The organism is Acidovorax sp. FJL06 (genome assembly GCF_003852545.1).
Lineage (GTDB): Bacteria > Pseudomonadota > Gammaproteobacteria > Burkholderiales > Burkholderiaceae_C > Acidovorax.
Window position 1 is genome coordinate 7051 of sequence record NZ_QAJR01000001.1, and the last position, 57671, is coordinate 64721.

Annotated in this window: 48 protein-coding genes, 1 CRISPR repeat array and 1 riboswitch; of the genes, 21 read left to right on the forward strand and 27 right to left on the reverse strand. The window is 67.2% G+C overall.

Annotation, left to right across the window (positions count from 1 at the left end; translation table 11 throughout):
* Positions 1–47: 47 nt before the first annotated feature.
* Positions 48–413: a CRISPR direct-repeat array (repeat unit 36 nt; unit sequence GTTCCGGCCAGTGCGCATATCCCAGTGATCTAGACT).
* Between the two features lie 70 nt (positions 414–483).
* The 5 genes from cas2 to DBV10_RS00055 form a co-directional block, all read right to left on the reverse strand.
* Positions 484–810, reverse strand: a complete 327-nt coding sequence (gene cas2 / locus DBV10_RS00035; RefSeq protein ID WP_199740006.1) for a CRISPR-associated endonuclease Cas2 — start codon at positions 808–810, stop codon at positions 484–486.
* 30 nt (positions 811–840) lie between these two features.
* Positions 841–1770 (reverse strand): type II CRISPR-associated endonuclease Cas1, encoded by a 930-nt coding sequence (gene cas1 / locus DBV10_RS00040; RefSeq protein ID WP_124509380.1) that lies wholly within the window; start codon positions 1768–1770, stop codon positions 841–843.
* Between the two features lie 5 nt (positions 1771–1775).
* Positions 1776–4934, reverse strand: a complete 3159-nt coding sequence (gene cas9 / locus DBV10_RS00045; protein ID WP_124509382.1) for a type II CRISPR RNA-guided endonuclease Cas9 — start codon at positions 4932–4934, stop codon at positions 1776–1778.
* Positions 4935–5147: 213 nt separating this feature from the next.
* Positions 5148–7913 carry a methionine synthase gene (metH, locus tag DBV10_RS00050; protein ID WP_255424806.1) on the reverse strand — a complete coding sequence of 922 codons (2766 nt, stop codon included), beginning with the start codon at positions 7911–7913 and terminating at the stop codon, positions 5148–5150.
* A riboswitch (S-adenosyl-L-homocysteine riboswitch) is annotated at positions 7913–8014 on the reverse strand. It overlaps the preceding gene by 1 nt.
* A gap of 111 nt (positions 8015–8125) precedes the next feature.
* Positions 8126–8581 carry a PACE efflux transporter gene (locus DBV10_RS00055; protein WP_199740007.1) on the reverse strand — a complete coding sequence of 152 codons (456 nt, stop codon included), beginning with the start codon at positions 8579–8581 and terminating at the stop codon, positions 8126–8128.
* Between the two features lie 74 nt (positions 8582–8655).
* On the opposite strand from DBV10_RS00055, the gene DBV10_RS00060 reads away from it, so the two are divergent.
* The gene (locus tag DBV10_RS00060) at positions 8656–9627 is read left to right on the forward strand and encodes a LysR family transcriptional regulator (protein ID WP_124509386.1); all 972 of its coding nucleotides are present in this window, start codon (positions 8656–8658) and stop codon (positions 9625–9627) included.
* 3 nt (positions 9628–9630) lie between these two features.
* Here the strand turns inward: DBV10_RS00060 and DBV10_RS00065 are convergent, their stop codons facing one another.
* Positions 9631–10470, reverse strand: a complete 840-nt coding sequence (locus DBV10_RS00065) for an MBL fold metallo-hydrolase (RefSeq protein ID WP_124509388.1) — start codon at positions 10468–10470, stop codon at positions 9631–9633.
* Between the two features lie 122 nt (positions 10471–10592).
* Here DBV10_RS00065 and DBV10_RS00070 point away from each other — a divergent pair, with 122 nt between their 5' ends.
* The 5 genes from DBV10_RS00070 (at position 10593) to DBV10_RS00090 (ending at position 17578) form a co-directional block, all read left to right on the forward strand.
* Positions 10593–11576, forward strand: coding sequence for a GlxA family transcriptional regulator (locus DBV10_RS00070; RefSeq protein WP_124509390.1), 984 nt, complete (start codon positions 10593–10595; stop codon positions 11574–11576).
* 206 nt (positions 11577–11782) lie between these two features.
* Positions 11783–12628, forward strand: coding sequence for a PPK2 family polyphosphate kinase (locus DBV10_RS00075; protein ID WP_124509392.1), 846 nt, complete (start codon positions 11783–11785; stop codon positions 12626–12628).
* A 148-nt stretch (positions 12629–12776) separates the two neighbouring features.
* Complete coding sequence (locus DBV10_RS00080; protein WP_124509394.1) at positions 12777–14096, forward strand: Glu/Leu/Phe/Val dehydrogenase; 1320 nt, start codon at positions 12777–12779, stop codon at positions 14094–14096.
* 318 nt (positions 14097–14414) lie between these two features.
* Positions 14415–16073 (forward strand): class I adenylate-forming enzyme family protein, encoded by a 1659-nt coding sequence (locus tag DBV10_RS00085; RefSeq protein ID WP_124509396.1) that lies wholly within the window; start codon positions 14415–14417, stop codon positions 16071–16073.
* Entirely contained in the window at positions 16070–17578 is a 1509-nt protein-coding gene (locus DBV10_RS00090; RefSeq protein ID WP_124509398.1) for an MFS transporter, read from the forward strand. Before DBV10_RS00085 ends, DBV10_RS00090 begins: the two co-directional genes overlap by 4 nt.
* Positions 17579–17619: 41 nt before the next feature.
* Here the strand turns inward: DBV10_RS00090 and DBV10_RS00095 are convergent, their stop codons facing one another.
* Positions 17620–18789 carry a hypothetical protein gene (locus DBV10_RS00095; protein ID WP_124509756.1) on the reverse strand — a complete coding sequence of 390 codons (1170 nt, stop codon included), beginning with the start codon at positions 18787–18789 and terminating at the stop codon, positions 17620–17622.
* A gap of 182 nt (positions 18790–18971) precedes the next feature.
* On the opposite strand from DBV10_RS00095, the gene DBV10_RS00100 reads away from it, so the two are divergent.
* Together DBV10_RS00100 and DBV10_RS00105 are read left to right on the forward strand one after the other, a co-directional pair.
* Positions 18972–19619, forward strand: a complete 648-nt coding sequence (locus DBV10_RS00100) for a hypothetical protein (protein WP_124509401.1) — start codon at positions 18972–18974, stop codon at positions 19617–19619.
* A 137-nt stretch (positions 19620–19756) separates the two neighbouring features.
* Entirely contained in the window at positions 19757–20398 is a 642-nt protein-coding gene (locus DBV10_RS00105) for a hypothetical protein (protein ID WP_124509403.1), read from the forward strand.
* Positions 20399–20441: 43 nt separating this feature from the next.
* Here DBV10_RS00105 and DBV10_RS00110 read toward each other — a convergent pair whose 3' ends face one another.
* The 4 genes from DBV10_RS00110 to DBV10_RS00125 all read right to left on the reverse strand — a co-directional run bounded on the left by DBV10_RS00110 (position 20442) and on the right by DBV10_RS00125 (position 25672).
* The gene (locus tag DBV10_RS00110; protein WP_124509405.1) at positions 20442–21815 is read right to left on the reverse strand and encodes an SH3 domain-containing protein; all 1374 of its coding nucleotides are present in this window, start codon (positions 21813–21815) and stop codon (positions 20442–20444) included.
* Positions 21816–21995: 180 nt separating this feature from the next.
* The gene (gene yegQ / locus DBV10_RS00115; protein WP_124509407.1) at positions 21996–23438 is read right to left on the reverse strand and encodes a tRNA 5-hydroxyuridine modification protein YegQ; all 1443 of its coding nucleotides are present in this window, start codon (positions 23436–23438) and stop codon (positions 21996–21998) included.
* Positions 23439–23472: 34 nt separating this feature from the next.
* A complete protein-coding gene (gene ttcA, locus DBV10_RS00120; RefSeq protein ID WP_124509409.1) occupies positions 23473–24420 on the reverse strand; it encodes a tRNA 2-thiocytidine(32) synthetase TtcA in 948 nt (315 codons plus the stop codon).
* 187 nt (positions 24421–24607) lie between these two features.
* The gene (locus tag DBV10_RS00125; RefSeq protein WP_124509411.1) at positions 24608–25672 is read right to left on the reverse strand and encodes a homocysteine S-methyltransferase family protein; all 1065 of its coding nucleotides are present in this window, start codon (positions 25670–25672) and stop codon (positions 24608–24610) included.
* Between the two features lie 301 nt (positions 25673–25973).
* On the opposite strand from DBV10_RS00125, the gene recQ reads away from it, so the two are divergent.
* Complete coding sequence (recQ, locus tag DBV10_RS00130; RefSeq protein WP_124509758.1) at positions 25974–27857, forward strand: DNA helicase RecQ; 1884 nt, start codon at positions 25974–25976, stop codon at positions 27855–27857.
* Between the two features lie 41 nt (positions 27858–27898).
* On the opposite strand, the gene ipdC is transcribed toward recQ, so the two are convergent.
* The 6 genes from ipdC to DBV10_RS00160 form a co-directional block, all read right to left on the reverse strand.
* The gene (gene ipdC, locus DBV10_RS00135) at positions 27899–29533 is read right to left on the reverse strand and encodes an indolepyruvate/phenylpyruvate decarboxylase (protein ID WP_124509413.1); all 1635 of its coding nucleotides are present in this window, start codon (positions 29531–29533) and stop codon (positions 27899–27901) included.
* Positions 29534–29682: 149 nt separating this feature from the next.
* Positions 29683–30387 (reverse strand): anaerobic ribonucleoside-triphosphate reductase activating protein, encoded by a 705-nt coding sequence (locus DBV10_RS00140; protein WP_124509415.1) that lies wholly within the window; start codon positions 30385–30387, stop codon positions 29683–29685.
* Positions 30365–30562: an anaerobic ribonucleoside-triphosphate reductase gene (gene nrdD / locus DBV10_RS00145; protein ID WP_124509417.1), complete on the reverse strand. Its 198-nt coding sequence runs from the start codon at positions 30560–30562 to the stop codon at positions 30365–30367. The genes DBV10_RS00140 and nrdD overlap by 23 nt, the downstream gene beginning before the upstream one ends.
* Before the next feature lie 96 nt (positions 30563–30658).
* On the reverse strand, positions 30659–32677 hold the full coding sequence (locus DBV10_RS00150) for a ribonucleoside triphosphate reductase (RefSeq protein ID WP_199740008.1): 2019 nt from the start codon (positions 32675–32677) through the stop codon (positions 30659–30661).
* A gap of 223 nt (positions 32678–32900) precedes the next feature.
* The gene (locus DBV10_RS00155) at positions 32901–33329 is read right to left on the reverse strand and encodes a hemerythrin domain-containing protein (protein ID WP_124509421.1); all 429 of its coding nucleotides are present in this window, start codon (positions 33327–33329) and stop codon (positions 32901–32903) included.
* Between the two features lie 77 nt (positions 33330–33406).
* Positions 33407–35689, reverse strand: a complete 2283-nt coding sequence (locus tag DBV10_RS00160; RefSeq protein WP_124509423.1) for a nitric-oxide reductase large subunit — start codon at positions 35687–35689, stop codon at positions 33407–33409.
* Between the two features lie 229 nt (positions 35690–35918).
* Here DBV10_RS00160 and norR point away from each other — a divergent pair, with 229 nt between their 5' ends.
* The 5 genes from norR to DBV10_RS00180 all read left to right on the forward strand — a co-directional run bounded on the left by norR (position 35919) and on the right by DBV10_RS00180 (position 42065).
* Complete coding sequence (gene norR / locus DBV10_RS00165) at positions 35919–37484, forward strand: nitric oxide reductase transcriptional regulator NorR (RefSeq protein WP_124509425.1); 1566 nt, start codon at positions 35919–35921, stop codon at positions 37482–37484.
* A 111-nt stretch (positions 37485–37595) separates the two neighbouring features.
* The gene (locus DBV10_RS00170) at positions 37596–38795 is read left to right on the forward strand and encodes a threonine ammonia-lyase (RefSeq protein WP_124509427.1); all 1200 of its coding nucleotides are present in this window, start codon (positions 37596–37598) and stop codon (positions 38793–38795) included.
* Positions 38796–38939: 144 nt separating this feature from the next.
* Positions 38940–39086 (forward strand): hypothetical protein, encoded by a 147-nt coding sequence (locus DBV10_RS22815; protein ID WP_199740009.1) that lies wholly within the window; start codon positions 38940–38942, stop codon positions 39084–39086.
* A gap of 97 nt (positions 39087–39183) precedes the next feature.
* Entirely contained in the window at positions 39184–39894 is a 711-nt protein-coding gene (queC, locus tag DBV10_RS00175) for a 7-cyano-7-deazaguanine synthase QueC (RefSeq protein ID WP_124509429.1), read from the forward strand.
* 296 nt (positions 39895–40190) lie between these two features.
* Positions 40191–42065: a phosphoenolpyruvate carboxykinase (GTP) gene (locus DBV10_RS00180; RefSeq protein WP_124509431.1), complete on the forward strand. Its 1875-nt coding sequence runs from the start codon at positions 40191–40193 to the stop codon at positions 42063–42065.
* A gap of 192 nt (positions 42066–42257) precedes the next feature.
* On the opposite strand, the gene DBV10_RS00185 is transcribed toward DBV10_RS00180, so the two are convergent.
* On the reverse strand, positions 42258–42698 hold the full coding sequence (locus DBV10_RS00185; RefSeq protein ID WP_124509433.1) for a hypothetical protein: 441 nt from the start codon (positions 42696–42698) through the stop codon (positions 42258–42260).
* 125 nt (positions 42699–42823) lie between these two features.
* Between DBV10_RS00185 and DBV10_RS00190 the strand changes: the two genes are divergently transcribed.
* From DBV10_RS00190 to DBV10_RS00205, 4 genes are all read left to right on the forward strand, one after another.
* Positions 42824–43792, forward strand: a complete 969-nt coding sequence (locus tag DBV10_RS00190; protein WP_124509435.1) for a LysR family transcriptional regulator — start codon at positions 42824–42826, stop codon at positions 43790–43792.
* A 12-nt stretch (positions 43793–43804) separates the two neighbouring features.
* Positions 43805–44650 (forward strand): metallophosphoesterase, encoded by an 846-nt coding sequence (locus DBV10_RS00195; protein WP_124509437.1) that lies wholly within the window; start codon positions 43805–43807, stop codon positions 44648–44650.
* 113 nt (positions 44651–44763) lie between these two features.
* Entirely contained in the window at positions 44764–45186 is a 423-nt protein-coding gene (locus DBV10_RS00200) for a universal stress protein (RefSeq protein WP_124509439.1), read from the forward strand.
* A 198-nt stretch (positions 45187–45384) separates the two neighbouring features.
* Positions 45385–46320, forward strand: coding sequence for a fasciclin domain-containing protein (locus tag DBV10_RS00205; protein WP_124509441.1), 936 nt, complete (start codon positions 45385–45387; stop codon positions 46318–46320).
* Positions 46321–46396: 76 nt separating this feature from the next.
* Here DBV10_RS00205 and DBV10_RS00210 read toward each other — a convergent pair whose 3' ends face one another.
* Complete coding sequence (locus DBV10_RS00210) at positions 46397–47020, reverse strand: TetR/AcrR family transcriptional regulator (protein WP_124509443.1); 624 nt, start codon at positions 47018–47020, stop codon at positions 46397–46399.
* 133 nt (positions 47021–47153) lie between these two features.
* A complete protein-coding gene (locus tag DBV10_RS00215; RefSeq protein WP_124509445.1) occupies positions 47154–48065 on the reverse strand; it encodes a LysR family transcriptional regulator ArgP in 912 nt (303 codons plus the stop codon).
* 140 nt (positions 48066–48205) lie between these two features.
* Between DBV10_RS00215 and DBV10_RS00220 the strand changes: the two genes are divergently transcribed.
* Both DBV10_RS00220 and DBV10_RS00225 read left to right on the forward strand, forming a co-directional pair.
* A complete protein-coding gene (locus DBV10_RS00220) occupies positions 48206–49543 on the forward strand; it encodes a D-amino acid dehydrogenase (protein WP_124509447.1) in 1338 nt (445 codons plus the stop codon).
* A 55-nt stretch (positions 49544–49598) separates the two neighbouring features.
* Complete coding sequence (locus DBV10_RS00225) at positions 49599–50168, forward strand: NAD(P)H-dependent oxidoreductase (RefSeq protein ID WP_124509449.1); 570 nt, start codon at positions 49599–49601, stop codon at positions 50166–50168.
* Between the two features lie 5 nt (positions 50169–50173).
* Here DBV10_RS00225 and DBV10_RS00230 read toward each other — a convergent pair whose 3' ends face one another.
* Together DBV10_RS00230 and DBV10_RS00235 are read right to left on the reverse strand one after the other, a co-directional pair.
* On the reverse strand, positions 50174–50932 hold the full coding sequence (locus DBV10_RS00230) for a YdcF family protein (protein WP_124509451.1): 759 nt from the start codon (positions 50930–50932) through the stop codon (positions 50174–50176).
* A gap of 68 nt (positions 50933–51000) precedes the next feature.
* Positions 51001–51789: an alpha/beta fold hydrolase gene (locus DBV10_RS00235; RefSeq protein ID WP_124509453.1), complete on the reverse strand. Its 789-nt coding sequence runs from the start codon at positions 51787–51789 to the stop codon at positions 51001–51003.
* A 97-nt stretch (positions 51790–51886) separates the two neighbouring features.
* Between DBV10_RS00235 and DBV10_RS00240 the strand changes: the two genes are divergently transcribed.
* The gene (locus tag DBV10_RS00240) at positions 51887–52408 is read left to right on the forward strand and encodes a flavin reductase family protein (RefSeq protein WP_124509455.1); all 522 of its coding nucleotides are present in this window, start codon (positions 51887–51889) and stop codon (positions 52406–52408) included.
* Between the two features lie 288 nt (positions 52409–52696).
* Here DBV10_RS00240 and yccS read toward each other — a convergent pair whose 3' ends face one another.
* The 5 genes from yccS to minC all read right to left on the reverse strand — a co-directional run bounded on the left by yccS (position 52697) and on the right by minC (position 57649).
* Positions 52697–54910, reverse strand: coding sequence for a YccS family putative transporter (yccS, locus tag DBV10_RS00245; protein ID WP_124509457.1), 2214 nt, complete (start codon positions 54908–54910; stop codon positions 52697–52699).
* A 247-nt stretch (positions 54911–55157) separates the two neighbouring features.
* Complete coding sequence (locus DBV10_RS00250; protein ID WP_124509459.1) at positions 55158–55550, reverse strand: VOC family protein; 393 nt, start codon at positions 55548–55550, stop codon at positions 55158–55160.
* 198 nt (positions 55551–55748) lie between these two features.
* A complete protein-coding gene (gene minE / locus DBV10_RS00255; RefSeq protein WP_056163087.1) occupies positions 55749–56015 on the reverse strand; it encodes a cell division topological specificity factor MinE in 267 nt (88 codons plus the stop codon).
* Positions 56016–56018: 3 nt separating this feature from the next.
* Complete coding sequence (gene minD / locus DBV10_RS00260; protein ID WP_124509461.1) at positions 56019–56834, reverse strand: septum site-determining protein MinD; 816 nt, start codon at positions 56832–56834, stop codon at positions 56019–56021.
* A 53-nt stretch (positions 56835–56887) separates the two neighbouring features.
* The gene (minC, locus tag DBV10_RS00265; RefSeq protein ID WP_124509463.1) at positions 56888–57649 is read right to left on the reverse strand and encodes a septum site-determining protein MinC; all 762 of its coding nucleotides are present in this window, start codon (positions 57647–57649) and stop codon (positions 56888–56890) included.
* Positions 57650–57671: the final 22 nt, after the last annotated feature.

The following is a 57671-nucleotide window of genomic DNA, read 5'->3' on the forward strand; positions in this document are numbered from 1 at the left end:
TCCCAGTGATCTAGACTCCTGCAATCCAGGTGCCAATCTCCAGAACAGTTCCGGCCAGTGCGCATATCCCAGTGATCTAGACTCAATGACCTTTGCGCCGTTGCTGTTGCCGAGTTCCGGCCAGTGCGCATATCCCAGTGATCTAGACTCCCCTGGCCTTGCTCCAACAAGGACGCCGGGTTCCGGCCAGTGCGCATATCCCAGTGATCTAGACTAAGCCGTTCATGAACCGCATGTTTGTTGCGGTTCCGGCCAGTGCGCATATCCCAGTGATCTAGACTTCGAACTGCCCGCGCTCCGCGTAGGCCCGGGTTCCGGCCAGTGCGCATATCCCAGTGATCTAGACTACGTCCAAGGCGGGGCCGATTATCTCTCTCGTTCCGGCCAGTGCGCATATCCCAGTGATCTAGACTCTGAGCGCCATAACTTCTTGATAACAAAAGAAGTTTTCGCTTTCAGAGCACTAGAAAACCGCGCCATTTGCTAGAAGAGGTCAAATTGGTCCGGTGCTTTTTGCGCCGGTTGTTTGCTGCGCCCGTGGTAGGTGATGGCGCGTTCGTATTGTTTGTCGGTGAATTGGAAGATATTCACTTTGCCGCCCTGTGGCAAGGCGCGTTCTACGGCTCGGCACAGGGTATCCACCTGCGCCTGACTTGTGCAAAAGCGCATGTACACGCTGAACTGGCTCATTTCAAAGCCTAGGTCCAAGAGACCGTTGCGAAACTGCGTGGCAGCCTTGCGTTCGGCCTTCTCAATCACAGGCAAGTCGAACATGACCACTATCCACATAAGCCGGTATCCAGACAACATGGTGTAGCAATGGACTGGCTTTAGTGGGGTTCAGTCCGCCTCAAAACTGCCCGCCAGCGAGAGGGGTAAGCCGGGCAACGGCAAATCCAGCTTGGTGCGCTCACCCAGGTACACCTGGGCCAGGGAGATGGCTAGGCGCTGCATGCAAACCATCACCGGCGTAACGCCTGCAGCGGTGGGTATATCGTCGTACAGCACGCGCACCAAAGCACGTTTGGTCTCTGGGGTGACATGTGACTCGGCGGCCTGATGCAATTGCCATACCTTCAAGTCCACCATGGGGCGAAACGGCTCCATCAGGTCATCCACCAGGCGCATAGCGTTGGCGTCGTTGCTGTGATGCAGGCCGATGCTGGGATGCAGGCCTGCAGCCACCACGGCACGCGCCGTGGCAGAGCGCAGGATGGTGTAGCCGTAGTTCAATAATGCGTTGACGCCATCACCATCCTGATCGCGCCGAAACTCTGGGCCAAACAGCAAGCCCCAGTAGCGGCGGGCACCTTGGCCCTCAATGTTCTCGGGGTCGCCGCTTTTGACCTTGCCTACGAGCGCCTGCAGCGGTGCCGTGGGTGCGCCTGCGGCCTCCAGCGCTGCCGCCTGCTGCTCCAGCTTGCATTTGACAACTGCAGCCCACAAGCGCTTATGCAATGGCAACGCAGCCGCCCACTGGGCCTCAATGCGCTTGGCCTGCACATGGTGCCCATCCAGCGTCAGCAGAATGCCGATGGCGTTGTGGTTGGCACCGCACAGCACAAAGGGCGCACCGCGCTCTGCCAACGCCACCAGCAGGTTGTTGGTGTAGGTGAGGCCGTGGGCGTTGGCAATGACGGCAGCAATGTCATCCAGCGGCACCTGCCCTAGCTCTTTGCGCTCGCCTTCGGTGTCTTTCACCACCATGAAGCCGCGGTGCACAAACAGGTGCCGCCTATCGTCTGCGATTTCGACGATGCGGCCTACCATGGTGGCTAGCCCTGAAAGCCTGGGTCGCGCAGATCACCCATGGGGGACACAGACACCCGTCGAGCCATTGCTTGTTGCAAAGGCGCCGCGTTTTTGTATGTGTAGGAATAGGGGTCGGTCTTGTCGGCATTGCGTTTATCCACATTGGCCTCATGAATGGCAGCGAGTGTCAAACGTCCCGCCGAATTGACAGAGACGACACGCATTACCTCTTCACGGTCCCGCAGTTGCAACCGTACGCAATCCCCGATGGCGAGCCGCATCACCAACGGCTTTCCGTTCTGCCCCTGACGAGCGTGACGCAGTTGGCCCCATCCAGCATCTCCCTCTCCTGCCGCTCGCACGATGCGATAGGCATCAAAGGTAGAAATCACGTCTCCCTCCCACTTGCCCAGCTCACTGCGGGTGATTTCAATGCAGTAGTTGCTGCCGCCCACGTAGCCTTTATAGGGCGATGGCTGCCCTTCGGCATCCACACCATGGCGGGTGGGCTGTGCGGGCTCTGCAATGCGGATGAGGTGGGTGATCTCGCGCCCTGCGCTGCCGTCGGCCTTGCGCCGCTGTTTGATGCTACCGTCCTTGCGGATGCCGTAAGAGGTTTCCTCCATCATCGCGCCCTCAAAACCATGGTCTGGCTTATGGCTCACCCAGATGTGCCGCACGGCGCGCTCCACATGGTCGCGGTAGGTGTCCCACGGCAAAGGCATGTTTTCTACCAAACGGTTCACGCCCCCTTCACGGGCTTGGGCGTTGGCGCTGGCAAAGCGCTGCAACAAGCCTTGGTCGGTCACGCCAACCACGCATGCATCCACGGCATGGTGGCGGTGGTCGTTGCGGTTCTTCTCGCCGTTCAAGCCCAGCACATCGTTCAGCGCCAACTTGGCGCGCAGCATCGCCGTCATCTGCCCCGGAATCACCCGCCCCCCTTGCGGGCACACCAGCCGCAAATAGCTGGTGGCCACGCGCGACAGGTAGCGCGTGTCGTTGAGCGCACGGGCCAGAAAGTCCTTGTCCTCGCCCAGCCAGCGCTCATGGCCATCGGGCGCAAAGCGGTAGCGTTTGCGCAGGGGCATGCGCTCGGCGCGCTGCAGAATGCCGTCATAACTCCACCCCTGCGCTTCAAAATCAGCCCGCGCCGCCCAAGGCGTGCGGTTGCGCTTGATGCGGTTGGCCTGGCGCATGGCCACGGTGCGGTTGTTCAGGCTGTCGTCCAGCGTCTGCGAGAACGGCAGGATGTGCTCAATCTCCACCTGCTCGCTGAGCAGCATGACGGCGCTGATTTGCACGCCGCTGTAGGGGCATCGGCGGTCGGCCACGTCAAAGCTCAGCTCTTCCCACAAGATCCATTTCTGGATGTCACTGGCCCGCACGCGCTCGGGGCTGATGCCCAAGGTCTCGGCAATGCGTTCGCGGATGCGGGCATTGCGGCGCTGGTTGTCGACCTGCTTTTTTTGCGTCTCCAGCTTCTGCTCACGGCTTTGCTTCAAATCGCGCGCCAACTCCACCACGATCTCAGCAGGGCGGCCATAGCGGCGGATCAAGGCATTGACCACCACCCGCACCTGGTTCAGGCCGATGTGCACCGTGGGGTTGGCGATCTTGCCGTAGCGCTCTTCGTCGTTGCGCGGGTTGTCCTTGGCAAAGGCCACATGGCGCTGCAGTGCACGGCCATAGTAGGGCAGCTCTTTGAAGGCGAACACGGGCTGGATTTCCCCCGTGGAGGGCACGGTGCGCTCGCCTACCAGCTCCACTTCGTCGCTTTCGTGGTCAAAGTCAAAGCCCAAATCGCTGTGGTGCGCAAACCCGGCGGCCTGCACGGCCTTGTCGTAGGTCACCACATCGCGCTGCAACTCGGGCACGATGCGCGCCAGGGCCTTGCGGCTCAGGCTGCCATAGCCTTCTGGCAAAGCCACGTTGGCAATGGCTTCGGCCCGAGCCTCGTCCACGCCCGTGTGCTGCTGCAGCCAGGCCACCAGGGTGCCCTCGCCCTCTTCATTCACGATCTGCCAGACGATCTCGTCCTGCAGTTCGACCGCAAAGCCCGCCCAGGCAGCACCAAACAGATCATTGCGCGCCAAGGCTGCGCTGGTGGCGTTACCTTTGAGTTCATTGCGCTTGGCATCTTGCAGGTTGAATTGCACAGAACCCGACAGTTTCAACAGCTTGCGAATCTGGTCAAAACTGAGCTTGTTCTTAGCCTCCAACGCTGCCACCACCGCATCGCGCTGGGCCAGCATCAGCGGCACTTCACGCAGCGTGTCATCCAGCAAACGCAGATGGTTCACCTCCTGCAAGATGCGAAAACGTTGCGTGCTGGGCAAGGCCAGCGGTGCGCGCTCTTCCTCAGGCAGCAAAGTACAGCGGCCAGGGCGCACGGGGCGCAGCGGGCGCTGGTGCAGCAGGGTGTCGCGCAAATCGGCACGCGCCACCTCGGTGAACAGGGCCGGTTGCAGCGCCGCCTGCGCAGCCCACAGCGCATCGAACTCCTGCGCAATCATGGCGCGGTCTACGTATAGGTCGTAGCTCTTGTCGATGCGTTTCTTGCCCTCTTCGGTGGTGAAGGGCTTTTCGCGGTAGCGCGCACGCACGCCCTGCCCTGCCACCCCTTCGGGCCGCTGCTGCATGCGCACCTGCCAAAACCATTCACCCACCGTAGCGCAACCACTGGCCGTGATATGCGCGCGCAGTTGGTGGATGGCTTGTTTGAGTGCGCCGCTGTCGTTGTCTTTGCGATCGGTCTTGCGGTTGCTTTGAAAGCCCCGGCGCTGGTTGATGTGGAACAGCGCCCGCGCAAACTCGCCGGAGGTGAGTGCCCCATGCAGGCCCTTGGCGCGCAACTGGAAGGGGTTGAGCGACTCCAGCGCCTTGCGCTCGGCCACCTCGGCCGGAAAAAACCCATGGCGCACCAATTGCTCCATCATGCGCGCCTTGCGCTTGAGCAAGCGATCGCGGCGGCGGCGCATGGCACGGGCGGCACGGCGAGTCACGGCCAGAGACGATCCATCCTTGGGGTTGCGGCCATCGCTGAAGATGCGCACGCCTGAGCGAATGATGGCTGTGGGAACACTGCCCCCAATCGGGTCTTGGTGAATCCTAAACATCGCCCACCCCAATGAAGTGGAACCCAGGTCCAGAGCCAAACGATACGCACCTGCAAAGGCCATAGGCCACTCCAATTGTGAAGACTAGACCGTCGGTTTTAGCAGATTCGTTTAGAATTCAAGCCTACTAAATATCACTGGGATATGCGCTCTGGACGCTAACAAGCTGAAAGATGCACCAAATGGAAAGCCCCGCATGCGGGGCTTTCGTCTTTCTGATCGGATTGGGCTCTAGCGCTTATTATTCAAGCGCAGGCAGCTATACAATCTATAGCATCACAAATTCGGCGCCAGCAGCCGCTCCAGCACCTTCTCGTCCATGCCCCGGCGCTGGGCCATGTCGTGCAGCTGGTCTTCGCCGATCTTGCCGACGTTGAAGTACACCGCGTCGGGGTGGCCGATGTAGAAGCCGCTCACGCTGGCGGCGGGGGTCATGGCCAGGCTTTCGGTCAGGCCCATGCCGATCTCTTCGGCGTTCAGCACGCGGAACAGGTCGGTCTTGGCGCTGTGGTCGGGGCAGGCGGGGTAGCCGGGTGCGGGGCGGATGCCAGCGTACTTCTCAGCAATCATCTCGTCGTTGCTCAACTGCTCGCCCGCCGCGTAGCCCCACAGGTCGGTGCGCACGCGGTGGTGCAGGCATTCGGCAAAGGCTTCGGCCAGGCGGTCGGCCAGGCTCTTGAACATGATGGCGGAGTAGTCGTCCAGCGCGTCGATGAAAGCCTTTTCCTTCTTCTCCACACCCAGCCCGGCGGTGACGGCGAACAGGCCTGCGTAGTCGGCAATGCCGCTCTCTTTGGGCGCCACAAAGTCGGCCAGGCAGCGGCTGGGTCGGGTCACGCCGTCGATGGTGTGTTTTTCGGCCTGCTGACGCAGGCCGTACCAGGTCATGGCGACCTCGGTGCGGGTGTCGTCGGTGTAGAACTCGATATCGTCGCCCACGCTGTTGGCAGGCAGCAGCGCCATCACGCCGCTGGCCGTGAGCCAACGGCCTTCGATGATCTTCTTGAGCATGGCCTGGCCATCGGCAAACACACGCGTGGCTTCCACGCCCACGATCTCGTCGGTGAGGATGGCAGGGTACGGGCCGGCCAGGTCCCAGGTCTGGAAGAACGGGCCCCAGTCGATGTACTTGGCCAGCTCGGCCAGGTCAAAGTTCTTGAACACACGGCGGCCCAGCGCACGGGGCACTGCGGGCAGGTAGGCGGACCAGTCCACCGGCGTCTTGTTGGCGCGGATCTTGGCCAGAGGCCACAGCGGCGTAGCCTTCTTGTTGGCGTGCTGGGTGCGGACTTTTTCGTAGTCGGCGTTCAGCTCGTCCACGTAGGTCTGCACACCGTCGCCCAGCAGGCTCTGCGCCACGCTGACGCTGCGCGAGGCGTCGGGCACATAGACCACGGGGCCTTCGTAGTGCGGCGCGATCTTCACAGCGGTGTGCACGCGGCTGGTGGTGGCGCCGCCGATGAGCAGCGGGATTTTCTTGACGCGAAAGTGGTCGTCCTTCTGCATCTCGCCCGCCACGTATTGCATCTCTTCGAGGCTGGGCGTGATGAGGCCCGACAGGCCCACGATGTCGGCCCCCTCGACCTTGGCGCGCGCCAAAATTTCATGGCAGGGCACCATCACGCCCATGTTCACCACCTCGAAGTTGTTGCACTGGAGCACGACGGTGACGATGTTCTTGCCGATGTCGTGCACGTCGCCCTTGACGGTGGCGATGACGATCTTGCCCTTGCTGCGCACGTCGCGGCCGGCCAGCTCGTCCTGGCGCTTTTCTTCTTCGATGTAAGGGATCAGGTGGGCCACGGCCTGCTTCATCACGCGGGCGCTCTTGACCACCTGGGGCAAAAACATCTTGCCCGCGCCAAACAGGTCGCCCACCACGTTCATGCCGTCCATGAGCGGGCCTTCGATCACATGCAGCGGGCGGCCGCCCTTGGCCAAAATCTCGCGGTAGGCCTCTTCGGTGTCTTCGGTGATGAAGTCGGTGATGCCGTGCACCAGCGCGTGGGAGAGGCGCTCGCCCACGGTCTTGGGGTGCTCGGGCGTGCCGCGCCATTCGAGCTTTTTGCTTTCGTCCTTGGCGCCGCTCTTGGCGGTTTCGGCAATCTCCACCAGGCGCTCGCCCGCGTCGGGGCGGCGGTTGAGCACCACGTCTTCCACACGCTCGCGCAGCGTGGGCTCCAGGTCGTCATATACGCCCACCATGCCGGCGTTGACGATGCCCATGTCCATGCCCGCCTTGATGGCGTGGTACAGGAACACGGTGTGGATCGCCTCGCGCACGGGGTCGTTGCCGCGGAAGCTGAAGGACACGTTGGACACCCCGCCCGACACCTTGGCGCCGGGCAGGTTCTGCTTGATCCAGCGCGTGGCTTCGATGAAATCAACCGCGTAGTTGTTGTGCTCTTCAATGCCCGTGGCCACGGCGAAGATGTTGGGGTCGAAGATGATGTCTTCGGGCGGGAAGCCCACTTCATCGACCAGCACACGGTAGGCGCGCTCGCAGATTTCGATCTTGCGGGCGTAGGTGTCGGCCTGGCCCACCTCATCAAACGCCATCACCACGGCGGCAGCGCCGTAGCGCTTGACCAGGCGCGCCTCGTGCTTGAACTTCTCCACGCCCTCTTTCATGCTGATGGAGTTGACGATGCCCTTGCCCTGGATGCAGCGCAGCCCGGCCTCGATCACCTCCCACTTGGAGCTGTCCACCATGATGGGCACACGGGCGATGTCGGGCTCGGACGCAATGAGCTGCAGAAAGCGCACCATGGCGGCCTTGCTGTCGAGCATGGCCTCGTCCATGTTGATGTCGATGACCTGCGCGCCGTTTTCGACCTGCTGGCGCGCCACGGCCAGGGCCTCTTCGTACTGGCCGTTCAGGATCATGCGCGCGAACGCCTTGGAGCCGGTGACGTTGGTGCGCTCGCCGATGTTGACGAACAAGGTGCCCTCGCCAATGGAGACGGGCTCCAGGCCGGACAGCTTCATGGGGGGCAGGGATACAGCGGACATAGGACTCACCTGTGCAGGGGCAGCGGAAATACAGGTGAGCGTCGTTGCGGTGGGGCTTGAATAGCTTATGGGGTGCCCAAGCCTGACGGCTTCACCATGGCGATGGGGCCGCTGCAACGCTCCTTGGGCAAGCGGCGGATTTTACCGGGTCAGCGAACAGGCAGGAACTGCAAAAAGGTTCCGCCCAAAACGCCCTGCAGATAGCAGTGACGTTATTTGAAGAAGCGCGCTCTAGGCTGTTGTTACGAAGCCGCCATGGCCGATGCAGGCAAGCCGAACAGGTGATCGAACGCCCAGTTGAAGACAAACGTGTAGCACAGGAAGAACACGATGAGCCCCAGGTCCATGACGAAGGCGGTCCACAGGCTCACGCCAAACCACCAGGCAAACAACGGCACCAGCGTGAAGACCAGACCGCCCTCGAACCCGATGGCGTGCGCCACGCGCCGCGCCACGCTGCGCCCGCGCACGGGCTGGCGCGCCTCCCAACGCTCGAAGGCCCAGTTGAAGATGAGGTTCCAGACGATGGCGATCACCGAGGCCGCCACCGCCACCACGCTCGAATGCCCCGCGCCCTGGCCCGTGAGCAGCGCCAGGCCCACCGTGGCGGCGCCAATGGCGATCAGCTCGTACAGAGTGACGTAGATCACGCGGCGCTTGACGCCTTGCAGGCCAAAAAGAGTGGGTGTCTTGTCCATGGCCGGTACTTTATATTCAACAATCTGACATATAAATTCAGCTTATTTCAGTTTTATTGACAGATAGAACCGCCATGGCTTTCAACTCCGACAGCGTGCAGGTGTTTCTCACGGTGCTCGACCAGGGCTCGTTTTCGGCCGCCGCGCGGGCGCTGTCGCGGGTGCCTTCGGCCGTGAGCATGACGATGGCGCACCTGGAGGCCGAGCTGGATGTGCAGCTGTTTGACCGCAGCGGCCGCGAGCCCCGGCCCACGGCGGCGGCGCGCGCGCTGGAGCCCCAGGCGCGGCTGCTGGCCCAGCAGCTGCAGCAGCTCAACGCCCAGGCGCTGGCGCTGACCCAGGGGCTGGAGGAGCGCCTGACCCTGGCCATCGCCCCCGAGCTGCTGGCCGCGCGCTGGCGGGGCCCGCTGGCGGCGCTGGCGCACGAATACCCGCTGCTGCAGGTGGAGGTGCTGGCCGCCCCGCAGGTGGATGCGCTGGCGCTGCTGCACAGCGGCCGTGCGCAGCTGGCGCTGGTGTTCGAGCGGCCCAGCATCGACGGGCGCGAGGGGTTTCAGGAGGTGGGCACCGAAACCCTGGTGGCCGTGATTGCACCCGAGCACCCGGTGCTGGCCGGGGCCCGCGCAGCCGCCCAGGCGCGCGGCGAGCCACCCGAGGGCGCCATGCTGCGCGAGGAACACCTCACCACCACGCGCCAGATCGTGGTGGCCAGCCGCGACCTGGGGCAGACCGACCCGCGTTTTGTGTTTGCCCGCCACCACTGGCGCACCGACAACCACCTGGCCGCGCTGGGCCTGATCGAGGCCGGCCTGGGCTGGGGCTGGCAGCCGCGCGCGCTGGTGCAGCCGCGCATTGCGGCGGGCACGCTGGTGGAGATGCCGTTTGAAAACCTCAGCAACGGCACGGCGCTGTGGGTGGACGTGGTCTGGTCCAAGGAGCGGCCACTGGGCCTGGGCGCGGCGCGCTTCGTGGCGCTGATGCGCGAGAGCGCAGGGCCGCGCCCGGGGCCCGGCGAGAGCAGCATCAAAAAGCCGTCCAAGGCTTAATCATCAAGCGCAAACAGCTACTGATTCAGTAGCAACCACAGGGCGAACGGCGGCGTATCGAAACGCCCGTGACTCGCCATCCTCAGGCACCCAAAGCCGGTCGGCCCAGCCCCCTTGCACGGCCAGCGCCCGCACCGAGGCGCGGGTGGTGGGGCAGTGGTCCAGCGCCTCCAGGTGGTTCACCACCAGGGTTCCGGCCATCAGGGCGGCGGCCTCGGCCATGTCGCCCCCGTCCATGAGGATGTCTGCCCCCAGGTCGAAGCGCGCACCACCCGCCGGCAGCACGGCCACGCCGGGCTGCAGCCGCTGCAGGCAGTCGCGCACGGTGGGGGTGAGCACCGTGTCGCCCGCCAGGTACACGCTGGGCTCGCCCGGCAGCTCCAGCAGGTAGCCGTGGCCATGCTCCATGAAGCGCCCCACCCAGCCCTCGCCGTGCACACAAGCGATCGGGGTGATCTGGCCGCCCAGGGCAAAGGGCTGGCGCGCCGCACCGGCCAGCGGCAGCACCTGCAGGCCGCGCTGCGCAAGGTAGTCCGCGTCGTGCGGCATGCAGAACACCGGGATGCGGCGCTCGCGCAGGAAGCGCTTGCCGGCGCTGTCCAGGTGGTCGAAATGCCCGCGCTGGCAATGCGTGATGAGCGCGTGGGTGACGCGCCCGAGCACCGCGTCGGCCTGCGCGGGCAGCTCCACGATGGGGTTGCGCTGGCGCCGCACGCCCAGGTAGCGCAGGGCGGGCAGGCTGCCCCGGGGCGCGAGCATGGGGTCCACCAGCAGGCCGATGGACTGCCCGGCGGCCTGGAATTCCAGCACCACGGTGGCGTTGCGAAGGTGGGTGATGTGCATGGCGAAGACTCCGAAGGAAGGGGGGTACGGATGGGTATAGGTGGGTATGGGTGGATTGTTGAAATTTGGCGCGACGGCGAGAATGGCTGGATCTGACAATTTCTTGCCACTTCCGGCCATCCATGCCCGCCCCTCCAATACGCCCCACCGCCCCGTTGCGGCTCGCACTGCTGCTGTACCCCGGCTGCATGCCGGCCGGCCTGTTTGCCACCGCCGACATGGTGCGCGCCGCCAACCTGCGCGCGCAGGCCACGGTGATCGAGGTGTGTTGGGCCGGCGTGGACCTGCAGCCCGTGCCCACCTGGCAGGGCCCGGCCCTGGCCCCCACGGTGGCGCTGGCCCAGGCGGGGGCGGATGCCGTGCTGGTGCCGGGCCTGTGGCTCTCGTCCCCCGATGGCCTGCAGGCACCGCTGCAGCAGCTGGCCCCCGTGGTCCAGGCGCTGCGCGCCCTGCCCCGCCGCACCCCGCTGTGGAGCTACTGCGCGGGTGTGGTGCTGGCCGCCGCCAGCGGCCGGCTGCGCGGCCAGGGCGCCACGGCCACCTGGTGGCTGCGCGCGGCACTGGAGCAGCAATTTGCCGCGGTGGATTGGCGCTTTGATGAGCCCCTGGTGGCCGGCCCCACCGCCACCACCGCAGCCGGGGCCAATGGCTACCTGCCCCTGATGCTGCACGCGCTGGCCGCGCGGCTGCCCCCCGAGGCCTTGGCCGACCTGCAGGCCCTGCTGATGCTGCCGCGCCCGCGCACCACCCACCCGGCCTTCGCGGGGCACGACCTCATGGCAGTGGCCGATGCCGAGCTGCGCCGCGCCATGCTGTGGGTGCAGCGTAGCCCGGCCACCCAGCTGCGCCTGCCCGCGCTGGCCGATGCCCTGGGCCTGTCGCCACGCACGCTGGCGCGGCGGGTGCAGGCGCACACGGGCCTGTCGGCCGCGCACTGGATGCGCCGCATCAAGCTGCGCCAGGCGAGCGAGGCGCTGTGCGACACCGACCGGCCCTTGAAGCGCATCGCCGAAGACCTGGGCTTTGCCAACGAAACCGGCCTGCACCGCGCCTTCCGCCAGGCCACGGGGCAGACGCCGCTGGCCTACCGCATGGCCCGGCGCTGACGGGGTGTGGCAGGGGGCGGAACGCCCCGTTCAAGGAAGAATGCGCACGCCGGCCTGGGCGGCATCGAGGGCCTGACCAACTCCGGCCTGGCGCACCGACCTTCGTGCGGGCGGACGGGTTGCACGGCCAGTGGCAGCAGGCACCAGCCCACAGCGGGTATCTTTGACACCCCGGCGCCTTCGGGCGCCCTGCCAGGAGCCGCCCCATGCCTTCGCCTTTTGATGCCGCCCCGTCCTCCTTTGCGCAACGCCTGCGCCCTTGGCAGCCCACAGACAAGGGCCTGTCGCTGGACGACCTCGACCCCGGCGCCAAGCCGTTCTCGCTGGGCGACAAGGCCCGCGACAAGGCCGCCGTGGAAGCGCTGGCGCTGGAGCTGGACACCCTGCAGAACCTGTTCTACGCCGACAAGCGCTACAAGCTGCTGGTGGTGCTGCAGGGCACCGACACCTCGGGCAAGGACGGCACCATCCGGGGCGTGTTCGGCCGCATGAGCGCCCTCGGGGTGCACGCCGTGGGCTGGAAGGCCCCCACCGAGACCGAACTGGCGCACGACTACCTCTGGCGCATCCACCAGCAGGTGCCGCCGGCGGGCGACATCACGGTGTTCAACCGCAGCCACTACGAGGACGTGCTGGTGCCCGTGGTCAACGGCTGGATCACGCCCGAACAGCACCAGCAGCGGCTGGCGCACCTCAATGCGTTTGAACGCATGCTCAGCGAGACGGGCACCATCGTGCTCAAGTTCCTGCTGCACATCAGCGCCGACGAACAGCGCCAGCGCCTGCAGGAGCGGCTGGACGACCCGGCCAAGCGCTGGAAATTCAGCCTGGGCGACATCGCGGTGCGCAAGCAATGGGCCGAGTACCGCCGGGCCTACGACACCTTGCTCCATGCCACGCACACCCCCTGGGCGCCCTGGACCATCGTTCCCGCCGACTCCAAGACCCACCGCAACCTGATGATCGCCACGGTGCTGCGCGAGGTGCTGCAAAGCCTGGACCTGCGCGCCCCCGCAGGCGACCCGTCGCTGGCGCACCTGCGGGTCGAATGACGCCCTGCTTTTGCTGCAATGCCGCATGAACATGGGCTTTCCCATGGTTATGCATTAATTGCATAGCACTCAAACACTCCGGCCTTGGACAGACTTTCGGGGCAGGCATAAGCTTCGCGGCTTGAACTGATCCCACAAGGAATTCACCATGTCCTCATCCACCGGCGCACCCGCCGCCACCCCTGCAGGCGCCGTGCACACCCTGCCCTCCTACCTGCAGGCCGACCACCTCGGCCCCTGGGGCAACTACCTGCAGCAGGTTGATCGCGTCACGCCCTACCTGGGCAGCCTGGCCCGCTGGGTGGAAACGCTCAAGCGCCCCAAGCGCATCCTGATCGTGGACGTGCCCATCGAGCTGGACAACGGCACCATCGCCCACTACGAAGGCTACCGCGTGCAGCACAACCTGAGCCGCGGCCCCGGCAAGGGCGGCGTGCGTTTTCACCAGGACGTGACGCTGTCGGAAGTGATGGCCCTGTCGGCCTGGATGTCGGTGAAGAACGCAGCTGTGAACGTGCCCTACGGCGGCGCCAAGGGCGGTATCCGCGTGGACCCCAAGAAGCTGTCGATGGGTGAGCTGGAGCGCCTCACGCGCCGCTACACCAGCGAAATCGGCCTGCTGATCGGCCCGTCCAAGGACATCCCCGCACCCGACGTGAACACCAACGGCCAGATCATGGCCTGGATGATGGACACCTACTCCATGAACGTGGGCGCCACCGCCACCGGCGTGGTCACTGGCAAGCCCGTGGACCTGGGCGGCTCGCTGGGCCGTGTGGAAGCCACCGGCCGTGGCGTGTACACCGTGGGTGTGGAAGCCGCCAAGCTGACCGGCCTGGCGCTGGAAGGCGCCCGTGTGGCGGTGCAGGGCTTTGGCAACGTGGGGGGCATTGCGGCCAAGCTGTTTGCCGAAGCGGGTGCCAAGGTGGTGGCCGTGCAGGACCACACCGGCACCATCTTCAACGGCCAGGGCCTGGATGTGCCCGCGCTGCTGGCCCATGTGAAAACGCGTGGTGGCGTGGGCGGCTTTGCCGGCGCCGATGTGATGAAGGCCGAGGAGTTCTGGGCGGTGGACTGCGAGATCCTGATCCCCGCCGCACTCGAAGGCCAGATCACCAAGGACAACGCGGGCCAGATCAAGGCCAAGCTCGTGATCGAAGGCGCCAATGGCCCCACGACCACCGAGGCCGACGACATCCTGCACGACAAGGGCGTGCTGGTGCTGCCCGACGTGATCGCCAACGCGGGCGGCGTGACGGTGAGCTATTTTGAATGGGTGCAGGACTTCTCCAGCTTCTTCTGGAGCGAAGACGAGATCAACGCGCGCCTGGTGCGCATCATGCAAGAGGCCTTTGCGGGCATCTGGCAAGTGGCGCAAGAGCACAAGGTGAGCCTGCGCACCGCCACCTTCATCGTGGCCTGCAAGCGCATCCTGCACGCGCGCGAAATGCGCGGTCTGTACCCCTGACCCACTGCCGCGGCCCGAGCGCCGCTGCCGCCTTTTTTGCAACCCTGCCCCACCCGGGCCGGGCCCCTGCACTGCAAAACCGCCAGCCGCCGCGATCCGGCCCTGGCGGTTTTTCTTTGTCCGTTGCACCGGCACCCGGCCTTGTTGCGCAATGGCGACGCGCGCCTGAAACACGCTGGCCGTTCAAGAGGACAAAACGACCGCACAGCGGAATCGGAAACAACAAGATACGCGCCCATACAAATGGTCATCGCTTGCCCCGGCCGTGCGTGAAAAACTGCCTGGACTTCGCTTTCATGCCGTCTTCGGGAGATTCCGGTGGCCCTTCCATCCCTGCGCAGCCTGCTGGCGCGCTTTCTGCTCAGCCGCCTGCGCACCGCGCGCTCGGTGGCCCGCCTGGCGTACCGCCTGCACCCCCGCCAACCCGCGCTCATCGACCGGCGCGGCACGCTCACCTATGCGCAGCTGCAAGACCGCGTGTACCGCCTGCAGGCCTGGATGCAGGCGCAGGGCGTGAAGCAAGGCGACGTGGTCTTCACCTGGCTGCCCGAAACCGGCGAGCAGTACGAAACCCGCCTGGCCACGTTCGAGAACGGCACCATCTTTGCCAGCTTCCACAAGCACCTGCCGGCCGAAGCGGCGCTCACGACCATGGGCCGCGTCAAGCCCACCGTCTTCATCCATGACCCGCTGCTGAGCGCGCCCATCCTGCAGGCCGTGCGCGCGCAGTTGCCCGGCTTGCGCGTGCTGGCGCTCGGTGATGAATACGAGCGCGCCCTGGCGCAGCACACCCCCTCTGCGGGAACGGCCGAGGTGCACGAGGACGATGTGTTTGCGCTGCACATGACCTCGGGCACCACGGGCCTGCCCAAGTCCATTGGCTACAGCCACCGCAAGTACCTGGACAGCGTGCGCCTGATCTCGCGCGCCATCGACTTCAAGCCCCCGGCCGGCGGGCGGGACGTGAACATGCTGGGCCTGCCGCTCACCGGCCCGGGCTCGGGCCTGGTGCTGCCCACGCTGCTGGCGGGCGCGGCGCTGGTCATGCCCGAGGACTTCCGCGCCACCACGCTGGCCGGGCTGGTCCAGAAGCACCGCGTGTCGCGCGCCTTCCTGTCGCCCTCGGCCATCATCGACCTGCTGGACGAGCCCACGCTGGGCCAGTACGACCTGTCATCGCTGAGCCATGTGCCCTATGGCTCGGAGATGATGCCCGCCCCCAAGATCGCCGAGGCCATCCGCCGCTTCGGGCCCATCTTCCAGCAAGGCTATGGCTGCCTGGAGGCCCTGCCCCCCATCACCTGGCTGCTGCCCCACGAGCATGTGGACGCGCAGGGCAACCCGCTGGGCAACGACATCCTCTCCACCGTGGGCCGCGTGATGCCGGGGGTGGAGGTCGTCATCCGCGACGAGCAGTTTGCGCCGCTGCCGCCCGGCCAGATGGGCCTGATCACCGTGCAGACGCCCGTGCGTTTTGACGGCTACTGGCTGGACCCCGAAAAGACCAGCGAGACCCTGCGCGACGGCTGGGTGGTGATGGGTGACCTGGGTTATTTCGACGCCGCCGGTTACCTGCATGTGCTGGGCCGCAGCGCCGACCGCGTGGTGCGCAACGGCCAGGCGCTCAACCCGCGCGAGATCGAGGAAGTGGCGCACTGCCACCCCGCCGTGAAAGAGGCCTGCCTGGTGCAGCACGGCACCGCCGCCGTGCTGGTGGCAAGCCTGCGGCAGAGCTGGCGCCATGACCGCCGCACGCAGCCGCTGGAGCATGATCTGGCCGAATTTTTGGTGCAGCACCTGCCGCCCGAGATGCAGCCCGACGGCGTGCGCGTGGTCACCGAGATCCCGCGCAGCTTCCTCAACAAGATGCTGCGGCGCGAAGTGCGCCTGATGCTGGAGGCCGCGCTCCCCCGCAGCGGCGCGGCCCACCCGGCTGCCCCCGCCACGGCCCCCCACCTGGCGCCCGCGCACCCATGACCGCCCCATCGCGCGCCCACCTGCCCCTGGGCACCAAGCTCGGCTACGCCGTGGGCAATGTCGGCCTGCAAATGCTGATTGCGGCCATGAGCTTTCTGCTCATGATCTTCTACACCGACGTGGCCCTGGTGCCCCCCGCCGTGGCCGGTGCGGCCCTGCTGGTGGGCAAGGTGTGGGACACCATCAACGACCCGCTGTTTGGCTGGCTGACCGACCGCACCCGCTCGCGCCACGGCCGCCACCGCGTGTACCTGATCTACGGCGCCCTGCCCCTGGCGGTGGTGGCCGCCGCCGTGTGGATGGTGCCCCCAGGCCTGAGCCCCTGGGCGGCGTTTGTGTGGATCGCCGTCACCTACACCCTGTTCGACACGGTCATGACCCTGGTGCAACTGCCCTACCAGGCCATGGCGGCCAACATGACGCAGGACTACGACGAGCGCACCAGCCTCACGGCCTTTGCCTCCCTGGGCGCGCTACTGGGCTTTTTTGCGGGCAGCGTGCTCATGCCGGTGCTGGTGCGGGCCGCCCCGGATGCACGTACGGGCTATGCGCTGGCGGGTGCCTGCTTTGGCCTGGCGGCCGGCCTGGCCGTGGCCGTGGTGGCCTGGCGCGTGCGCGAGCCCGCCGCCGCCGGCAACGCGCCCCCCGCCGCAGAGCCCTCGGCCGCCCCGGCCTGGGCGGCGGTGCGCAGCACCCTGCGGGCCACGCTGCGCAACCGCCCGTTTGTGATGCTGGTGAGTGCTGCGGGCCTGGTGCGGCTGGGCCTGACGCTGGTGCAGGCCTCGCTCGCATATTTCGTCATCTACCAGCTGCAGGGCGACAAGGGCGATCTGCCACGCTTCATGGGCATCTTGCTCGCGGTGGTGGGCCTGTCACTGTTCGTGTGGAAGCGTGTGGTGGACCGCTGGGAGAAAAACCTCGCCTACATCCTCGGGCTGGTCTTCTGCTGCGCAGGGCTGGTGGCACTGCACTGGGCAGGCCCGGGCCAGCAGGCCCTGGTGACCGGCATCCTGGTGGTGGTGGGCATTGGCATGGGCGCGCACTGGATCGTGCCGTTTGCCATGGTGCCCGACACCATCGACCACGGCCACCTGCAGGCGGGCGAGCGCCAGACCGGCATGTACTACGGCCTGTACGGCCTGGTGGACAAGCTCGCGCGCACCCTGGCCACGGTGCTGGTGGCCGGCATGCTGGAGCTGACCGGGTATGTGCCCAACGTAGCCCAGTCCGCCCAGGCGCTGCAGGGCATCACGGCCATGGCGGGGCTGCTGCCGGCGCTGTGCCTGGCGCTGGCCATCCCGCTGCTGATGGCCTACCCGATCACCCGCGCACGGCACGCGGCCCTGGTGCGCAGCGTGGGCGCAGCAGCGGCGACAGATGCGGCCAATACCGCAGGCGCGGGCGCCACGGGCCCGGCCCGCCATGCGGAGCACACCACCCGTCCTGCCTGGGAGCCCCCACGCATGGCGCCCGATGGAAGGCACGACTTCGCACACAGCCGTTAGTGGGCTGTACCCTGGCCCGGGCCTGCGCTGCGCCAGCCCCCTCAGGCAGACGGCGCTGGCCCCACCGGCTCGGGCGGCAACACGCCGCGCAGCGCCAGACAGAAGGGCTGGGCACACTCTGCGCGCGCTGCATACGGGCAGCCCACGGTCTCGCACAGGCCCGAATCCCCGTTGCGCGCCCGCGCGTCCTCGCGCGGCACCTGGCCGCTGGCCTGCAGCACGGCCATCTGGGTCCAGGGGTCCAGGCGCCCCGTGGCCTGCTGCAGCATGTCGCGGCCGTACACGGTGGCGGCCAGTTGCGGTTGCAGGTCCAGCACCAGCAGCGCGCTGGTGCGCGGCGCTGCAGCATCCATGCCCTGCAACACCAAGGCCATCACCCCCGATTGCAACGCCTGGCCACCGCCCGCAAAAGGCACCTGCAACGCGCCGCCCGCAGCACCGGCGCCCGCGCCCGCGCCCGCGCCCAGGCTAGCGCCGACTTGCGCCGCCGCAGCGCCCACAGCGGCGGGCGACGCCTGGGCCGCCAGCCACGGCACCGGGGCACGCAAGGTGAGCGCCAGCCCGCGCGGCCCCTCAGGCGTCGACACCACGCCCTGGCGCACCAGCCAGGTTTGCAGCGGCGGCTGGTCGACATCCAGCGCCCCGCTCTCCAGCGCCTGCGCCATGCCAATCGGCCAGGGCTGCGCGGCCACCACGCGCTGCGGCACCCCGGCCTGGGCGGTGACCTGTGCGACCAGCGCACTCACCATGCGCAGCAGCGGTGCGCTGAGGCCCGACGCGGGCCAGGCCGTGCCACTTGTGGCGGAGGCAGCGGACGTTGCCGCATTGGCCTGCGCCGCCATGGTGGAGCCACGCGGCAGCGTCGATGCCCCCGGGGATGCAGCCTGCGCGGCGCCCTCGCCCCTTGTACCTTGCAAGCGGCCATCAGCCCCGCCCGCCCTGCGCGGGTCAAAGCCCGCAGCCAGCTGTTCGCGCGCCTGGGGCGAGATGCTGGCCTGGTCCGCCGGTGTAGGCAGCGGCCCGCCGGGCGGGCTGGGTGATGTGACCGAGGGCGGCGGCGCGCTGGGGTCGGCCGTGGGCAACGGCGAGGGTGCAGCGGGTTTGGTCTTGTCCAGCCCCAGGAGCGCCGTCTGCCGCTGCAGCGCCGCCTCGGCCAGGAACTGCGCCACGGGCGGCAGCGCGCTGCGGGAGGGGTCGATGGGAAGGGCCATACGCAAGGGGCAGGGGGCGGAGGAATGCCCGATTCTGTAGCGATTCCCTCTGCATGAACAGGGTGCACCGCCGCCGCAGGCCCCCCAGGAATGCGCTCCACCGCATGGCACAAAGTGCCATAAAGTCGAGCACCAGCGCTTTGTTCCATTCCAAGCCCGGCGGCCCCCTGCACTGCCCCACCATGCCCCAGCACCCCACCGCGCCCCCTCCTCTCTTCGCAGACCCCACACCCGCGCCGCACCCCGGGGTTGCGCCCGCCCTGCTGGGCGCCGTACTGGGCTTCATGCTGCTCAGCGCCTGGGTGTTTGCCCCGCACTGGGAGCGCGCCTTCCGCTCCGACCACTCGCCCGTGTCCTGGCTGTCGGGGGCGCTGCTGCTCGCGCTCAGCGTCACGGCGCTGCGGCTGACCAGTGAGCGCGCCCTGCCCCGGTGGCTGGGCCTGTGGCTGACCCTGGCCTTTGCCGTGCTGGCGCTGGACGAACAGTTCATGCTGCACGAGCTGTGGAAGTTCCGCTGCCACGCCTGGACCGATGCCTGCCGCTGGGGCGCCGTGCGCGAGGCCCCCATGCTGGCGGTGGCCGTGGTGGGTCTGCTCACGCTGGCGTGGCTGCACCGCGCGCTGAGCCACCGCAGCACGCGCTGCCTGCTGTGGGCCGGCCTGGCCGTGGGCTGGGCCGCCATCGGCGTGGACCAGTGGCCCGAGGTGCAGCCGCACTGGCCCTGGCTGCCGGAGCTGCCGGAGTTGCTGGCCACCCTGGAAGAGGCGCTGGAGGTGCTGGCCGAAACCCTGGTGCTGGCGGCGTTGCTCAGGCAGCCGGGGCGGGGTTGAAAGGCGCGCCATGAAGCGCCATGCCGCAACGGCCCCGCCCTTCGGATTCGCCGGGAACTTGATTACGATCGTCCAGCGGCCGCTTGAACCGGCTCGAACGGGCAACCCCCTTTCACTCTTCATTCATGAGGCATCGCATGCGCTACGTCCGATCCAAGGGGGCCACGCTCCTTCTCCTCGCTGCCTCTGCTGGAGCATGGGCCCAAACGCAGGAGTTTTCCGCTCCAGCGGCGGCCATCTCTGCGCTGTTTCCGAGCCAGAAATTCGTCGAATGGACATCCGCTGCGGGTGATTGGAACGGCGATGGCGTCCCGGACCTCGCCTTGATCCTGGCCGAGACGGACGGGCCCGTGGACAGGCCGCTGGAGATACGCCTGCTGGTCCTGGCCGGCGTACCCGGTGGGAAATACGCCCCGCTGTCCGCGTCTTCCCGCTATTGCAGCGCGCAGAAGTTCTACAACCTCGAAGCGAAGGGCACGTCACTGCTCGTGACCGCCGTCCACAAGGCAGAGGGCGACACCCTGGCCACCAGCACGCTGCAGTTCCGCTTCAGCCAGAAGCTCCATGATTTCGAGCTGATCGGCAAGGAAGACCTGTGGGAGTCGCAGGCCCAGGAGTACGGCAGAACCAGCGTCAACTATCTGACCGGCAAGCTCGTCGCCTACGAACGGGTGAAGGGCCGCGTCAAGGCCACCAAGGAGAAACGCTTTGAGGTTCCTCGGTTGGCCCGCCTGAACGGATGGGACTGCAACAGCTACGACGACGGCGTGCCAAATTGAGGCCCCGGCCGCTGTCGATGGGCCGGTGGCACGGCAGCACCGCTCACGTGCACTCCTGGTCCACCCAATACCCCGCCCGGAACCACTGGCCGTTGATGTTGAGGTACCAGCGGAACTCAAAGATGGGCTCGAAGCTCATGCCGCCCGGCGACGGCGTATCGATGCGCAGGATGTCCGCCACGCCGTCGCGGTCCAGGTCGATCTCGTGCACCAGCACGGCGCTGTTCTTGCGCGTGGGTTTGTCGCGCAGGGGCGGATCGGCGGGCTGCATCCAGCTGGTGGCGTAGCGCCGGGAGCGCACCTTCACCGCATCCGGCGGCAGCTTGCCGGGCACCACCAGCCGCACCAGCACCTCGGCCGAATCCGACAGCTTGGCATAGCCGCGCACGGCGGTGGTCTCGTCATCGCGCGGGTCGTCGAAGCCTCTGCCGGGGTAGTGGCCGCCACAGTAGTGGTCGGCATTGCTGATGTCCCAATACCGCCGCGCCAAGGTGCGCGCCCCCACCAGGCCCTGGTGGGTGATGGCGTACAGCGTGAGCGCGGGGGCAAAGCCCAGGTTGGCCGCCCCCACGTCCCAGAAGCCGGTCACGAACTCGATCTCGGGTCCGTTGTGGCGGTTGAAGCTGCCATAGGGCACGGCGGTGGGCTCCACGGCAATGCGGCTGCCCGCCACGGCCGCTATGCCATCGGCCTCGGTCTCGTGCAGCAGGGCCACGCCGGCGTGGCTGCGGAAGTACGAGGGGGCGATGGCAGGCAGCGTGGGCGGGGCGGCCAGGGGCGCCACGGCCGGGATATGGTCCACGGCGCGGGTGGCCAGCTTCACATCGGCCAGCGGGTTCACGGGGCGGCCCCGGTCGATTTCCTGCTCCGGGCGCAGCGGCACTCCAGCGCGCAGGAGCTTCTTGGCAGCCTCCCATTCGGGGCGCAGGGGGTACTGCACGGGCATCTCGGGTGTGTGGCTCTTGACCAGCGCGGGCAGCTGCAGCGCGGGCGGGCGCGGCAGCGCGTTGCCATAGGCACGCAGGCGGTTGGCCGACGGCGCCACCCAGAAGGCGCGGGCGGCGTCCTTGCCCGCCTGGGCCAGGGTCAGGGGCTGGTCGGCCAACAGGTTGCAGGCCACATGGGCTTGCACCGGCTCGGCCAACGGCGGGCCCAGGCGCGCATCGCCCGCAGAGAGCACGGCGCACCAGCCGTCGCGCTCGGTGAGCTGTTGCAACACGGTGTTGGCGGGCACCTGGGCCACGATGCGCGCCTGCGATTGGGCCGACTCGCGCAGGTTGACCCACGAGCCCTGCACATAACGCTGCTTGGCTGGCGCCACAGCGGGGGCCTGGGCCCATGCGCTCACGCAAGCCAGCGTGGCCGCTGCGAATGCGGTCACCCGAAGGAGCCGCAGTGAATAGGAAATCGTCTTCATGTTTCAGCGCCCCCGTGAATGATCGACATCGCTGCACCGGACCTCTGCGTTCGGGCTGGGCTTGCCTGTCCTGAGCTTTGCCGATGGGTCGAAGCCTCGCGCGGCGCTTCGGCGGGCTCAGCGTGATCGGTGGATGGAAAGTACACCTGCGCCGGCCTCCCCCATCAACCCATCAACCCATCACACCGCCAACGCAGGCTCGGCCGCCGCTGCGGGCGGTTGCGACTCCACCACGCGGGCCAGCAGCGCGCCTTCGTAGCGCGCAGGCAGCGGAATCCACACGCGCACCGGGTTGCCTTGCGCCACGGCCACGGGCTGGCCTTCCAGGTTGCGCATCTGCTGCAACCGCACGGTGGTGTTGCCGCTGGGGTGCACCACTTCAATCAGGTCGCCCACGGCAAAGTGGTTCTTGGTTTCCACCAGCACCCAGTCTCCGCTCAGGCCCGCTTCGGCCAGGCCTTCGGTGCCCAGCACCTCGCCCACGTACTGGCTGCGCTGCGTTTCAGAATGGCCACTGAGGTAGTTCTGGTAGTCGTTGCTGGGGCGGCGCTCCAGCAGGCCGCCGGTGTAGCCGCGGTTGGACAGGCCTTCGAGCTCGATGAGCAGCTCGGGGTTGAAGGGCCGGCCGGCCACGGCGTCGTCGATCGCGCGGCGGTACACCTGGGCGGTGCGGGCCACGTAGTACAGGCTCTTGGTGCGGCCCTCGATCTTGAGCGAATCGACGCCGATCTGCGCCAGGCGCGCCACATGCTCCACCGCGCGCAGGTCCTTGCTGTTCATGATGTAGGTGCCGTGCTCGTCTTCCATGATGGGCATCATCTGCCCGGGCCGGCCGGCCTCTTCGATCAGGTAGACCTTGTCGGCCTTGGGATGGCGCTCGCCGTTGCCGGTGGTGGAGGCGAAGGCCTGCTCGGCCTTTTGCTGCGCGGCCTCAAAGTTGAAATCGCCTTCCATTTTTTGCGCAATGGCTTCGCCCGTGGTGGCGTCGATGTCGGCGTCGTGGGTGGCGTAATTCCAGCGGCAGGCGTTGGTGCAGGTGCCCTGGTTGGGGTCGCGGTGGTTGAAGTAGCCGCTGAGCAGGCAGCGGCCCGAGTACGCAATGCACAGCGCGCCGTGCACAAACACTTCCAGCTCCATGTCGGGGCATTCCTGGCGGATCTTCTCGATCTCGTCCAGGCTCAGTTCGCGCGACAGGATGACGCGCTCCACGCCCATCTTCTGCCAGAACTTCACCGCCGCCCAGTTGGTGGTGTTGGCCTGCACCGAGAGGTGCACCACCTGCTCGGGCCACTTCTCCTTGACCATCATGATCAGGCCCGCGTCGGCCATGATGAGGGCATCCGGCTTGCAGTCGATCACGGGCTCGATGTCGCGCAGGTAGGTGCGGATCTTGTCGTTGTGCGCAATCAGGTTGCTGGTCACAAAGAACTTCTTGCCGCGCGCGTGGGCCTCGTCAATGCCTTGCTTGATCTGCTCCAGACGGAACTCGTTGTTGCGCGCACGCAGGCTGTAGCGCGGCTGTCCGGCATACACCGCGTCGGCACCAAAGTCGTAGGCGGCGCGCATCTTGTCGAGCGAGCCGGCGGGCAGCAGGAGTTCGGGGGCTTTGATGGAGGTGGTCATGGGGTGGCCCAATCTAAAAATCGTCGGTGTCAGGTCAGCGCGGCATCAGCGGCAGGCCCGCGAGCATGCCCACGGCCTGCGCAGGCAGTTCTTCGGCGTCAAAGGCCTTGTCGCCATCGGCGTCGGCCACACCGTTGGGCACCAGGCCCTTGAAGTCAAACTGGCGCGTGTCCATGAAGTGCGAGGGCACCAGGTTGCGCAGCGCCACCGCCATGTTCTCGATGCGGCCGGGGTAGAGCTGCTGCCAGTCGCGCAGCATCTGGCCGATCTGCTTGCGTTGCAGGTTCTCCTGGCTGCCGCACAGCGTGCAGGGGATGATGGGAAATTGCTGGATCTGCGCCCAGCGCGTGAGGTCGTCTTCGGCCACATAGGCCAGCGGGCGGATGATGAGGTGGTCGCCCCGGTCGCTCTGCACCTTGGGCGGCATGCCCTTGAGCTTGCCGCCGAAGAACATGTTCAAAAAGAAGGTCTGCAGCATATCGTCGCGGTGGTGGCCCAGCGCGATCTTGGTGGCGCCCAGCTCGTCGGCCACGCGGTACAGGATGCCCCGGCGCAGGCGGCTGCACAGGCTGCACATCGTTTTGCCCTCGGGGATGTGCTCCTTGACGACGCTGTAGGTGTCCTGCGTTTCGATGTGGAAGGGCACGCCCACCTTTGCCAGGTAGTCGGGCAGCACCTGGGCCGGAAAGCCGGGCTGCTTCTGGTCGAGGTTGACGGCGATCAGCTCGAACTTGTGGCCATTGCGCTGCTGCAGCTTGTGCAACACGTCGAGCAGGCCATAGCTGTCTTTGCCACCGGACACGCACACCATCACCTTGTCGCCGTCCTCGATGAGGCCAAAGTCGCCAATCGCCTGGCTGACCTGGCGCACCAGGCGCTTTTCGAGCTTGAGCGCGGCGTGGGCGGCGGCTTTCTCGGCAGCGGCAGGATCAGCGTCAGCAACGGGAGTGTCTGGCAGGGTGGCGGTAACGGTGGCGGACATGGGAGCAGGGCCGGGTGCAGGGGGTGCAGGCAAAGGAAAGGACCAATTTCAGCCGAAGGCGTAAGGGTGCCGCAGAGTCGGGCGCCCGGCAATGCGCTACCGCATGGCGGTAGCGTGAAAATTGCTATATATTTTATAGCCTCTACCGCTTGCTGGACGGGCGGCAGCAGCCAAAACGACTGGTGATTCAGGCCTCGGCGGGGTAGAACATCTTGCGCGTGGGCACGCTCTCCACCGCCTTGGCAATGGCGCCGATGTGGTCGGGCGTGGTGCCACAGCAGCCGCCCAGGATGTTGACCAGCCCCTCGGCGGCGAACTCGTGCACCAGGCGGCTGGTGATCTCGGGCGTTTCGTCAAAGCCGGTATCGCTCATCGGGTTGGGCAGACCGGCGTTGGGGTAGCAGCTGATGAAGGTGTCCTCGGCCACCCGGTTCAGCTCCTGGATGTAGGGGCGCATCAGCGTGGCGCCCAAGGCGCAGTTCAGGCCGATGGCCAGCGGGCGCGAATGGCGCACGCTGTGCCAGAAAGCGGTCACGGTCTGGCCCGAGAGGATGCGGCCCGAGGCGTCGGTGACGGTGCCGCTGATGATCAGCGGCAGGCGCTGGCCGCTGTTCTCGAAATACTCGTCGATGGCGAACAGCGCGGCCTTGGCGTTGAGGGTGTCGAAGATGGTCTCGACCAGCAGCACGTCGGAGCCGCCTTCGACCAGTGCCTCGGTCTGCTCGTAGTACGCGGCGCGCAGCTGCTCAAAGTTGACGTTGCGCGCGCCCGGGTCGTTCACGTCGGGGCTGATGCTGGCCGTCTTGGGCGTGGGGCCGAGGGCGCCGGCCACAAAGCGGGGCTTGTCGGGCGTCGAATACTTGTCGCAGGCGGCGCGGGCGAGCTGCGCCGAGCGCAGGTTCATCTCGCGCGCCAGGCCGGCCATGTGGTAGTCCTCCTGCGCGATGGTTGTCGCGCCGAAGGTGTTGGTCTCGATCAGGTCGGCGCCGGCCGCCAGGTAGCGCTCGTGGATGTCGCTGATCACGTCGGGCCGCGTGAGCGAGAGCAGCTCGTTGTTGCCCTTCACGTCGTAGGCAAAGTCCTTGAAGCGGTCGCCCGCCGCGCCGGGGCCGCTGTAGCCCTCGCCGCGGTACTGCGCCTCACCCAGCTTGAAGCGCTGGATCATGGTGCCCATGGCGCCATCGAGGATGGCGATGCGTTGGGCGAGGATGTCGGGCAGTTGCGCGGCGCGCGTGTAGTGAAGGGCTTGCATAGCCCGCTATTGTAGAAAACACGCTCGCCCTGGCCTTGGGGCCCTCTGCACAAATCACCGCGCCGCGTGCATCTGCGGTCTCGGGCGGCCTGCTGCGTTTTGCGCCCCACAGCCCCTCCCGATCCGCAGCGCGCACTGGCCGCTCGATTCGTGCAGAGGCTCCCATGCAGCGCACAATATGCGCCTGCCGCGCGCGGGGCCCAGGCCTGCCGCAGCCACCATACCGACCCAATCGGCCCCTGGCGCTTGATGGACAAGCGCTACCAGCTATCAAATTCAGAGTATCCGTTTGTCCTCTCGCTTGTCCCCCGCTTCGTCCCCTGCCCAGGCCGTCCTGCAGGATGTCTTCGGCTACGAGCAGTTCCGTGGCCCCCAGCAGGCCATCGTCGAGCATGTGATCGCCGGCAGCGATGCCCTGGTGCTCATGCCCACGGGCGGCGGCAAGTCGCTGTGCTACCAGGTGCCGGCCATCGTGCGCCAGCAGCAGGGGCGCGGGGTGACCATCGTGATCTCGCCGCTGATTGCGCTGATGCACGACCAGGTGGGCGCGCTGCACGAGGCGGGGGTGGATGCGGCGTTTTTGAACTCGACGCTGAGCTTTGACGAGGCGCAGGATGTGGAATTTCGCCTGCAGACCGGCTCCATCACCCTGCTCTATGCCGCGCCCGAGCGGCTGAACACGCCACGCTTTCTGGGCCTGCTTGACAGCCTGTACCACGAGGGGCACCTCTCGCTCTTCGCCATCGACGAAGCGCATTGCGTGAGCCAGTGGGGCCACGACTTCCGCCCCGAGTACCGGGCGCTCACCGTGCTGCACGAGCGCTACGCGGGCGTGCCACGCATCGCGCTCACGGCCACGGCCGATGCGCTCACGCGGGCCGACATCGTCGAGCGGCTGCAGCTGGAGGATGCGCGCCTGTTCATCAGCAGTTTCGACCGGCCCAACATCCGCTACCGCATTGAAGAGAAGAAGGACGCGACCACGCAGCTCTTGCGCTTCATCGAGCGCGAACACGCGGGCGAGGCGGGCGTGGTGTATTGCCAGTCCAGGAAGCGCGTGGAAGAACTGGCCGCCACGCTGTGCGACGCGGGCCTCACGGCCCTGCCCTACCACGCGGGGCTCGATACCAAGGTGCGCCAGAAGAACCAGGACCGCTTCCTACGCGAGGAAGGCATCGTGATGGTGGCCACCATCGCCTTCGGCATGGGCATCGACAAGCCCGACGTGCGCTTTGTGGCGCATGTGGACATGCCCAAGAACATCGAGGGCTACTACCAGGAGACCGGCCGCGCGGGCCGCGACGGGCTGAATGCCGACGCCTGGATGGCCTATGGCCTGAACGACGTGGTGAACCAGCGCCGCATGATCGACGAGAGCCCTGCGGGCGAGGAGTTCAAGCAGGCGCTGCGCGGCAAGCTCGACGCGCTGCTGGCCCTGGCCGAGGCCACCGACTGCCGCCGCGTGCGCCTGCTGGCCTACTTTGGCGAGCAGTCCACCCCCTGTGGCAACTGCGACAACTGCCTGAACCCACCGGCGGTGTGGGACGGCACGGACGCTGCGCGCAAGCTGCTGTCCACCATCTACCGCGTGCACGCGGCCAGCGGCCTGACCTTTGGCACGGGCCACATCATGGACATCGTGCGCGGCAAGGACACCGAGAAAGTCCAGCAGTTCGGGCACGACAAGCTCTCGACCTTCGGCGTGGGCAAGGAGTATTCCGAAGCGCAGCTGCGCGGCGTGCTGCGCCAGCTGCTGGCCACCGGCGCCGTGGGCCTGCACAAAGTGATGCTGGAGAGCGGCCACAGTTTTGACACCCTGAGCCTCACCGAAGGCTCGCGTGCCGTGCTCAAGGGCGAGGTGCCGGTGCAGCTGCGCGAATCCACCGCCGCCGCGCCGGCCAAACGCGCGCGCACCCGCAAGGGCACGGGCAGCGCGCCCCCGGCGGCCGCCGCCAACCTGGGACCGGATGCGCAGGTGCGCTTCATCAACCTCAAGTCCTGGCGCGCCGAGGTGGCGCGCGAGCACAACCTGCCCGCGTATGTGATCTTCCACGACGCCACGCTGGCGGCAATTGCCGAACGCAACCCTGGGTCGCTGGACGACCTGCAGGGCATCAGTGGCATGGGGGCGAAGAAGCTGGAGGCGTATGGGGCGGATGTGCTGCGGGTGGTGCGCGCGGGCTAGGCCCCGCACGCTGGCGACACAGCCGCTCTGGCGCTCAAGCGCTACTTTCCGGACCGCAATGCGCGGATGCCGTCGGAAAACCGCCGCAGCGTGGGTGTGCTGTCGCCCGGCGGCACCATGAGTTCGATGAGCTGGAAGCGCCCGCGTTCGGCAAATGCGGCATCCAGCGCGGCCTTGAACTGGGCCCGCGTGTGGACCCGGTGGCCGCGCCCGCCCAGGGCGTCGGCGGCCTGGGCCAGGTGCCAGTCGCCCAGCGCGGCGCAGCGCGACTCGGTCTGGAAGGCGCGGATCATCTCCCAGGTCTGGTTGTTGAGCACGATGGCAATGGGGTCGAGCCCCAGACGCGGGCAGTTGCCCAGCTCCCAGCCCGTCATCTGGAAGGCGCCGTCGCCCACCAGGATCAGGCTGCGCTGGCCCGTGGCCACCTGGGCGCCGATGCCGGCCGGCACGCCGAAGCCCATGGACGCGTAGTAGCCCGGCGCCACCAGCGGCGTGGGCAGCAGCTCCATGGCGGCGAACAGGCAGTCGCCGATGTCCGCGACGATGTTCATGGGGCCGTGGGCACGGAGGTGGTCGTTGAGCGCGCGGCTCAGGTCGGCCGCGCACACGGGCTGGTCGTCGGCCACCAGGCCCTCGGGGCACACCGGCGCGGGCGGCAGGGCGCGCGCGGGCTTGCTGCCCGCCGCCGGAGCGCGCGCCAGCAGTGCCTCCACCAGCGCGGCCAGGGGGATGTTCGGGTACAGGTGGTGGCCCACACGCGCCTCGCGGTGCGCGGCGATGAGCGCGCGGCGAAAGTCCAAACGCTGGGCGCTCACGCCGAAGTTGCTGTCCGACAGGATGGCGCCCAGCATCACGGGCAGGTCGGAGTCGTCCAGCAGCGCGCTGGTCTCGGGTGCGCCGGCCACGCCCAGGTAGGTGCCGTGGAAGGGCACGCCCTCCTCGGCCAACAGGCCCCGGCCCATGAAGGTGGTGAGCACGGGCAGCTGCAGCCGCCGCGCCAGCTCGGCCACGCGGGTTTCCAGCCCGAAGCGGCGCACTTCCACATCCACCACCAGCACGGGGCGCTGGGCAGCCTGGATGCGCGCCATCCATTCGTCGGCGCATTCGGCCACGGCCTCGGCGCTGAAGGGGCTGGGCGGCAGCACGGGCACCTCGGCCATGGGTTGCAGCGTCATGTCGCGCGGCACCTCGATGAGCACCGGCTGCGAGAACTCGCGGCAACTGCGCAGCACGCGGGCAAGGTCGGCCGGTGCGGTGGCGGGGTCGGACAGGCGCACCTGGTCGCAGGTGATCTCGCGGAAGATGCGCCACTGCGAGTCGACATGCCGCACCTGGTGGTGCAGCACCAGGCCCGAATGCGCCTCGACCTCACCGGGGCAGCCGGCCAGCACCACCAGGGGCGAGCGTTCGGCATAGGCGCCCGCCACCGCGTTGACCACGTTGAGCGCGCCCGCGCCGTAGGTGACGGCGACCACGCCCAGGCCACAGTGCATGCGCGCGGCCGCGTCGGCGGCAAAACCCAGCGAGGGTTCGTGGCTGAGCGTGACCAGCGGCAGGATGCCGCTGTCTTCGATCTGCTTGAACAGGGGCAGGATGAAGTCGCCGGGGATGCCGAAGATCTCGCGCGCGCCATGGTTTTGGAGCGCGTGCAGCAGCTGGAGGCCGAGGGGGGTCATGGGCAGGGTTCCTTGCAAAGTGGTGCCGGATGATCCGCGCGGGCCGTGCAAGGTGCCTCTGATGCGCATCAAAGCGCGTGGGATGCCGCGCTTATTCGCATGTTCATTTCATACAGCGAATTTCTGTGCAGGAAAGTTGCGTGCGCCGCTCAGGCACGGCGCAGGGTGAACACCGGGAACAACGCGGCCAGCTGCCCGCGGTGTTTCTCCGAAAGCGCCCAGGCCGGTGCACCGGGCGCGCGGCATTCCTGCAGCGCCCAGCGGCGCACGCCGCGTGCCGCCAGCGCCTGGGCCAGCGCCAGCAGCTCGTCCACGCCGAACAGGCCGGCGTGCCAGGTGGTGCGGCATTCGTGGTCCGTGCCGTGGGCCAACAGCGCCTCCAACGACTCCCAGGCGCGCCCACCACTGCCGGGCGTGGCGGTGATGGCGTCGTAGTGCTGCGGCAGGGCCTTGATGTCCAGGCCCACCCAGTCCAGGCACGGCAGCAGAGCCGCGAGCCGCCCGGGGTACATGCCGCCGGTGTGCAGCGCCGTCTGCAGGCCCATCGCCCGCACCTCGGCCAGCGCAGCGGGCAACGCGGCCTGCAGCGTGGGCTCGCCGCCGGAGAACACCACGCCGTCGAGCAGGCCCCGGCGGCTTTTCAGGAAGGCCAACGCGCGCTCCCACGGTAGCCCGGGCGGCGCCGTGGCGTCGAGCAGTTCAGGGTTGTGGCAGTAGCCGCAGCGCCAGGGGCAGCCCTGGCAATAGAACACGGCCGCGAGGCGGCCGGGGAAGTCAATGGTGGTCAGCGGCGTGAGGCCGCCCAGGCGCAGCGCTGGCGCCGGCGGCACCTCAGCAGTGGTAGCTGCAGCCACGGGTTTCCGAGAAGAAGCGGCGTTCGTTGTGCTCGCCCTGCTTGCCGGTGTTGAAGCTGGCCACCGGGCGGTGGTAGCCCATCACGCGGGTCCAGACTTCGCAAGGCTGGCGTTCGTCGTCGGTGAGCTGCACGGCGGCCAGCGCGGTGTGTTCAGTGGTGGAGAAATGGCTCATGGTGAACTCCTTCAGGGTTGAAATGCTTTTGTTGAATTGCTATAATTTTGATAGCTTATAGCGCTTATCCATCAAGCGCCAGCGGCCCGCTTGGCCTCAAGCAGCCAGGCGGCGGCGCTTGGCCTCCAGCCGCTCCTCGTCGCAGCGCGGGCAGAACGGGTGTTCGCCCGCCAGGTAGCCGTGGGTGGGGCAGATGGAGAACGTGGGCGTGACGGTGATGTAGGGCAGGCGGAAGTTCGTGAGTGCCCTTTTCACCAGGTCGCGGCAGGCGCTGCCGCTGGAGACACGTTCGCCCATGTACAGGTGCAGCACGGTGCCGCCGGTGTACTTGGATTGCAGCGCCTCCTGGCGCATCAGGGCCTCGAACGGGTCGTCGGTGAAGCCCACGGGCAACTGCGAGGAATTGGTGTAGTAGGGCTGCTCAGCCGTGCCAGCCTGCAGGATGGCGGGCCAGCGCTTTTTATCTTCTTTGGCGAAGCGGTAGGTGGTGCCTTCGGCGGGTGTGGCCTCCAGGTTGTAGAGGTGGCCGGTTTCTTCCTGGAAGGCCGTCATGCGCTCGCGCACATGGTCAAGCAGGCGCACCGCGAAGGCGTGGCCCCAGTCGCTGGTGATGTCGTGCTGGTCCGCCGTGAAGTTGCGGATCATCTCGTTGATGCCGTTCACGCCCAGCGTGGAAAAGTGGTTGCGCAGCGTGCCCAGATACCGCTTGGTGTAGGGGAACAGGCCCTGGTCCATGAGGCGCTGGATGAGCTTGCGTTTGGTCTCCAGGCTCTGTTTGCCCAACTCCATGAGGCGGTCGAGCGCGGCGAGCAAGCCCGCTTCATCGCCGGCATGCTGGTAGCCCAGGCGCGCGCAGTTGATGGTGACCACGCCCAGGCTGCCCGTCTGCTCGGCGCTGCCGAACAGGCCGTTGCCGCGCTTCAAGAGTTCACGCAGATCGAGCTGCAGGCGGCAGCACATGGAGCGCACCATGTTGGGCTCCAGCTCGGAATTGATGAAGTTCTGGAAGTACGGCAGGCCGTACTTGGCTGTCATCTCGAACAGCAGCTGCGCGTTTTCGCTCTCCCAGGGGAAATCCTTGGTGATGTTGTACGTGGGGATGGGGAAGGTGAACACCCGGCCCTTGGCGTCGCCCGTGGTCATCACGTCGATGTAGGCGCGGTTGATGAGGTCCATCTCGGCCTGCAGGTCGCCATAGCAAAACGGCATCTCTTTGCCGGCGATCACGGGCACCTGCTCGCGCAGGTCGTCGGGGCAGGTCCAGTCGAAGGTGAGGTTGGTGAACGGCGTTTGCGTGCCCCAGCGCGAGGGCACGTTGAGGTTGTAGACCAGCTCCTGGATGCACTGGCGCACGGCGGCGTAGTCCATGGCATCAATGCGCACGAAGGGCGCCATGTAGGTGTCGAACGACGAAAACGCCTGCGCGCCCGCCCACTCGTTCTGCAGCGTGCCCAGGAAGTTCACGATCTGCCCCACGGCCGAACTCATGTGCTTGGGCGGCCCCGCCTCCACCTTGCCCGGCACGCCGTTCAGCCCCTCGTGCAGCAGCGTGCGCAGCGACCAGCCCGCGCAGTAGCCGCTGAGCATGTCGAGGTCGTGGATGTGGAGGTCGCCATTGCGGTGCGCCTCGCCGATCTCGGGCGTGTAGACATGCGACAGCCAGTAGTTGGCCGTGACCTTGCCCGCCACGTTCAGGATCAGCCCGCCCAGCGAGTAGCCCTGGTTGGCGTTGGCGTTCACGCGCCAGTCGGCGCGCGTGAGGTATTCGTTGATGGAGCTTTCCACATCGACCAGCGTTTGCTTGTCGGCGCGCAAGGTGGCGTGTTGCTCGCGGTAGACGATGTAGGCGCGCGCCGTGGTCAGGTGGTTGGCGGCGATGAGGGTCTGCTCGGCCACGTCCTGGATCTGCTCGACGGTGGGCGCGTCGCCATGGAAGCGGTGGATCAGCACCTTGGTGACCTGCGCGGTGAGCAGCGCGGCTTCTTCGGCGCCATATTCGCCCGAGGCCTGGCCCGCACTGGCCAATGCGGCACGGATGCGTTCGGCGTCAAAAGGAACGCGCTGGCCACTGCGCAACACAACATCGCGGGGCAAGGTGACAAGGGTGGGCGCCATGGGTTCGATCAATCTATGGAACGGATTAAAAACACTACCTATGGTGTCCACGATACCCATCAAACACCATAGGTAGTTTGACCCAACACAAGCGGGACGGTAAGCAAGGGTAAAAAAAAGCCGGCACAAAGGCCGGCGAAAGGAAGGTGCCGTCAGGCCCTACCGATGGATCAGGGGTGCATGCGAAGGCATGCAATGGGGGTGCAGGATGGCGTGCGGTGGCTCAGCGGCAGTCGGCGGTTTCTTCCTCCTCGATGCGCGGATAAAAGTCATGGTCTTCGCGCTGCATGCGCTCGAACACCCGGCGCAGCACCACGTTGGCCTCGTCGCGAAAGCCCTGCGCATCGCGGCGCACGGTCTCGGCCGTGTTCCAGCGGCGTGCAAACGCGTCGTAGGCGCTGGCAATCGATGCCATCTCGCTCTGGTAATGGCGGCCCAGGCGCGCCAGCTCGGGGTTGCCACCGCGCTGCAGCGCGGGGTACAGCACCTGGTCTTCCACGGCCAGATGCAGCTTGATGGTGCCGCTCATGGCCACGATGCCTTGCGCGATGGCGCTGGCGTTGCCCTGCACGCCCGCATGGGCCAACGCACGCAGCGTGGCAATGCTGCGCAGAATGTCGGTGTGCTGGTGCTTGAATTTGTCGAGGTTCATGGTCGGGTGTCCTTGTGGGATGAAGAGGTCCATGCGCTGCCACGGCTTGTGGCGGTGGCAACGCAAGGGAAGGGCCTTCAGCGGCGGGCCTGGGCCAGGTAGGGGCCTGCTTCGGCCGGGGCCCGCGAGCCGAACACACCGCTCACCACCTGCCAGGCCATGGCCAGCGCGCCGACGATGAAGACCACGTCGCCGAAGGTGCGCACCCAGCGCAGCGTCTGGATGAAGGGCTGCTGCATGAACTCTTCGCCCCGGGCGTACCACAGGCCTTCGCTCACGCTGGCGTGGAACTGGAACAGGGCAATGGGGAACAGGCTGGTGGCGATCATCAGCACCAGGCCGGCGTTGAGCCACCAGAAGCCCGTCTTCATGAGCCGCTCGCTGAACACCAGCTGCGGCCGGATGTAGCGCAGCACCAGCAGCGTGAACCCGAGCGCCAGGAAGCCATACACCCCGAACAGCGCGGCATGGGCATGCACCGGCGTGGTGTTCAGGCCCTGCACGTAGTACAGCGAGATCGGCGGGTTGATCATGAAGCCGAAGACGCCCGCGCCCAGCATGTTCCAGAAGGCCACGGCCACGAAGCACATCAGCGGCCAGCGCAGGCGGGCCATCCAGGGCGTGCGGTGCTGCAGGCGCCAGTGTTCCCAGGCCTCGTGGCCCAGCACGACCAGCGGCACCACTTCGAGCGCGCTGAAGGCTGCGCCCACGGCCATCACCGGCGTGGTGGTGCCTGCAAAGTACAGGTGGTGGAAGGTGCCGGGCACGCCGCCCAGCATGAACAGCGAGGCCGAGGCCAGGCTGGCCGTGGTGGCCATGCGCACCGACACCAGCCCCAGCGTCGAGAAGATGAAGGCGAGCGCCGTGGTGGCGAAGACCTCGAAGAAGCCCTCCACCCACAGGTGCACCACCCACCAGCGCCAGTACTCCATCACCGACAGGTGGGTGCGCTCGCCGTAGAAGAAACCCGCGCCGTAGAACAGGCCGATGGCCACCACCGAGGCCGTCAGCAGCGCCAGCAGGTTCTTGTCACCACCCGGTGTGCGCAGCGCCGGGACGATGCCGCGCAGCATCAACACCAGCCAGAAGGCGATGCCGGTGAATTTGCCGATCTGCCACAGGCGGCCCAGGTCCACGTATTCATAGCCCTGGTGGCCCAGCCAGAAGTTCCACTCGGGCGGCATGATCTGCGCGATGGCCAGGTAGTTGCCCGTGAACGAGCCCACGACCACCACCACCAGCGCCCAGAACAGGATGTCCACGCCCAGCTTCTGCCAGGCGGGGTCCTTGCCCCCATTGATGAGCGGCGCGAGGAACAGGCCAGCAGCCAGGAAGCCCGTGGCGATCCAGAACAGCGCGCTCTGGATGTGCCAGGTGCGCACCAGCGAATACGGGAACCACTGCGACACGTTGATGCCGTAGAACTGCTGGCCTTCCACCGTGTAGTGGGCCGTGAAGCCGCCCAGCAGCACCTGGAAGCTGAACAGCGCCACGATGAGGAACAAATACTTGCCCAGGGCGCGCTGCGAGGGCGTGAGCGGCACGCGCGAGAGCGGGTCGTGCTGGGGTGGCGTGGGCTCCACCTCGTCGTGCTTGCGCAGGAAGGACCAGCCCCACACGAGGAAGCCCACGCCCGCCATCATCACGACCACACTCATCACCGACCAGACCATGTTCTCGGCCGTGGGCTTGTTGCCGATCAGCGGCTCATGGGGCCAGTTGTTGGTGTACGTTGCCGTGGTGCCAGGGCGCTCGGTGGCGGCGGCCCAGGCCGTCCAGAAGAAGAAGCCCGTCATCTGCGCGCGCCGCTCGGCGCTGGGCAGGGTGTTCTCCTTCATGGCGAAATGTTCGCGGGTCTTGTGCAGCGCGGGCACGTCGCTGAACAGCTGGTCGTAGTACAGCGCGGTCATCGCGATCGCATCGGCCCGGGTGGACGACACCATGGCCACGCCCGTTTCGGGGTTGTAGGTGTTGGTGCGGTACTCGGTCTTCATGCGGTCGCGCAGCACGGCCTGGGCTGCGGCATCCAGCTCGGCAAAGGGTTTGCCATGCGCACGTTCGGCCGCGACATCAAGCCAGGCCGTGAGCTCGCGGTGCAGCCAGTCGGCCGTCCAGTCGGGTGCCTGGTAAGCGCCGTGGCCCCAGATGGAGCCCAGCTGCATGCCCCCCACCGACTGCCAGGCGGTCTGGCCGTCGAGGATGCTGTCGTGGGTGAAAAGCACTTCACCCCCTGCCGTGGCGATCTTCGCGGGGATGGGCGGCGCGGTGCGGTAGACCTCGGCACCGTAGTAGCCCAGCAGGCTGAAGGTGACGATGAGCACGCCGATCAGCGTGAACCAGAGCTTGCGGTAGTTACCCATGGCGGGCCTCCTGCTGCATCCGAACAACAACGGGGTGGCGCCAGCGCGCCGCAGGGGATCGGGGTCTTGTGGTCATGGCTTTTTTGAACGGGTGAATCGGTGTCACTACCCCTATCGCAAGCGGCGGGCCAGGGCTGAAGAGCCATCAAATCAAGCACTTACAGCGGTCATGGTTTTTTTCACCATTTTCAAATAGGGTCTAATTCACCCAACAAAGGTAAATATCACCATGGACCACAGCCCCCTGTTGGCCGATCTGGCCACCGATCTGCCCCAGGCTGTGCGCCTGCAGCGGCTGGTGGACCACCTGCGCACCCGCTTTCACTGCGGGGCCGTGGCACTGTTGCAGCTGGAGGAAGACCACCTGCGCCCCGTGGCCGTGGATGGCCTGGTGCGCGAGGCGCTGGGCCGGCGCTTCGCCATCGGCCAGCACCCCCGGCTTGCGGCCATCCTGGCGCGGCGCGAGGTGACCTGCTTCGATCACGACAGCACCCTGCCCGACCCCTACGACGGCCTACTCGACACCCTGGTGGGCGAGCCCCTGCCCGTGCACGACTGCATGGGCGTGGGCCTGCAGGTGGACGGCCAGCCCTGGGGCGTGCTGACGCTCGACGCGCTGCAGACCGGCACCTTTGGCGAGGCCGCACGCGCGGCGCTGGCCGACTGCAAGGTGCTGGTGGAGGCGGCCGTGCGCATCTCGCGGCTGGAGCGCGAGGTGCAGGCGCTGCGCAGCGCCCCCCACACCCGCAGCGCCGACGACGAGCGCGCCCCCCGCGCGGGCGACGGCGACATGGAAATCATCGGCCAGAGCGAGCCCCTGTTGCGCCTGCTGCACGAACTGGAGGTGGTGGCGGGCTCGGACCTGCCCGTGCTGCTGCTGGGCGAAACCGGCGTGGGCAAGGAGCTGTTCGCGCGCCTGCTGCACCGCCAGTCTCCGCGCCGCACCAAGCCCCTGGTGCATGTGAACTGCGCGGCGCTGCCCGAGTCGCTGGCCGAGAGCGAACTCTTCGGCCACGTGCGCGGCGCATTCTCCGGCGCGGTGACCGACCGGCCCGGGCGCTTCGAGGCGGCCGAGGGCGGCACGCTGTTCCTCGACGAGGTGGGCGAGCTGCCGCTGGCCGTGCAAGCCAAGCTGCTGCGCACGCTGCAGAACGGCGAGATCCAGCGCCTGGGCGCCGACCGCCCGCGCCGCGTTCATGTCCGCGTGATCGCCGCCACCAACCGCAACCTGCGCGAGCAGGTACGCGATGGCGCCTTCCGCGCCGACCTGTACCACCGGCTGTCGGTGTACCCCGTGCCCATCCCGCCGCTGCGCGAGCGGGGCAACGACGTGCTGCTGATTGCGGGCCGCTTCCTGGAGCTCAACCGTGCGCGCCTGGGCCTGCGCAGCCTGCGGCTGTCGGCCAGCGCGCAGGAGGCGCTGCGCCGCTACCCCTGGCCCGGCAACATCCGCGAACTGGAGCATGTGATCAGCCGCGCAGCCCTCAAGGCCCTGAGCCGGGGCGTGAACCGCGCCGACATCGTGACGCTGGAGCCGGCGCTGCTCGACCTGGATGCCGAGGCCACCACGGCGGCGCCCCTCGCCGCCCCCGCCGAGGCATCGGCCTTGGCCCCCCAGCCCCCCGCATTGCCCGCCCCCACCGGCCCGCTGCGCAACGCCGTGGACGCCTGCCAGCGCGCCTGCATCGCCGCGGCCCTGGCGCAGCACCAGGGCAACTGGGCGCAGGCGGCGCGTGCACTGGAGCTGGACGCGAGCAACCTGCACAAGCTGGCGCGCCGGCTGGGCATCAAGTGATGCTTCTTTTTTGATAGCCATCAGCGCTTACCCAGCCTGCCCTGGCGGCCATTTTTCTGCAGCCCCCTTCGGCCCGCACTTTCTCCGGGCTGCCTGCGCCACAATGGCGCCATGCTGACCCTCCAAGACATCCGCGACGCCGCCACCCGCCTGCAAGGCCAGGTGCTGGACACCCCCTGTGTGGAATCCAAGACGCTCTCGCAGATCGTGGGCGCGCAGGTGTTCCTCAAGTTCGAGAACCTGCAGTTCACGGCGTCCTTCAAGGAGCGTGGCGCCTGCAACCGGCTCACGCGGCTGACCGACGAAGAGCGCACACGCGGCGTGGTGGCTATGAGCGCCGGCAACCACGCCCAGGGCGTGGCCTACCACGCGCAGCGCCTGGGCCTGCGCGCAGTGATCGTGATGCCGCGCTTCACGCCCGGCGTGAAGGTAGAACGCACGCGCGGCTTTGGCGCCGAGGTGGTGCTGCACGGCGACACCCTGGAAGAAGCCCGCCAGCATGCCTACACATTGGCCGACACCCAGGGCCTGACCTTCGTGCATCCGTATGACGACGAGGCCATCGCGGCCGGCCAGGGCACGGTGGCGCTGGAGATGCTGGCCGCCCAGCCCGACCTGGACATGCTGGTCGTCGCCATTGGCGGCGGCGGGCTCATCGCCGGCATGGCCACGGCCGCCAAGGCGCTCAAGCCGGGCATCGAGATCGTGGGCGTGCAGGCGTCACGGTTCCCGTCCATGGTCAACGCCGTGCGCCACACGCAGCACCCCATGGGCCAATCCACCATCGCCGAAGGCATTGCCGTGGGCACACCGGGCAAGATCACCCAGGAGGTGGTGCAGCGCCTGGTGGACGACCTGCTGCTGGTGGATGAAGGCGACATCGAGCAGGCCGTGCTGATGCTGCTGGAGATCGAAAAGACGCTGGTCGAAGGCGCAGGCGCCGCCGGACTGGCCGCGCTGGTGCGCCACCCCGAGCGCTTCCAGGGCAAGCGCGTGGGGCTGGTGCTCAGTGGCGGCAACATCGACCCGCTGCTGCTGGCGGCCATCATCGAACGCGGCATGGTGCGCTCGGGGCGCCTGGCGCGCATCAAGGTCAGCGCGCGCGACGTGCCGGGCGTGCTGGCGCGCATCACGGCCACCGTGGCCGACGCGGGCGCCAACATCGGCGAGGTGCACCACCAGCGCGCCTTCACCTTGCTGGCCGCGCAGAACGTAGAGATCGAACTGGTGCTGCAGACCCGCAGCAAGGCCCATGTGGACGAGGTGTTGGGGCGGCTGCGCGCAGCGGGCATGGAGGCCGTGCTGATCTGAGCAGGTGCGGACGCAACCGAACCCACCATTCCCGCGCGAACACGCCCGATCCGCTCACACCAACGGCCCCTGGCACGGTTTTGTGCCCTGCACGGACGGTCGCGGCTAGAATTGCGCAAGTTTTAAGCATCTGGAGCCACCACCATGTCTGACCACAGCACCTCGCACGCCCCTCAAACACACTCGGCCGACGCCGTGGAAAATGTGGTGCCGCTGATGCCCATCGTGCTGCCCGTCGTGGGCGGCATCATGATGTTCCTGCTGGCCTTCATCGCCGTGATGATGGCCTGATGGCTCTGGCGGTCACCGCCAACTGCCACGACCAGCCCCGCAGCGCGGGGCTTTTTTTCGTCCCGCACACCCGTTTGATCCGCTGAGGAGACTTCCCATGAGACCCGGACACGCACTCGTTCTTTTTTCCGGTGGCCAGGACTCCACCACCTGCCTGGCCTGGGCCCTCAACAACTTTGCCCATGTGGAAACCATCGGCTTTGACTACGGCCAGCGCCACCACATCGAGCTGCAGGCGCGCCAGACGGTGCTGTCGGCGCTGCGTGCACAGTTCCCGCACTGGGCGGAAAAGCTGGGCGACGACCACATGCTCGACCTGGCGGTGCTGGGCCACATCAGCGACACGGCGCTGACCAGCGACACCGAGATCCAGATGACCGCCGCCGGCCTGCCCAACACCTTTGTACCGGGGCGCAACCTGTTGTTCTTCCAGCTCGCGGCCGCCGTGGGCTACCGGCGGGGGCTGCACACGCTGGTGGGCGGCATGTGCGAGACCGACTTTTCGGGCTACCCCGACTGCCGCGACGACACGCTCAAGGCGCTGCAGGTGGCCGTGTCACTGGGCATGGGCCAGCGCTTCACGTTCGACACCCCCCTGATGTGGCTGGACAAGGCCGAGACCTGGGAGCTGGCGCGCTCGCTGGGCGGGCAGGCGCTGGTCGATCTGATCGTGAACGATTCGCACACCTGCTACCACGGCGTGCGCGACACGCTGCATGCCTGGGGCTATGGCTGCGGCACCTGCCCGGCCTGCGCGCTGCGCAAGAACGGCTACGAGCGTTGGACAGGCGGCTCGGCCAGCCTTTGATGCGCTAGCACCGGGCAAATGGATGCATAACCTCATGTTATTTTTGCATAATTTTGCCCCCTGTCTGACAGACAAACGGGCGGCAGATTCATAAAATTGACATCCCAGCCGACCCGCGGAATCCGTGGAATAGCCTCCACCCCGTGGGGCTGACACACGCACCCGCCCGCCGACTGAGCACGTAAGCCGTTTTTTCAAAGGCAGCGCTCAGCACCGCAACTGCGCCAGGCCTTGCCGCGATCCTCCGGGTCCGCTTCCTTTGAAAAAACTGTTTTTCAACTTAGGAAGCTCCCCCGATGAACGCACCCACCATGCAGGGCCTGAACCTCAACGCCCCGTCCTACGTCAAGAACGCCCGGCTGCTCGCCTGGGTGGCCGACATGGCCGCCCTGTGCAAGCCCGACACCATTTACTGGTGCGACGGCTCCAAGGAAGAGTACGACCGCCTGTGCCAGCAGCTGGTCGATGCCGGCACGTTCAAGAAGCTCAACCCCGCCAAGCGCCCCGGCAGCTTCCTGGCCTGGTCCGACCCGTCGGACGTGGCCCGCGTGGAAGACCGCACCTACATCTGCTCGGCCGCCAAGGAAGACGCCGGCCCCACCAACAACTGGATGGCGCCCGCCGAGATGCGCACCACGCTGCAGCCCCTGTTTGACGGCTGCATGAAGGGCCGCACCATGTACGTGGTGCCGTTCAGCATGGGCCCGCTGGGCAGCCACATCGCCCACATCGGCGTGGAACTGACCGACAGCGCCTACGTGGCGGTGAACCAGCGCCTGATGACCCGCATGGGCAAGGCCGTGTACGACGTGCTGGGCGTGGAAGGCGAGTTCGTGCCCTGCATGCACACCGTGGGCGCGCCCCTGGCCGCTGGCGAGAAGGACACCACCAGCTGGCCCTGCAACCCCAAGGTCAAGTACATCGTGCACTACCCCGAAACGCGCGAAATCTGGTCCTACGGCTCGGGCTACGGCGGCAACGCGCTGCTGGGCAAGAAGTGCCTGGCCCTGCGCATCGCATCGACCATGGGCCGCGACCAGGGCTGGCTGGCCGAGCACATGCTCATCCTGGGCGTGACCAACCCCGCCGGCAAGAAGTACCACGTGGCAGCGGCCTTCCCCAGCGCCTGCGGCAAAACCAACTTCTCGATGCTGGTGCCGCCCGAGGCCGGTTTTGCGGGCTGGAAGGTCACCACCATCGGTGACGACATCGCCTGGATCAAGCCCAACGCCGACGGCAAGATGCTCGCCATCAACCCCGAAGCCGGCTACTTCGGCGTGGCCCCCGGCACCAACATGCACACCAACCCCAACTGCATGAAGAGCCTGGACAAGGACGTGATCTTCACCAACGTGGCCCTGACCGACGACGGCGACGTGTGGTGGGAAGGCATGGAAAAGGACCACGGCGGCCAGCTGCCCGGCCACCTGATCGACTGGCAAGGCAAAGACTGGACACCCCAGATTGCCAAGGAAACCGGCGCCAAGGCCGCCCACCCCAATTCGCGCTTCACCGTGGCCGCCGGCAACAACCCCGCGCTCGACGCGCAGTGGGATGACGCCAATGGCGTGGCGATCGACGCCTTCATCTTCGGCGGCCGCCGCTCGACCACCGTGCCGCTGGTGACGGAAGCCCGCACCTGGACCGAAGGCGTGTACATGGCCGCCACCATGGGCTCGGAAACCACCGCCGCCGCCTTTGGCGCCCAGGGCGTGGTGCGCCGCGACCCCTTCGCCATGCTGCCGTTCTGCGGCTACAACATGAGCGACTACTTCCAGCACTGGCTCAACATGGAAGGCAAGATCGCCGCCACCGGCAAGGCCGTGCCCAAGGTCTTCTGCGTGAACTGGTTCCGCAAGGACGAGGCCGGCAAGTTCGTCTGGCCCGGCTATGGCGACAACATGCGCGTGCTCAAGTGGATGATCGACCGCATCGAAGGCCAGGCCCCAGGCCAGGAAACCATGTTTGGCGTGGCCCCCCAGTACACCGAAATCAACTGGACGGGCCTGGATTTCAGCGCCCAGAAGTTCGACGCCGTGACCAGCATCGACAACGCCGCCTGGGCCGAGGAGTTCAAGCTGCACGATGCGCACTTCGAGCAACTGGCCTACCACCTGCCCCAGGCCCTGCTGGACACCAAGGCCGCGCTGGAGAAACGCCTCGCAGCCTGATGCTGCCGTCCTGAAATCTGAAGCGCTTTCCCTTCAAAGCCGTCCCGCCTTCTGGTGGGGCGGCTTTTTCTTGCCCGCCCGGCCCCTGGGCAGGGCCGCGCAACGGTGCTACGGGCATAAAAAAAGCCGTGGCAGGCCACGGCTTTTCCTTCATCCCGCCCCCGCGCCCACAGCGCGGCGGACCCGGTGGTGTCAGTAGTACTTGCGGATGTCGTCCACGGTGGGGATGCCCATCGCATGGTGCAGCTCGGCCATGATGCGGGGGTCCTTCATGGCGACTTGCCAGGTGCGCTCGTCTTCGGCGGCGCGGCGGCGGCTTGTCGCCCAGGCCTGGGCACCACTGCGCAGGGCCACGCCAGCGCGGCGTGCGGGGCTGGTGAGCAGGGCCAGAGCGGCAAACGCCACCAGCCACAGCACCATCCAGGCGGCCAGCAGGTGGCCTTCGCTCCAGGTGTCGATCACCTGGTTGGCCACCACCAGCAGGGCGGACACCACGGCCGCCAGCAGGAGGGAGGCCGCGCCACGGGCGCCGTCAAAGCGAGCGGCAGCGCCCTTCAGGGCTGCGGCGGCGTTTTCGGCGCGGACAACGCCGGGGTGTTCGGTGGGGTATTCAACGTGTGCAAAGGCGGTCATTTCGGTTTCCCTTTTCTAACGCTTGTGGCGAAATTGCCGGGCGATGGGGTGATATTAGGGTTTACCCTTTGCATGTTCAAGTTTATATTTTGAATCATGGATATTCACAATGGTGATGACCGGCCATGACACCCCTGAACTTCCGCTCCCTGGACCTGAATCTGCTGCGCGTTTTCGACGAGGTGATGGAGGAGCGCAGCCTTACGCGCGCTGCGCACAAGCTCTCTATCACCCAGCCCGCCGTGAGCAACGCCATGCGGCGCCTGCGCGAGGTGCTGGGGGATGAGCTGCTGGTGCGCAGCGGCCAAGGGGTAGAGCCCACCCCCCGGGCGCTGGCACTGTGGCCCCCGGTGCGCGAGGCTCTGGCCCATCTGCAGGAGTCCCTGGCCCCGGGCCTTTTCGACCCGGCCACTGCGGAATCCACCTTTGTGCTGGCCATGGCCGATGCCACGGCCGCCACGCTGGTGCCTGCCCTGGTCGAGATCATCGAGCGCGAAGCGCCCGGCATTGCCATCCGTGTGCTGCCTCTGACGACACGCGACCCCCGCCGCCTGCTGGACGAAGAGGCTGCCGATATGGCCGTGGGCTACTTTCCGGCCGCGCTGGCGGACCTGACGGCGCGTGCCCAGTCGGGCGGCGTCGTCGCGTTTGAAAGCCGCCGCCTCTACGACGGCGAATATGTGTGTGTGATGCGCCAGGGCCATCCGCTGGCAGATGCGCCCCTCTCACTGGACGCCTACTGCAAGGCGCGTCACATGCTGGTCAGCTTCTCAGGCCGCCCCTTTGGTTTCATTGACGAAGCCCTGGCCTCGCTGGGGCGTGAGCGCAAGGTGGTGATTACGGTCAACCAGTTCTTCACGGCCGGGCGTGTGGTGTCGGGCTCGGACCTGCTCACCGTGCTGCCGCGCCACTTTGTGCCCGTGACCGGCATTGCCGACAAGTTGGTGCAAAGGGCCTTGCCGCTGGATGTGCCACCCGTGCACGTGGACGCTCTATGGCGCCGACGAGGCCCGCAGCAGGCGGCCATGACCTGGCTGCTGCACGCGCTGGCACGTTCTGCGCGGCGCACCTTCCCGGAGCAGGAGAGCCCGTAGACTGTGTGCTGCATGAACATCCAGCTCCTGTCCGACCTCCACCTGGAGGCCCATCCCCACTTTGTCCCTGAACCCGCCCCCGGTGCCGACGTGCTGGTGCTGGCAGGGGATGTGGGCTCCTACCAGCCCGGCTCGCAGCTGGCAGACGATGATTTTGGACTGGCCCGCTTTTCACCCCTGCCCCAGCACGCCGGCTGGCCCACGCCAGTGCTGTTTGTGCCAGGCAACCACGAGTACGACGCGCAGGACTTCGACGCCGCCCACCTGCGCCTGCGCCAGACCTGCGACCGGCTCGGCATCGCCTGGCTGGAGCGCGAAACCCTGGTGCTGCAGGGCATCCGCTTCGTGGGCACCACGCTCTGGAGCGACTTCGACGCCCTGGCCGACCACGAGGGCTGCACCGACCTGGGTCGGCGGCTGAAACTGCGCGACAAGGCCTTCCGTGCCGCCAACTTCTACCTGCGCAAGACCGGCGGCACGCGACATGGCGAGCCCTTTCTCGCAGAGCCCCTGCGCCAACAGGCCCTGGCCTGCCAGGAATGGCTGGCCACCACATTGCAGCTGCCGTTTGACGGCCCCACCGTGGCCGTCACCCACTTTGCGCCCAGCCTGAAGAGCGCAGACCCGCGCTATGGCCTCGTGCCTGGCACGGCAGGTTTTTGCAACGCCCTGGACCACCTGCTGCCCCATGCGCAGCTGTGGCTGCATGGACACCTGCATGCGCCCAGCGACTACATCGCAGAAGGTTTGCACAGCGACGGGGCTGCCTGGAGGTGCCGCGTGGTGGCCAATCCACTGGGCTATGCCCGCAAGGGTGAACAGGCCACCTTCCGGCCCCGATGGGCGGTCACCGTATGATCCAGGCGCGAATCCAGAGAATTCGCCACGCGCCGGACAAAAAAGCATGACCCAGGTCAAGACAACAGGCACCTGCGCAGAGTAGTCTGCCTTATCCCTTTTCGGAGAACACCATGAACATCCTGCTTGCTGTCGATGGCAGCGCCTACACCAAGAAAATGCTGGCCTATCTGGCCACCCATGAAGAACTGCTGGGCGGCACCCACACCTACACCGTCCTGACAGTGCAGGCCCCTCTGCCTGCCCGCGCCCGTGCGGCCCTGGGCAAGGACGTCGTGGATGCGTACCACGCCGAAGAAGCCGACAAAATCCTCTCCCCTGTGTGCAAATTCCTGGCCCGCCATGGCGTGGACGCCAAGCGCAGCGTCAAGGTGGGCTCCGTGGGCGAAACCATTGCCAAAGTGGCAGACACCGGCAAGTTCGATCTGCTGGTCATGGGCTCGCACGGCCACGGCGCCATTGCCACCCTGGTGATGGGCTCGGTCACCACCCAGGTGCTCGCCCACAGCAAAGTGCCCCTGCTGATCGTGCGCTGAAAGGCTGGCTGGGCTCCCTACCGGGGCCCTCCCGTCACGCAGCCCCCCGCCCTGCCCGTGCAGGGCTTTTTTTTGCCTCTTGCGAGACCGATTGGTTCTATAAATTACCGATTGGTTTACTTTTGCACCAATTGGTTATACATTCGCGCCACGCCCATCCTGGCGTGCCATATCCATCGATACCGAGAGGAGCGACCCATGAACTCTGCATTCAACCGCCGCACCATCCTGCTGGCTGCCACCCTGGGCGCTGGCACCTTGCTGCAGGCCTGTGGCGGCGGCGACGACGAGCCCCAACGCAACATCGTCGAGCTGGCAAAGAACACCCCCGATCTGAGCATCCTGGTCGAAGCCGTCACTGCGGCCGGTCTGGCCAACACGCTCAGCACTGGCACGCTCACGGTGTTCGCACCCACCAATGCCGCCTTCGCCGCATTGCTGACCGAACTGGGCGTGACCAAGGAAGCGCTGCTCGCCAACAAGCCATTGCTGACCGCCGTGCTGACCTACCACGTGCTCGGCAGCAAGGTGATGCGGGCCGATGTGCCGCTGGGCAAAGCCATCACCCCGGTGTCGGGTGGTTTCTTCAAGATTGAATCGAGCAACGGACTCAAGATCACGGATGGCCGCAACCGCGTGAGCACCATCACCAGCACCGACATTCAGGCCAGCAATGGTGTAGTGCACTTGGTGGACAAGGTGCTGCTGCCCGCCGACAAGGACATCGTGGCCACCGCCTCTGCGCTGCCGGACTTCAGCATCCTGGTCGAGGCCGTGGTAGCCGCAGGGCTGGTAGGCACCTTGAAGGGCACCGGCCCGTTCACGGTGTTTGCCCCCACCAACGCCGCATTTGCCGCACTGCTGACCGAGCTGGGAGTGACCAAGGCGAGCCTGCTTGCCAACACCGCGCTGTTGACCAAGGTGTTGACCTACCACGTGGTGCCAGCACGCGTACTTAAGGCAGAGGTGCCCACCAACACCGCTATCACCACGGTGCAAGGCCAGAGCTTCACTGTGAGCCCCAGTCTGGTGATCACCGACCAGAATCTGCGCACCAGCAACATCACGGCCGCCGATGTGTTCACCAGCAATGGTGTGATCCACGTGGTGGACAAGGTGATCCTGCCCAAGTGATACACAGAGGCAAGGCCCGCACGCAAAAAAGCCCGGCGTGCCGGGCTTTTTTGTGCCTGGTCAGACCAGGGGTGGGCTACCGCGCCGCCAATCCATCAAAACAGGTGCGCACTACCAGGTCCACGATCTCCGCGTCTGAATACTGGCCGCTTTCCTTGAGAAAACTCACCACCGGGTCGCAGGCACGGGCATAGAGGGTGTACAGCACCACGATGGGCGGCAGGCCGGGGCTGATCACGCCCTGGGCCTGGGCTTCGGTGATCCACTCGCCAATCTGATCGCTCACGCCCACCAGGCCATTGAGATAGTCCTTGTTGGCCATGAGCACGGCACGCAGCGTGGAGTTGCGGCTGGGAAGCAAGGGCATCTCATTGGTCAGCAAACGCTCAAGCGACCAGCGCACCAAGGCACGCAGCTTGTCCAGCGGCGGCATGTCGGCGGGCAGGCCCGCCAAATAGGTTTGCACCCGTCCGAGAATCTGCACCATGGCAGCACTGCACAGTTCTTCCTTGCTGCAGAAGTGCTTGTAGAGGCTGGCCTTCGCAATGCCCACGGCATTGGCGACGTCGTCCATGGTCATGGCGTCAAAGGCCTTTTCGCCCAGCAGGCGGCAAGCCGACTGGAGGATGGCTTCCTCGCGCGCCTGGTGCATCTGCTCTTTGAACGAGACTTTGGTTGGCTGGGTTTGCATAGTCTTCATTTTATACATTGCAGTAAAAAAATAAATGACTAAGTTGCAATGCAACCACGTCGTTCACGCTATGGCGAGCGCAACGCATGCCTTGCGCTGCGTTCCTGGGGAGTGCGCCTGGGAGGCACGCCCAGGACTTCACTCAGGACACCAGCGACTGGGCTGCGGCACCGGTCAGCGCAGCCGACAAGGCATCGAGCAGCTCGGACTCCAGGTTCCAGCAATGCCAGTAAAGCTGGATGGGCAGGGATCGGCCGGGTGCCAAGTCCACCATGCTGCCGTCAGCGATGGGGCCGCGCGCCAGCAACTCCGGCACCACCCCCACCGCCCAGCCTGCGGCCACGGCGCGCATCTGCGCCTCGGAACCCGGCACAAAAAGGTGGTTCAACGCCACGCGCTTGAGCCCGAAAGCGCGCGCCACGAACTCGGCCGCCATATCGTCTTTGCGGTTAAACGATAGGAAGGACACATCGCGGAAGTTGTGCGGCGTGAGCCCTTGCGGCAGATGCTGCTCTGCATAGCTGGCCGAGGCCACCGCCACATAGTGCATGGCCCCGAGCGGCACCATCTTGCAACCGCGCAGCGCCTGTTTGAGCGTGGTCACACAGCCCAGCACCTGGCCTGAGCGCAGCCATTCCTGCGTGAAGTCCTGGTCGTCCACGATGATTTCGAGCGGCAGGCGCTCGCGCACCAGGTCGTGCAGCGCGCCCATGGCCCAGGTGGCAATGCTGTCGGCATTGATGGCTATGGATATGCGCTCGTCTTCTCGCGAGCCCCCCGGTGCGCTGGGCGCCAGCTCTTGCAGGTCGCGCTCCAGGTCGGCGCGCAGCAGGCGCATTTGCTTGGTGTGCTTGAGCAGCAGCTGCCCCGCCGACGTGGGCCGCAATGGGCGACTGCGCACGATGAGCACCGAGCCTACCTGCGCTTCGAGCGCGCGCAGACGCTGCGACACGGCCGACTGCGTGACGTTAAGGCGCTGGGCGGCGCGCTCAAAGCCGCCCTCTTCGACGATGGCGGCAAGGCATTCGAGGGCGGCGGGGTCGTAGGTGCTCATGGCAGGGGTACTCGGCAAACAGGCAGCAGGGGCCGATCTGGTGGCCCCAATTCAACAGACAGACATTAGACAGACTGATGCGTTTGGATTGAGTTTAATTTTGCTTTTAGTAGAACGCAATGTGGATCACACTGCCATCCATGAAAACCATCATCCTGGGCGCCGGCATCATCGGCATCAGCACGGCGTGGCACCTGCTGGAGCGCGGTCACGAGGTCATCGTGATCGACCGCCAGCCCGATGCGGCGCTCGAAACCAGTTTTGCCAACGCGGCGCAGATCTCGGTGAGCTACTGCGAGCCCTGGGCCAACCGCGAGGCGCCGCTCAAGGCGCTGAAGTGGATGTTCGACAAAGAGGCCCCGCTGCTGTTCCGCCCGCAGATGGACTGGCAGCAATGGCGCTGGGGCCTGCAGTTCCTCGCGCAGTGCAACGACGCGGCGTTCGAGCGCAATGTGCAGCAGATCGTGGCGCTGGGTGCCTACAGCCATGCGGCGCTGAAGGACCTGGTCAGCTCCACCGGCATCGAATACAACCGGCTCGAACGCGGCATTGCCCACTTTTACACCGACCAGAAATCGTTTGATGCCGCCGGCCACGCCGTGGAGCTGATGCGCAAGCACGGCGTGCAGCGCCGCCTGGTGAGCCGCGACGAGCTGCTGCAGATCGAGCCCGCGTTCAAGGCCTACGGCGACAAGATCACCGGCGGCACCTACACCAGCACCGACGAAAGCGGCGACGCGCGCGTCTTCACCCAGGAGCTGGCGCGCCGCTGCATCGCACGGGGCGCACAGTTCCTGTACGGCCACGACGTGCTGCGCCTCAACAAGATTGGCAATGCTATTGATTCTGTAGCTGTCATGGCACGCCAGCCGGGCGGTGGAGGCAAAAAAGACTTCATATTGAAGGCCGACGCCGTCGTGGTGGCCTGTGGTTCTTACAGCGCACCGCTGCTGCGCAGCGTGGGCGTGGATCTGCCCATCTACCCCGGCAAGGGCTACAGCGCCACCTTCCCGCTGCTGCGGCCCGAGGGCGCGCCCATGGTCTCCACCATCGACGACGGCAAGAAGATCGCCATGAGCCGGCTGGGCAACCACCTGCGCGTGGCGGGCACCATCGAACTCAATGGCTGGGACCTGACACTCGACAGCACGCTGGCCCGCGCGCGCTGCCACATGCTCTCGCGCCGCATCGAGGCCATCCTGCCCGGCGTGTGCGACACCCGCACGCCCGAGGAAGGCGGCGACCCGCAGTACTGGACCGGCCTGCGGCCGGCCACGCCCACCAACATCCCCTTCATCGGCCGCACGCGCGTGGGCAAGCTCTGGGTCAATGCGGGCCATGGCACGCTGGGCTGGACGCATGGCGCGGGCTCGGGCAAGGCCCTGGCCGAACTTCTCAGCGGGCAGGTGCCGGCCATGAACTTCGGCTTCCTGGGTGCGGAGGCCGCGCGCGCGCCGCGCACCATGGTCGCCACCTGAACGGCTGCCCCACCCGGGCCGGCAGGCCCGGGCGACTGCCGGTACGATCCGGGCCATGTCTGCACCGCACCACTACCTGTTCCTCACCACCTCCACCCGCGAGCCCGGCCATGTCGGCAACACCGAATGGCTGGCCCGCCAGGCCGCGGCCGCGCTGCCTGCGGGCACCCAGCAAACCTGGCACCACCTGGCCCGCATGGACCTGCCGCCCTTTGTGGACCAGCGCCACACCTCGGGCACCTATGCGCCGCCCGAGGGCGACATGAAGACCCTGCTCGATGCCACGCTGGCGGCCACGCACATCGTCTTTGTGGCGCCGGTCTACTGGTACAGCATCCCCTCGCCACTCAAGACCTACCTGGACCACTGGAGCGCCTGGATGCGCGTGCCGGGTCTGGCCTTCAAGGAGCCCATGGGCGCCAAGACGCTGGCGCTCATCACCACCAGCGGCGACCGCAGCAAGGCCCAGCCCATGATCGACTCGGTGGCGCTGTGTGCACAGTTCTTGTCGATGGCCTGGGGCGGCGCCCTGTGGGGCAAGGGCGGGCCGCCGGGCGCGGTGCAAGGGGACGCGCAGGCCGTGGCGGCGGCCGGCAGCTTTCTGATGGCGCCGGTCGCAGGCTGATCGCGTCAGCGATCCAGCGACCAGTGCTGGGCCAGGATGCCCAGCCATTCGTGCAGCGCCAGGCTGCTGTCGGCCAGCGCCGACGCGCGGGGCAGCACGCGGTACAGCTTGCGCGCCTGCCCGCCCTTGAAGCCCGTGGGCGCAGGCAGCACCTGCAGCCCGGCGCGTTCAAAATCCCGCGTCGCGCGCACCATGTGCCAGGCGTGGGTGACCAGCGCAATGCGCTCGATGCCCGCGGCCTTGAGCTGCGCGGCGGATTTTTCGGCGTTGCTGCGGGTGTCCAGCGATTCCACTTCGGCCCAGCGCACCCGGCCCTTGAACTCCCGCTCCACCACGTCCTTCATCACCAGCGCCTCGGCGCGCGTGCCGCCCGTCGAGCCCCCGGTGGCCAGGATGGGCAGCCCCGTCTGCTGCTGCAGGTACACGGCGTAGCGCACCCGCTCGCGGGCGCCCCGGCTGAGCACGTCCACGCCGTACTCGGGCGCCACCATGTCGGCCCCGCCCCCCAGCACCACGATGGCCTGGACCTGCGCCTGGGGCAGCTGTTGGGGGGCCACGGCGGGATAGCGCTCCAGGCTGCGCACCAGCGCATCGGCCACGGGCGGCCACGACAACGCCAGCACGGACAACAGCGACAGCACCACCACGGCCATGCCCGTGCGGCGGTGGTAGCGTGCCAGCCACAGGCCGACAAACGCCAGCAGGATGCTGGACACCGGCGGCATCAGCAGCGCGGACAGGATTTTCTTGAGGGCAAACAACATACGAGGCGGCGATCATGCCAGGGCCCGGGGCAGGCCTCTCCCGGCCCGGGCGCCGGCCCCCCCGCCGGTCAGTGCAACCAACGGCGCCGGGCCAGGAAGTCCAGCAACGCGGCATCAAACCCCTCGGGGTCCTCCAGCTGCGGCCAGTGCCCGACATGGGGCAGCTGCAGCGTTGTCGCATCGGGCAGCACCTGGGCCAGGGCTTCCAGGGCCGCCATCGGCGTGCAACGGTCCAGGTCGCCACCCACCAGCAGCACCGGCATGGTCAGCTGCACCAGGGCGGCGGCGCCCCGGTCGAACGTGGGCAGGGCCGCCAGCGCGCGCCGGTAGGCCCCCGGGTACACCCGGGCCAGCGCGTGGCTGGCCAGCCGCACGCCTTCGGGCAGCGCACCGGTGCCGATGAACTGGGGCACCAGCGTCTGCGCCAGCTGCTCCATGCTGCCGCCGGCATCCAGGGCCGCGAGGGCGCGCAGCCGGGGCGCCACCCAATCCTCCACGGCCTGCGCATCCAGCGCGGGCCCGCCCGCGCACAGCACCAGGCGGCGCACCTTGGACGGGCCGCGCACGGCCGCCTCCAGCGCCACCATGGCCCCCATGCCGTGCCCCACCAGCGTGACAGGGCCGCCCTGCAGCGCGTCGATCAAGGCCAGGCAGCTCTGCGCCAGGGCCTTGAAGGTGTAGGGCTCCACGGGGGCGCTGCGGCCGTAGCCGGGCATGTCCCAGGCCACCGCGCGGTAGCCGGCCGTGGCCAGGGCCTCGACCTGGGGCGCAAACGTGAGGTGGTCGCCGTCGGCGTCGTGCAGCATGAGCACGGTGGGGCCCGCGCCCAGGGTGGTGAAGGTAGGAAGAACGGCCATGCGGTGGAAAGCGGAAGTAAACCCTGCCACAGCGGGGTGGAGGGTGCCGCCTGATAATAGTTGTTCCCTCCTGTTGCCACCACTGGCGCCGCTTTTCGTGAACCCTTCGCCCCCCCGCCCCGCCCTCGCCCTGCCCCCGAGCTTTTCCACGCGCGAGTTCCGCAATGCGCTGGGCATGTTCGCCACGGGTGTGACCATCGTCACCGCCCGCAATGCGGCGGGTGAGCTGGTGGGGCTTACGGCCAGCTCGTTCAACTCGGTGTCGCTGGAGCCCCCGCTGGTGCTGTGGAGCCTGTCGCACGGCGCCAGCTCCATGCCCGTCTTTGCCGATGGCTCGCACTACGCCATCCACGTGCTGGCCGCTGACCAGAAGCCCCTGGCCGAGCGTTTTGCCACGCGCGGCATCGACCGCTGGGCCGGGCTGGAGCACCGCCCTGGCATCAGCGGCGCCCCCCTGCTGGCCGGTGCCGCCGCCACGTTCGAGTGCTTCAACCGCAGCCAGTACAAGGAGGGCGACCACACCATCTTCGTGGGCGAGGTCGAGCGCTGCGAGCACCGCGAGGGCATATCGCCCCTGCTGTACCACGGCGGCAAGTTCTACACCGAGCACCCGTTGTAGGAGCCCCGCAGCGGAGGGGCCTTAGTCCACTGAATCCGAGAAATCGGCGGTGCGCCGAGGCTGCGGTGGGTGCGCGGCAAGGCGCCTGGCGCAGCCAAGGCTGGCTGCCTTGGCAAGGCAGGCAACGCCGCCGCGCGTCCACCGCAGCCCCGGCCCGCAGGGTGAGGGTCTGGCAAGGCCGCACTCGTCGTTGCCGTGCTCGCCGGGTGTCCAACCCGGCTGCGCCCGGCGCCTAGATTGCGGCCTTGCCAGACCCTCACGCACCGCCGATTTCTCGGATTCAGTGGACTAGGGCTCCCCCCACCGCCGCGCCTGCGCCTGGATCTGCGGAAACACCTTGCCCACCAGCTGCAGCTGCGCCGCCATCAGGCTGTGCGCGCTGGGGGCCGCGGGCACCGTGCCCCATTCGCGCAGCACCTGCGCCACGGCCGGGGCGCTGTGGGTGCGCCGGCTGCGGCGCCGCCCGCTGGACGGCTGCTGCTGCTGCGCGCGCTCCAGCTCCAGGGCCAGTTGCTGCAGCGAGACCAGCAGCGTCTGCGCCAGCGCCCGCGTGGCCTCGTCCATGGGCTGGGCGGCCGCGCCGCCGCGCTGCGCCCCCAGGGCCGACAGGTAGTTGAGCTGGGTGTGCGACAGGCACAGGAAATGCGCGGCCACCTCGGCCTGGCGGCGCACCCGTGCGGGCTCCTTGAGCATGGCGCTGTACGAGTTGGACAGTGCGGCATCCGCGTTGTGGGCATTGCGCCGCGCCAGGCGGTAGGCCAGGTGGTCGCATTTGCCGCTTTGGTACTGGGCCAAGATTTCGCGCAGGTAGATGGCCTGCGTCTGCAACGCCTGGGCCGCCAGCCGGGGCCAGTGGCGCGATTGCCACGAGGGCAGCACCAGCCACGAGGCCACGGCCGCAATCGCGCAGCCCACCACGGTTTCGAGCAAGCGCGCCGAGATCACGCCCTGGGTCGCGCCCATCTGATGAAAACTCAGCAGCAGCAGGGTGGTGACCGCCGCCGTGGCCAGCGTATAGCGGCTGTGCCGCGCGCCAAAGAACACGGCCCCGCCCAGCACCAGCAGCGCGGCCTGCACCAGCGCGCCCGGGAACAGCTGGATAAGCGCCCAGCCCAGCGCCAGCCCCATGGCCGTGCCCTTGGCGCGCTGCATGAGGCGGGTCTGCGTGGCCGCGTACTGCGGCTGGCTCACGAACACGATGGTCAGCAGGATCCAGTAGCCATGCGGGTCGGCCGTGGCCTGCATGATGGCAAAGCCCGCCACCAGCGACAGGCTCAGGCGCAGGCTGTGGCGCAGCCAGGGCGACTGCAGCTGCCAGTGCGCGCGCACGCGGCCCCAGGCATCGCCCAGGCTGCGGGGCTCACGGTCGAACAGCGCATGGTCCAGCACCCCTTCGTGCCCCTGGGCCGGCAACGCCAGCGCACCCGCAAACACCCCGGCCAGTGCCGTGAGGTTGTCGCCCAGCGCGCGCAAGGACCGCAGCGCCCGGGCCTGGGCGGGCGCGGGCACAGCGCCGCTGGACTGTGCCTGCGCCTGCAAGTGCGCCACGGCGGCCTGCATGTCCTCGATCGCGCGGGCCGTCACGCCCCAGTGCTGCGGCACCGACTGCGCCGCGATCGCCCCCGACAGCTTGAGCGCCTGCTCGCCCAGCAGCGTGAGCACCCGCTGGCAGCGGTAGAGCACATCGCTGTGGAAAAACGACTGGGCCAGCAGGTCGTAATGCTCGTGCGACGAACTCACGCGCTCATGCACATCCTGCGCGGCCAGGTACTGGTGCATGGCCGTCTGCAACCACGGCGGCGGCGTGCCCCGGCCCATGCGGCTGATCAGGCTCTCCTTGGCGGCGTTGAGCGCATCGACCACGCGCCCGTTGTGCAGCGCCAGCGCCATGCGCCGCTGCTCCAGGTCCACATCGCGCACGGGCTCAAGCAGCAGCGCCTTCAGGCGCAGGTATTCACCCAGCAGGGCGTAGAGCTTGGCCAGCCGGTAGCGCACGGGCGCGCGCGGCATCACCGCGTGCCACAGCACCGACACCCCCCCGTACCAGGCGGCACCCGCTAGCATCCGGGGGATGGCCTCGCCCGCTCCGGCGCGGCTGCTGTGGGCCGACAGCCCGGCGTAGATGAACAGGATCAGCGAGCCAAAGGCGATGGCGCGGTAACGCTCGCTCAGCGCCCCCAGCATGGTGATGGCAAAGGCCGACACCGCCATCACCCCCATCAGCACCCAGGGCCAAGACACCGTGGCCCAGACCGCCCAGGCCAGGAGGCCGAAACACGCCAGGGCCAGGCACTGCGCCCGCAGGCGCCCGCGCCAGCTGTCGTCGGTTTCGGTGAGCGCGCTGGCAATCACGCCCAGCAGCACCGGCATCAGCTCGGCCTGCCAGCCGGCCCACCAGCCACAGGCCAACACGGCGGCCAGGGCCACAAAAGCCCGCGCGCCGCGGGTGAAGCCCTCATGGTTGCGTGCGCGCTGCCAGCTGAGTTTCCAGGTTGTATCCACTGAATGGCCTTGATAAGGGCGTGTCACTCTTCCATTCCCCCACGCGCTGGCCGCGCAATGCGGATGGATGCGCGAAGGGGGGCGCGGCCAATAGCCGGGCTATTGGCAAGCCGCCCGACAAAGCAGACGCCGCACTGCACGGCCTGGCTGGCTTTCGCGTGGGGGAATGGAAGAGTGACACGCCCTGGGGTTAACCCTTGGTTCAAAGCAATTATCGGGCCGCCAGAGGGGGCGGAAGCGCAAAGATTCAGGCGTCGCCGTGGCAGCACACGCAGAGCTTGTTGCCCTCCGGGTCGCGGAAATACGCCCCGTAGTAGTGCGCGTGGTATTCGGGCCGCAGGCCGGGCGGGCCTTCGCAGCGGCCGCCGTGCTGCAGGGCCAGCGCGTGCACGGCGTCCACCGTGGCGCGGTCGGCGGCCAGCAGCGCATTCATCGCACCGTTGCCGGGCATCGCGGGCAAGCCGTCAAAAGGCCGGCCAATGAGGAACAGCGGGCGCGCCACCCCGGGGGTCTGCCACCCGGCCCAGGGGCGGGCCGGCTCGGTGAAACGCAGCACCAGGCCCAAACGCTCCAGCACCGGGCGGTAGAACGCCATCGCCCGGTCAAAGTCGTTCACGCCGATGAACACATGGGACAGCATGGCTTGCGATCTTCCGAAGATTCATTGTCTTATGCTCGGCCGATGAAACTGGCGCGGCCGAGACCAGTGCCCCCGCGCAAGGGCCGCCAGGGCGCGAAGGCGGCGCTTCGCTTGCGTGCGCTGGGGGCGTCCCCCTCCCCGCATTGCGCAGCAATGCGAGAGAGAGGGGGGGAAGGCGCGAAGCGACTCAGGGGGAGATCACCTCACCGTGTCCGGCAACTCGATCTTGACTTCCAGCACTTCGAGGTTGTCCTGGCGCTCCAGGTGCACCTTGAGGTCTTCGGGGTTGATCTTCACGTACTTGGAGATCACAGCCACCAGTTCGCGCTGCAGCGCGGGCAGGTAGTCGGGCTCGGAGGCGTTGCGGCCGTTGCGCTCGTGCGCCAGGATGATCTGCAGGCGCTCTTTGGCCACGCTGGCGGTCTTCTTCTTTTCGCCGAGCAGGAAGGAGAGAAAGGATGCCATGGCTTACTTGCTCCCGAACAGGCGTTTGAAGAAGCCGGGCTTCTCCGCCTCGATGAAGCGCAGCGGCTTTTCGGCCCCCAGGAAGCGGTCGATCACGTCCTTGTAGGCTTCCGAGACATCCGTGCCCTGGGCATGGATGGCCGGCGTGCCCTGGTTGGACGACTGCAGCACCACTTCCGATTCGGGGATCACGCCGATCAGCTTGATGCGCAGGATGTCCTGGATGTCTTCGAGCGACAGCATCTGCCCGTCTTCGACCCGGCTGGGGTTGTAGCGCGTGATGAGCAGGTGCTCCTTGATCGGCTCACCGCCGTCGATGGCACGCTTGGTCTTGCTGCCCAGCATGCCCAGGATGCGGTCGGAGTCGCGCACCGAGGACACCTCGGGGTTGGTCACCAGCAGCGCCTCGTCGGCAAAGTGCATGGCCATGAGCGCCCCGCTCTCGATGCCGGCCGGCGAGTCGCAGACGATGTACTCGAAGCCCATCGCGGCCAGGTCCTTGAGGATCTTCTCCACGCCGTCCTGCGTGAGGGCATCCTTGTCGCGCGTCTGGCTAGCGGCCAGCACAAACAGGTTGTCGCACTGCTTGTCCTTGATGAGCGCCTGGTTCAGGTTGGCCTCGCCCTGGATCACGTTGATGAGGTCGTACACCACGCGGCGTTCGCAGCCCATGATGAGGTCCAGGTTGCGCAGGCCGACATCAAAGTCGATCACGGCGGTCTTGTGGCCGCGCAGGGCGAGGCCGGTGGCAAAGCTGGCGCTGGTGGTGGTCTTGCCCACGCCACCCTTGCCGGAGGTCACGACGACGATTTTGGCCATGTGTTGCTGATTCTCTGTGGGGTTGATACGAATGAAGAGGGGTTCCGTCTGTGTCAGGCGAGCGGCTCGATGAGGAGCTTCTCGCCGTCCAGCCGCACCTGGGCCGGCTTGCCGCGCACGTCGGCGGGCAGCTCGGTCTCGGTGGTGCGGTAGATGCCCGCGATGGAGACCAGTTGCGGCTCCAGGCAGGTCGAAAAGATGCGGGCTTCGGTGTTGCCACGCGCCCCGGCAATGGCGCGGCCGCGCAGCGGGGCATAGACGTGGATGTTGCCGTCGGCAATCACCTCGGCGCCAAAGCTCACCACGGCCATCACCACCAGGTCGGCGCCGCGCGCATACACCTGCTGGCCCGAGCGCAGGGGCTTGTCCACCACCACGGTGCCGGGGCCGGGCATGGGCACTTCGCGCACCACTTCCACCTCGACTTCGCGGATCACCTCGCGCACCACCTCTTGCACGGGCGGCGCCTCGGCGCGGGCGGGGGGGGCATCGGGCGCGGCAGCCAGGCCGGCGGCGCGCGCGGCCTCCATCTGGGCGGGGTTGCCACCGCGCACCGCCACGGGCAGGGTGCTGTGGTGGCGCAGCGCGGCCACGATGGCAGCAAAGTCGATGGGCGTTTCAGCCTCGCGCACGGGGGCCAGGTCGATCAGCACCGGATCGTTGTCGAAAAAGCCCGGGGCATCGGCCACGCGCTCGGCCAGATCGGCCATGAACTGCGCGGCGTCGGTGGTCTTGAGCAGCACGGCCACCACGGGCAGCGAGGCGCTCTTGAGGTCAAAGCTGGTGCGGGCCTGGGCCGCCGTCGTAAGGGCCATGAATGGGGGTGTGGAAAGGAGC

Bases quoted from the DNA above. Each gene is read 5' to 3' on its own strand.
- DBV10_RS00125 (WP_124509411.1), bottom strand. From the start codon at position 25,672: ATGCAAGCCCTTCACTACACGCGCGCCGCGCAACTGCCCGACATCCTC.
- DBV10_RS00075 (WP_124509392.1), top strand. From the start codon at position 11,783: ATGCCTTCGCCTTTTGATGCCGCCCCGTCCTCCTTTGCGCAACGCCTG.
- DBV10_RS22815 (WP_199740009.1), top strand. From the start codon at position 38,940: ATGTCTGACCACAGCACCTCGCACGCCCCTCAAACACACTCGGCCGAC.
- DBV10_RS00155 (WP_124509421.1), bottom strand. From the start codon at position 33,329: ATGAACCTCGACAAATTCAAGCACCAGCACACCGACATTCTGCGCAGC.
- minE (WP_056163087.1), bottom strand. From the start codon at position 56,015: ATGGCATCCTTTCTCTCCTTCCTGCTCGGCGAAAAGAAGAAGACCGCC.
- DBV10_RS00215 (WP_124509445.1), bottom strand. From the start codon at position 48,065: ATGAGCACCTACGACCCCGCCGCCCTCGAATGCCTTGCCGCCATCGTC.
- nrdD (WP_124509417.1), bottom strand. From the start codon at position 30,562: ATGAGCCATTTCTCCACCACTGAACACACCGCGCTGGCCGCCGTGCAG.
- DBV10_RS00160 (WP_124509423.1), bottom strand. From the start codon at position 35,689: ATGGGTAACTACCGCAAGCTCTGGTTCACGCTGATCGGCGTGCTCATC.
- DBV10_RS00230 (WP_124509451.1), bottom strand. From the start codon at position 50,932: ATGTTGTTTGCCCTCAAGAAAATCCTGTCCGCGCTGCTGATGCCGCCG.
- DBV10_RS00060 (WP_124509386.1), top strand. From the start codon at position 8,656: ATGGCTTTCAACTCCGACAGCGTGCAGGTGTTTCTCACGGTGCTCGAC.
- DBV10_RS00190 (WP_124509435.1), top strand. From the start codon at position 42,824: ATGACACCCCTGAACTTCCGCTCCCTGGACCTGAATCTGCTGCGCGTT.
- cas9 (WP_124509382.1), bottom strand. From the start codon at position 4,934: ATGGCCTTTGCAGGTGCGTATCGTTTGGCTCTGGACCTGGGTTCCACT.
- DBV10_RS00195 (WP_124509437.1), top strand. From the start codon at position 43,805: ATGAACATCCAGCTCCTGTCCGACCTCCACCTGGAGGCCCATCCCCAC.
- DBV10_RS00250 (WP_124509459.1), bottom strand. From the start codon at position 55,550: ATGCTGTCCCATGTGTTCATCGGCGTGAACGACTTTGACCGGGCGATG.
- norR (WP_124509425.1), top strand. From the start codon at position 35,919: ATGGACCACAGCCCCCTGTTGGCCGATCTGGCCACCGATCTGCCCCAG.
- cas2 (WP_199740006.1), bottom strand. From the start codon at position 810: ATGTTGTCTGGATACCGGCTTATGTGGATAGTGGTCATGTTCGACTTG.
- DBV10_RS00200 (WP_124509439.1), top strand. From the start codon at position 44,764: ATGAACATCCTGCTTGCTGTCGATGGCAGCGCCTACACCAAGAAAATG.
- DBV10_RS00170 (WP_124509427.1), top strand. From the start codon at position 37,596: ATGCTGACCCTCCAAGACATCCGCGACGCCGCCACCCGCCTGCAAGGC.
- DBV10_RS00100 (WP_124509401.1), top strand. From the start codon at position 18,972: ATGCCCCAGCACCCCACCGCGCCCCCTCCTCTCTTCGCAGACCCCACA.
- DBV10_RS00095 (WP_124509756.1), bottom strand. From the start codon at position 18,789: ATGGCCCTTCCCATCGACCCCTCCCGCAGCGCGCTGCCGCCCGTGGCG.
- DBV10_RS00210 (WP_124509443.1), bottom strand. From the start codon at position 47,020: ATGAAGACTATGCAAACCCAGCCAACCAAAGTCTCGTTCAAAGAGCAG.
- DBV10_RS00070 (WP_124509390.1), top strand. From the start codon at position 10,593: ATGCCCGCCCCTCCAATACGCCCCACCGCCCCGTTGCGGCTCGCACTG.
- DBV10_RS00220 (WP_124509447.1), top strand. From the start codon at position 48,206: ATGAAAACCATCATCCTGGGCGCCGGCATCATCGGCATCAGCACGGCG.
- DBV10_RS00110 (WP_124509405.1), bottom strand. From the start codon at position 21,815: ATGAAGACGATTTCCTATTCACTGCGGCTCCTTCGGGTGACCGCATTC.
- DBV10_RS00205 (WP_124509441.1), top strand. From the start codon at position 45,385: ATGAACTCTGCATTCAACCGCCGCACCATCCTGCTGGCTGCCACCCTG.
- DBV10_RS00105 (WP_124509403.1), top strand. From the start codon at position 19,757: ATGCGCTACGTCCGATCCAAGGGGGCCACGCTCCTTCTCCTCGCTGCC.
- DBV10_RS00055 (WP_199740007.1), bottom strand. From the start codon at position 8,581: ATGGACAAGACACCCACTCTTTTTGGCCTGCAAGGCGTCAAGCGCCGC.
- ipdC (WP_124509413.1), bottom strand. From the start codon at position 29,533: ATGACCCCCCTCGGCCTCCAGCTGCTGCACGCGCTCCAAAACCATGGC.
- DBV10_RS00225 (WP_124509449.1), top strand. From the start codon at position 49,599: ATGTCTGCACCGCACCACTACCTGTTCCTCACCACCTCCACCCGCGAG.
- DBV10_RS00150 (WP_199740008.1), bottom strand. From the start codon at position 32,677: ATGGCGCCCACCCTTGTCACCTTGCCCCGCGATGTTGTGTTGCGCAGT.
- DBV10_RS00180 (WP_124509431.1), top strand. From the start codon at position 40,191: ATGAACGCACCCACCATGCAGGGCCTGAACCTCAACGCCCCGTCCTAC.
- DBV10_RS00235 (WP_124509453.1), bottom strand. From the start codon at position 51,789: ATGGCCGTTCTTCCTACCTTCACCACCCTGGGCGCGGGCCCCACCGTG.
- queC (WP_124509429.1), top strand. From the start codon at position 39,184: ATGAGACCCGGACACGCACTCGTTCTTTTTTCCGGTGGCCAGGACTCC.
- DBV10_RS00185 (WP_124509433.1), bottom strand. From the start codon at position 42,698: ATGACCGCCTTTGCACACGTTGAATACCCCACCGAACACCCCGGCGTT.
- ttcA (WP_124509409.1), bottom strand. From the start codon at position 24,420: ATGTCCGCCACCGTTACCGCCACCCTGCCAGACACTCCCGTTGCTGAC.
- yegQ (WP_124509407.1), bottom strand. From the start codon at position 23,438: ATGACCACCTCCATCAAAGCCCCCGAACTCCTGCTGCCCGCCGGCTCG.
- minC (WP_124509463.1), bottom strand. From the start codon at position 57,649: ATGGCCCTTACGACGGCGGCCCAGGCCCGCACCAGCTTTGACCTCAAG.
- DBV10_RS00090 (WP_124509398.1), top strand. From the start codon at position 16,070: ATGACCGCCCCATCGCGCGCCCACCTGCCCCTGGGCACCAAGCTCGGC.
- minD (WP_124509461.1), bottom strand. From the start codon at position 56,834: ATGGCCAAAATCGTCGTCGTGACCTCCGGCAAGGGTGGCGTGGGCAAG.
- cas1 (WP_124509380.1), bottom strand. From the start codon at position 1,770: ATGGTAGGCCGCATCGTCGAAATCGCAGACGATAGGCGGCACCTGTTT.
- DBV10_RS00080 (WP_124509394.1), top strand. From the start codon at position 12,777: ATGTCCTCATCCACCGGCGCACCCGCCGCCACCCCTGCAGGCGCCGTG.
- DBV10_RS00065 (WP_124509388.1), bottom strand. From the start codon at position 10,470: ATGCACATCACCCACCTTCGCAACGCCACCGTGGTGCTGGAATTCCAG.